Origin of the sequence: Microbulbifer sp. ALW1 (assembly GCF_009903625.1) — a bacterium.
Classification (GTDB): Bacteria; Pseudomonadota; Gammaproteobacteria; order Pseudomonadales; family Cellvibrionaceae; genus Microbulbifer.
The window spans coordinates 4,435,515-4,493,185 of the sequence record NZ_CP047569.1 but is presented as its reverse complement, the minus strand read 5'-3'; the positions used below and the strand labels follow the sequence as shown (position 1 = coordinate 4,493,185).

36 protein-coding genes and 1 pseudogene (2 of these 37 cut by a window edge) are annotated in these 57,671 nt (G+C 58.4%); 22 read left to right on the top strand and 15 right to left on the bottom strand.

From position 1 onward, the window contains the following. From malT to GRX76_RS18465, 6 genes are all read right to left on the bottom strand, one after another. Window positions 1-2,582, bottom strand: the 5' portion of a protein-coding gene (gene malT, locus GRX76_RS18490; RefSeq protein WP_160154632.1) for an HTH-type transcriptional regulator MalT. 145 nt of this gene lie to the left of the window's left edge; the window shows 2,582 of its 2,727 coding nt (coding positions 1-2,582); it begins with the start codon at window positions 2,580-2,582; the stop codon falls past the left edge of the window. 195 nt (window positions 2,583-2,777) lie between these two features. Continuing rightward, the gene (locus GRX76_RS18485) at window positions 2,778-5,480 is read right to left on the bottom strand and encodes a family 20 glycosylhydrolase (protein WP_160154631.1); all 2,703 of its coding nucleotides are present in this window, start codon (window positions 5,478-5,480) and stop codon (window positions 2,778-2,780) included. Window positions 5,481-5,545: 65 nt separating this feature from the next. After that, window positions 5,546-7,207, bottom strand: coding sequence for a glycoside hydrolase family 3 protein (locus tag GRX76_RS18480; protein WP_160154630.1), 1,662 nt, complete (start codon window positions 7,205-7,207; stop codon window positions 5,546-5,548). Between the two features lie 39 nt (window positions 7,208-7,246). Then, complete coding sequence (locus GRX76_RS18475; RefSeq protein WP_160154629.1) at window positions 7,247-8,023, bottom strand: ATP-binding cassette domain-containing protein; 777 nt, start codon at window positions 8,021-8,023, stop codon at window positions 7,247-7,249. Beyond that, the gene (locus GRX76_RS18470; RefSeq protein ID WP_160154628.1) at window positions 8,020-8,988 is read right to left on the bottom strand and encodes an ABC transporter permease; all 969 of its coding nucleotides are present in this window, start codon (window positions 8,986-8,988) and stop codon (window positions 8,020-8,022) included. The genes GRX76_RS18475 and GRX76_RS18470 overlap by 4 nt, the downstream gene beginning before the upstream one ends. A gap of 64 nt (window positions 8,989-9,052) precedes the next feature. Further along, complete coding sequence (locus GRX76_RS18465; protein ID WP_160154627.1) at window positions 9,053-10,159, bottom strand: substrate-binding domain-containing protein; 1,107 nt, start codon at window positions 10,157-10,159, stop codon at window positions 9,053-9,055. 283 nt (window positions 10,160-10,442) lie between these two features. On the opposite strand from GRX76_RS18465, the gene GRX76_RS18460 reads away from it, so the two are divergent. The 15 genes from GRX76_RS18460 to GRX76_RS19325 all read left to right on the top strand — a co-directional run bounded on the left by GRX76_RS18460 (window position 10,443) and on the right by GRX76_RS19325 (window position 29,598). After that, window positions 10,443-11,675, top strand: a complete 1,233-nt coding sequence (locus tag GRX76_RS18460) for an ROK family transcriptional regulator (protein ID WP_160154626.1) — start codon at window positions 10,443-10,445, stop codon at window positions 11,673-11,675. A 263-nt stretch (window positions 11,676-11,938) separates the two neighbouring features. Beyond that, on the top strand, window positions 11,939-14,518 hold the full coding sequence (locus tag GRX76_RS18455) for a TonB-dependent receptor (protein WP_160154625.1): 2,580 nt from the start codon (window positions 11,939-11,941) through the stop codon (window positions 14,516-14,518). A 452-nt stretch (window positions 14,519-14,970) separates the two neighbouring features. Then, complete coding sequence (locus GRX76_RS18450) at window positions 14,971-18,000, top strand: TonB-dependent receptor (protein ID WP_160154624.1); 3,030 nt, start codon at window positions 14,971-14,973, stop codon at window positions 17,998-18,000. A 130-nt stretch (window positions 18,001-18,130) separates the two neighbouring features. Then, on the top strand, window positions 18,131-18,850 hold the full coding sequence (locus tag GRX76_RS18445; protein WP_160154623.1) for a SapC family protein: 720 nt from the start codon (window positions 18,131-18,133) through the stop codon (window positions 18,848-18,850). Between the two features lie 32 nt (window positions 18,851-18,882). After that, the gene (locus tag GRX76_RS18440) at window positions 18,883-19,926 is read left to right on the top strand and encodes a cupin-like domain-containing protein (protein WP_160154622.1); all 1,044 of its coding nucleotides are present in this window, start codon (window positions 18,883-18,885) and stop codon (window positions 19,924-19,926) included. 21 nt (window positions 19,927-19,947) lie between these two features. After that, window positions 19,948-21,450 carry a tryptophan halogenase family protein gene (locus GRX76_RS18435; protein ID WP_160154621.1) on the top strand — a complete coding sequence of 501 codons (1,503 nt, stop codon included), beginning with the start codon at window positions 19,948-19,950 and terminating at the stop codon, window positions 21,448-21,450. A gap of 423 nt (window positions 21,451-21,873) precedes the next feature. Continuing rightward, a complete protein-coding gene (locus GRX76_RS18430; protein ID WP_160154620.1) occupies window positions 21,874-22,764 on the top strand; it encodes a hypothetical protein in 891 nt (296 codons plus the stop codon). Between the two features lie 240 nt (window positions 22,765-23,004). After that, window positions 23,005-23,655, top strand: a complete 651-nt coding sequence (locus GRX76_RS18425) for an MBL fold metallo-hydrolase (RefSeq protein ID WP_160154619.1) — start codon at window positions 23,005-23,007, stop codon at window positions 23,653-23,655. Window positions 23,656-23,715: 60 nt separating this feature from the next. Continuing rightward, window positions 23,716-24,297, top strand: coding sequence for a DUF2799 domain-containing protein (locus GRX76_RS18420; RefSeq protein ID WP_160154618.1), 582 nt, complete (start codon window positions 23,716-23,718; stop codon window positions 24,295-24,297). Window positions 24,298-24,341: 44 nt separating this feature from the next. Continuing rightward, on the top strand, window positions 24,342-24,773 hold the full coding sequence (locus GRX76_RS18415; RefSeq protein ID WP_160154617.1) for a hotdog fold thioesterase: 432 nt from the start codon (window positions 24,342-24,344) through the stop codon (window positions 24,771-24,773). A 22-nt stretch (window positions 24,774-24,795) separates the two neighbouring features. Beyond that, window positions 24,796-25,506 carry a M48 family metallopeptidase gene (locus GRX76_RS18410; RefSeq protein ID WP_160154616.1) on the top strand — a complete coding sequence of 237 codons (711 nt, stop codon included), beginning with the start codon at window positions 24,796-24,798 and terminating at the stop codon, window positions 25,504-25,506. 98 nt (window positions 25,507-25,604) lie between these two features. After that, complete coding sequence (locus GRX76_RS18405) at window positions 25,605-25,973, top strand: DUF2750 domain-containing protein (protein WP_160154615.1); 369 nt, start codon at window positions 25,605-25,607, stop codon at window positions 25,971-25,973. 82 nt (window positions 25,974-26,055) lie between these two features. Further along, window positions 26,056-26,460, top strand: a complete 405-nt coding sequence (locus tag GRX76_RS18400; protein ID WP_160154614.1) for a VOC family protein — start codon at window positions 26,056-26,058, stop codon at window positions 26,458-26,460. Window positions 26,461-26,490: 30 nt separating this feature from the next. Continuing rightward, window positions 26,491-27,423, top strand: coding sequence for an SDR family oxidoreductase (locus GRX76_RS18395; RefSeq protein WP_160154613.1), 933 nt, complete (start codon window positions 26,491-26,493; stop codon window positions 27,421-27,423). Window positions 27,424-27,507: 84 nt separating this feature from the next. Then, window positions 27,508-29,598, top strand: a complete 2,091-nt coding sequence (locus GRX76_RS19325; protein ID WP_255461872.1) for an SLC13 family permease — start codon at window positions 27,508-27,510, stop codon at window positions 29,596-29,598. Window positions 29,599-29,624: 26 nt separating this feature from the next. On the opposite strand, the gene GRX76_RS18385 is transcribed toward GRX76_RS19325, so the two are convergent. Continuing rightward, entirely contained in the window at window positions 29,625-30,071 is a 447-nt protein-coding gene (locus GRX76_RS18385; protein ID WP_236250465.1) for a CBS domain-containing protein, read from the bottom strand. Between the two features lie 721 nt (window positions 30,072-30,792). Between GRX76_RS18385 and GRX76_RS18380 the strand changes: the two genes are divergently transcribed. Both GRX76_RS18380 and GRX76_RS18375 read left to right on the top strand, forming a co-directional pair. Further along, on the top strand, window positions 30,793-31,272 hold the full coding sequence (locus GRX76_RS18380; RefSeq protein ID WP_160154611.1) for a hypothetical protein: 480 nt from the start codon (window positions 30,793-30,795) through the stop codon (window positions 31,270-31,272). Window positions 31,273-31,605: 333 nt separating this feature from the next. Next, window positions 31,606-33,708: a hypothetical protein gene (locus GRX76_RS18375; RefSeq protein WP_160154610.1), complete on the top strand. Its 2,103-nt coding sequence runs from the start codon at window positions 31,606-31,608 to the stop codon at window positions 33,706-33,708. Window positions 33,709-33,743: 35 nt separating this feature from the next. Here GRX76_RS18375 and GRX76_RS18370 read toward each other — a convergent pair whose 3' ends face one another. Further along, window positions 33,744-35,855: a TonB-dependent receptor gene (locus GRX76_RS18370; RefSeq protein WP_160154609.1), complete on the bottom strand. Its 2,112-nt coding sequence runs from the start codon at window positions 35,853-35,855 to the stop codon at window positions 33,744-33,746. Window positions 35,856-36,323: 468 nt separating this feature from the next. On the opposite strand from GRX76_RS18370, the gene GRX76_RS18365 reads away from it, so the two are divergent. Then, on the top strand, window positions 36,324-38,042 hold the full coding sequence (locus GRX76_RS18365; RefSeq protein ID WP_160154608.1) for a hypothetical protein: 1,719 nt from the start codon (window positions 36,324-36,326) through the stop codon (window positions 38,040-38,042). Window positions 38,043-38,142: 100 nt separating this feature from the next. Here GRX76_RS18365 and GRX76_RS18360 read toward each other — a convergent pair whose 3' ends face one another. Beyond that, a complete protein-coding gene (locus GRX76_RS18360; RefSeq protein WP_160154607.1) occupies window positions 38,143-39,453 on the bottom strand; it encodes an NAD(P)/FAD-dependent oxidoreductase in 1,311 nt (436 codons plus the stop codon). Here GRX76_RS18360 and GRX76_RS18355 point away from each other — a divergent pair. Further along, a complete protein-coding gene (locus tag GRX76_RS18355) occupies window positions 39,452-39,652 on the top strand; it encodes a hypothetical protein (RefSeq protein ID WP_160154606.1) in 201 nt (66 codons plus the stop codon). The genes GRX76_RS18360 and GRX76_RS18355 overlap by 2 nt on opposite strands. A 66-nt stretch (window positions 39,653-39,718) precedes the next feature. Here the strand turns inward: GRX76_RS18355 and selD are convergent, their stop codons facing one another. Further along, window positions 39,719-42,139 (bottom strand): selenide, water dikinase SelD, encoded by a 2,421-nt coding sequence (gene selD, locus GRX76_RS18350; protein WP_160154605.1) that lies wholly within the window; start codon window positions 42,137-42,139, stop codon window positions 39,719-39,721. A gap of 338 nt (window positions 42,140-42,477) precedes the next feature. On the opposite strand from selD, the gene GRX76_RS18345 reads away from it, so the two are divergent. Both GRX76_RS18345 and GRX76_RS18340 read left to right on the top strand, forming a co-directional pair. Then, on the top strand, window positions 42,478-48,081 hold the full coding sequence (locus tag GRX76_RS18345) for a DUF748 domain-containing protein (RefSeq protein WP_160154604.1): 5,604 nt from the start codon (window positions 42,478-42,480) through the stop codon (window positions 48,079-48,081). A 60-nt stretch (window positions 48,082-48,141) separates the two neighbouring features. Next, window positions 48,142-50,079: an aconitate hydratase gene (locus GRX76_RS18340; RefSeq protein WP_160154603.1), complete on the top strand. Its 1,938-nt coding sequence runs from the start codon at window positions 48,142-48,144 to the stop codon at window positions 50,077-50,079. An 89-nt stretch (window positions 50,080-50,168) separates the two neighbouring features. On the opposite strand, the pseudogene GRX76_RS18335 reads toward GRX76_RS18340, so the two are convergent. From GRX76_RS18335 to GRX76_RS18320, 4 genes and pseudogenes are all read right to left on the bottom strand, one after another. After that, window positions 50,169-51,761 (bottom strand): annotated as a pseudogene (locus tag GRX76_RS18335) (phytoene desaturase family protein); the annotation flags it as partial. Window positions 51,762-51,783: 22 nt separating this feature from the next. Beyond that, the gene (fetB, locus tag GRX76_RS18330) at window positions 51,784-52,590 is read right to left on the bottom strand and encodes an iron export ABC transporter permease subunit FetB (RefSeq protein ID WP_160154601.1); all 807 of its coding nucleotides are present in this window, start codon (window positions 52,588-52,590) and stop codon (window positions 51,784-51,786) included. Continuing rightward, window positions 52,587-53,192 carry an ATP-binding cassette domain-containing protein gene (locus tag GRX76_RS18325; protein ID WP_160154600.1) on the bottom strand — a complete coding sequence of 202 codons (606 nt, stop codon included), beginning with the start codon at window positions 53,190-53,192 and terminating at the stop codon, window positions 52,587-52,589. Before GRX76_RS18325 ends, fetB begins: the two co-directional genes overlap by 4 nt. Before the next feature lie 17 nt (window positions 53,193-53,209). Continuing rightward, window positions 53,210-53,662 (bottom strand): DUF2214 family protein, encoded by a 453-nt coding sequence (locus tag GRX76_RS18320; RefSeq protein ID WP_160154599.1) that lies wholly within the window; start codon window positions 53,660-53,662, stop codon window positions 53,210-53,212. A 222-nt stretch (window positions 53,663-53,884) separates the two neighbouring features. Between GRX76_RS18320 and parC the strand changes: the two genes are divergently transcribed. Beyond that, complete coding sequence (gene parC / locus GRX76_RS18315) at window positions 53,885-56,134, top strand: DNA topoisomerase IV subunit A (protein ID WP_160154598.1); 2,250 nt, start codon at window positions 53,885-53,887, stop codon at window positions 56,132-56,134. Between the two features lie 107 nt (window positions 56,135-56,241). Here the strand turns inward: parC and GRX76_RS18310 are convergent, their stop codons facing one another. Beyond that, window positions 56,242-57,671 carry the 3' portion of an RND family transporter gene (locus GRX76_RS18310; RefSeq protein WP_160154597.1) on the bottom strand. Its footprint extends 1,009 nt past the window's final position, so 1,430 of the gene's 2,439 nt are visible here — the last part of the coding sequence; its start codon lies beyond the right edge, outside the window — the gene reads right to left on this strand; the stop codon is at window positions 56,242-56,244.

Below are 57,671 nucleotides of genomic sequence, written 5' to 3'. Positions count from 1 at the left end.
TCGTTGGACAGGCCGGAGTGGATGGCGTTCAGCACCTGCCACTCCCGCGGGGTGAGGGGGGAGTGGCGCAGGAAGTCCGGCACCGCGTCGCTGGCGAGGATTTCGCGCACGATGGTTTCGTCCAGCTCGATGCGGATGCCGCCCCCCAGCTCTGGCTGCTGCTGGGCGAGCTTGATCAGTTGCTGGGCCTTGTCTGCCAGCGGCTCGCTCAGTGCGAGCTTGCCGGTTTCCTCCAGCGCCGCTTTTAAAATCACGATCATCGGCTTGCCAACCTGCAGGAAGCTGGCGATAAGGTCGCTGTCCTGCATGATGGTGAGGGCGGCGCGGATATGCTCCAGCGCCTGTTCGCGGCGCTCGCGCAGCCACGCCAGGTGGGCGGCGAGTACGCGGTTGCGCAGCTGGTCGGTGACCAGACCGCACTCCACGGCCACCTGTTGCAGGCGACCTAAAAGACGGTTGGCATCGGACCAGCGGTGCAGGGAAATCAGCGCGCGCACATGGTTGCGGCCGTAGCACTGCTCGAAGTGGTTGCTGGGGCGGTCGACCACCGGCTCCGCCTGCTCCTGCCAGCTGGCGATGGCATCGGTATTCTCCAGCGCCTGCCACACGCGCATGCGCGCCGCATCCGCATTGGCTACCCAGTCGCGGTGGTACTCTTCGCCCGCCAGCAGGTGTTCCACACGCTCCAGCCACTCGAGGGTTTCATCTTTGTCTCCCCGTGCCAGTGCCACTTTCAACAGCAGGGTGTATTCCGGCAGCAGCCAGCGCTCACCGACCTTGCGGTTGATCTGCATACCCCGGCGGGCAGATTCCGCGGCGCCGTCCAGGTCGACGGCTTCCCACTGCAGCTGCCCTTTCAGGCGATAGATAAATTCGGAGATCGGCAGGCCCACCAGGTGGTGTTCCTCGATCAGGCGCTGGGCGCGGCCCTGCAGCGCCGCGGCCTTTTTCAGCAGGCCGTTGGCAAAGGCGATTTCGGTCTGCTGGCACAGGGCCCAGGCGGCGTTGGGAATGTCGTGGCGAGCGAGGGTGGCCTTTTCCACCGCTTCCATATGGTGCATCGCCTGATCCAGCTCCCCCAGGCAGAAACTGGTTTCACCGATGACCAGCTGGGCGGCGATGCGCTCGCTGTCCTGCTCTTCCGGTAACAGCTCCAGCGCCTCCTGGGCGTACTCCTTGGCTTTGAGGATCTGGCCGCGGGATACGGAAACCTGCGCGCGCATGGCAGCAAAGGCCCCCTCGAATGCTTGCCACTGCTGCGGGTCTTCGCGCTGCAGCCAGCTCTCGGCGGCGGCCAGCAACTTGTTGCAGCGGTCGTAGTTGAAGCTGTCGCGGGCGAGGCGGGCGGCCAGCAGAGTGAAGGAGGCGTGGCGTTTGAGCTGGTCTTCTCCGAGCCAGTTGAGGCTGTCGTTCAGTACCCGGAACTGGCCCTCGCGCAGGAATTGTTCGCCCTGCTCGGCGATAAGGCGGTGTACCCGCGCGCGGTCTTCCGCTTCCAGCGCGTGGCGCAGGGCTTCCAGTGGCTGCTTGAGCTCCTGCCAGGTATCGCTGGCGGTCTGGTGCAGCTGGGTGAGCTCCTCGCCGTCGGACAGCTGGCGCTGCAGGAAGCGGGCAAAAACCGGGTGGAAGCGGAACCACTGGCGGCTGGAGTCTTGCGCCTGAAGAAAGAGACCGCGGCTGGCGGCGGTTTCCAGCTGCTGCTGGCCACCACTCTGACCGCTGAGACGCTCCGCCAGCAGGCCGTTGACCCGGGTCAGGATGGAGGTGCGGGCCAGCAGTTGGCGCAGTTCCGGGGCCAGCCGTTCCAGGACTTCCTCGGCAAGGTAATCGAGGATGTGCCCGTGCCCCTGCTCCAGTTCACCCAGGTAGCGGTCCACTTCCTCCTGGTTGCGTACTGACAGCGCAAACATCTGGATCGCCGGTGGCCAGCCCTCGGACAGCTGGTGCAGCTGCGCCACGCGGTCGCTGCCCAGAGCAAAGGGCAGGCGCCGGGTCAGCAGCTGGGTGGTTTCGTCGATGGTCAGCGCCAGGTCGTCTGCGGTCAACTCCAGCAGGCGGCCCTGTAAACGCAGGGCGCCAAGGCCCAGTGGTGGCTGGCTGCGGCTGGTGATGACCACGCCGATCCCTGCGGGTGCGTGGCGTAGCAGGAAGCGGGTGGCATCGTGCACTGCCGGGTTGTCGATCTGGTGGTAGTCGTCGAGGACGATGCGCAGCTCACTGGGCAGCTGGCGCAGTTCCGACAGCATCTGGCTGATGACCAGGGAGGGGTCGAGATTGTGCTGGGCGGCGAGGATTTTGCTGGTTTCCGGCACCCCGTTGCCGGTGGCGCGATGCACACTTTCCACCAGGTAGCGGCAGAACTGGCCGGGCTCGTTGTCACCGCCGTCCAGGGAGTACCAGGCCACCGGGTTGTCCTGCTCCGTGGCCCAAGACGTCACCAGGGTGGTCTTGCCGTAGCCGGCGGGCGCGGTGACCAGTAACAACTGGTCACTCTGGCTCTGTTCCAGAAGTGATTGCAGCCGGGGCCTTTGCAGGGTGTGTTCCGGGCAGTCGGGGAGGCTGTACTTGGAGGCTAGAAGCATGGCAATAACCGGTCAGCAGGGCTTGAGCCGGGGTTTCCATTCACCAGAACCACTTCAGAACCCCGGAGGCGCAATTGTACAACGTTAGTGTGCCAGCCCTGCTATTCGTTCGCGTCCTCCCCCAGGGGGGAGGAGTCGCGGTGTGATCGCGCTCTTAATCGCGCTCAAAAAGGTCTCCGGACAACTGGTCACCGATCATATTTCCACGCTTCTACTGGAGCGCTTGCCGTCGGCGCTGCGTGCCCGCAGGCGAATGACCGACTCGGGTGCTGTCTGGTGAGTGACCGCCTGCCATTCGCGGCCATCAAAATACTCCACGGAAAGACCGGGGTAGGGGGTGGCGACTTTCAGTTTGCTGGCTTCGACAATGGCACCGGGCACAGGTACTCGGTAGTCCACCCCGCCCAGGTCCAATTTGTAGAGTTCCTTGTGGCCCAGCGCGGCGGAAAAGGTCAGCCAGTCGGCGGCCAGCTGCTCTTTATTGACCAGATTGCTGTCGCCATCGAATTCCTGTTGCTGCGGTGGCAGTTCCCACTCGGCTTTGTGCCAGGCGCGCTCGGCCAGCGCCAGCAGCCGCGGAAAGATTTTGTATTCCACCATGGTGTCGGTGCGTGTGGTCTCACTCCACAGCTGGCCCTGAATGCCCAGCACGGCTTGCGCAAATTCTGCGGTCGGTGCTTTGCCGCTCCAGGGCTGGCCATCGGCATTGGGAAAGACTTCGGCCATCTGCGGGGTGTTGAGCGGTGAGTAGCCGAACACCTTGCGGGTATCGGAGGTACGCGACGCCCAGTAGTAGCCGTTCTCTTTCGGGTCCATTTCGTAGGGCATATCGAAATAGAGGTGGTCAGAGTGGGACTGCACCACGCCGAATCCGCGGCTCGCCAGGCGGTGGCTTTTATCACCGCCGTCGCCGAAAGCCGGTGCCCAGGAGTTGATGTAGTTGTTGGCTGTGCTGAGATCTTTTGTCGGGTCCTGGATATGTTTGAGCCCGTCATACCAGGCACCCATGGTCTGGATGCCGGCATCGTTCACCAGGGCGCTGACACGGCTGGCAAAATAGTTGCCGAGTTTGTCGATGGACGCCACGCTGCCGTCTGCCACCAACTGCTGGCACTGGGGGGAGCCGGACCAGGGCTGCTGGCGGGCGGACGCGGCAGCATCACCTTTTTCCGGGTCCGTGCCCGGTGCATCTTCAAAGCTGTCGAACGCCAGCAGGTTGATGGCCTCGTCGCCGCCGAAGTGCCAGGTAGCGAGTGACGCGCCGGCGATCGCATGCATCTGTTGTACTTCGCGGATCAGCTTCTCTACAAAGTGATAGCTGGAATCGATACAGGGATTTACGTAGCTGTCATTGTAGAACTGCACCGAAAGAAAATCTGTGTTGTCTTCCGGATCGATCAGGCGGAATTCGTTGGCCTTTTCCGGTGAAGTCTCGCGATATTTTTTGTATCGCGCTTCCATGGCGACAATAGCGGCGCGCGCATGGGCGGGGGTGTCGAATTCGGGAATGACTTCGATATGCCGTGCGGCAGCAAAGCGCACTATCTCGATATAGTCCTCGACGGTATAAAAACCGCTGCCAAAATTGTTGCTGTCTGGCCCCGATCCCAGCTGTGGCAGCAGACAGCGGGTTTCACTCAGGTCGAAACAGCGCTTGCTGCCCACGTCCGTCAGTTCCGGTAGACCGGGAATTTCCAGTCGCCAGCCCTCATCGTCTGAAAGATGGAAGTGAAAACGGTTGAGCTTGTAGGCCGCCATCTGTTCCAGCAGTTTCAGCACTACCTCTTTACTGTGAAAGTTACGCCCTACATCGAGGAACATGCCCCGGTGCTGGAAGCGTGGTGCATCCTCGACTTTGGCCGGTGCCAGTGTGCGCTTGTCCGCATCCACCAGTGCCAGCAGGGACTGCAGACCATAGAAGGCGCCAGCCTGGTCATAGCCTACGACGATGGCTTCTTGCGTTTGCGCATCCAGGCGGTAGCTGCCACTGACGGCATCAGTAAAGCTTTCCGGGGCAACGACAAGCTTTACTGGGTAGGCTCTGTCGCTTTCGGGGGCCAATCGCAATTGCGCTAGCCGCTGGTTAATGGCGTCCACGCTTTTTGTTGTCAGCACGCCGCTTTCAATACGGATACCGTCATCGAGCCGCACGGGCTTCAGGGCGTAAGGCTGAGTGAATAGTGGTTTGGGGATAATGCGCGATTGCCAATCGCTCCCTACGGAAGCGTGGTTGCCCGCAGCCAGGTGACTCTGGTAGCGGCTGGCGGCAGTGGCCAGGGTGTTGGCATCGCTGGGGGTGTGCTTCCAGTTTTGCGGATCGTTGGTGGTGATCGGAAGGACAAAGCGGTTGAGAGCGTTACTGTCGGTATTTTCGATCACCAAGGTCCGGCCCGTGCTGTCGGCAACGAAAAAGCGCGGCATAAAGTCCGATTCAAACTGGATGCGCTCTTCAATCAGGAAGTCCAGTTGCAGGGTTTTGCCAGCGGGCAAACCGGTAAATTTCCCGGTGGGTATCAGCCGGTGCAGATCGCCCTTGACGTGCTCCAGCGCAAACGCGTCACTGTTTAGCAGTGCCAGGTTGCGGCGGATGCTGTGAAAGTACAGGGTCCAGTCCTGTGCTTCCGGTGCCAGGTCGGCGCCGCTATTGGTGAGCGACATGCGATAGGTTGAACACTTGGCGCCGATGCCACCGGCCTGTTTGCACATTTGCCGCAGCGAGCTATCCACTCCCTGGTAATTTTTCAGCACTTCGAGCTGGATCGAGAGCATGCTGGCAATCTTTTCTAGCGCTGTTTCTGCGCTGGTAGGTGCAGGAAATGCAGTGCCCGTTGCAGGCTGGTCGCAACTGGCGAGCACGGAGGAAAGGAGAGCTGTGCCCACAAGTTTCAGGTATCGCATGATTGATTCCGTTTTTATTGTGTTCGGTTTCGGAAAATAAGCGCAATCAGGTTCCGCGTAGAGGATCAGGCGGGCTCAGAGGATGTTGCTGAAATCTCCAGGTTCTGGGCCAGCAGCTGCGCGGCGGCGCTGGCACTGCAGGCGCGGCTGGAATAGCTACACACGTAAGTGGCCAGTTCGGGAAAGCTTGCCAGCTCGTAGTCCGATCGAAGCGCCACCACAACAACCGCATCGCCGAACTTGGCAATCGCCCGCTGCACGATATCCGCTTGCGCGGTACCGTCGTAATCCAGTCCGGGAAGTGGGTAGTCCTCGGTCACGATCACCAGTGGCAGCTCGATACGGCAGCGGCTGTCTGCTGCCAGCAGGGTTTCCAGCAGGTCGTAGCCGACTTCGGCAAAATGACAGCCGCGGTTTGCGAGTTCCTGCCGGAAGACCTGATAGGCGGTTTGTGGATCGTTGGGACCAATTCCGCGGGTGCTAATCACCAGCTGGTGCATTTTTGGATTGGAGGCACCGACCAGGGTGAAGCCGTCGTGTTTCAGTGGCCAGGCTCCGGTCTTGTTACGCAATACCTGGATGGCCGTGCGTGCGCACTCGGCCGCAATATGCTGGTGCTCACCACTTTGCAGTGAGCCGTGTACCAAACGCGCAGGGTGGGTGAATGCCTCGCGCTGGTATTTGACGGTAAGCACCCGGGTGAGAGCGGTGTCGATGATTTCTTCGGCGAGCTCGCCGCGTTCGACGGCGTAAATGACACCATGAATGGTTTCGCGCTGTTTTTCCTTGTAGCCACCGAGCTGGTTTTCATAGTGTTCTTCGCTGAGCATTACCAGGTCAGCACCGGCGGCAAGGGCGCGCACCGCCGCCTCTGCCGGGGCGTAATTCTTGCGCATGGCCCACATATTCATGCTGTCGGTAATGATCAGGCCACGGAAGCCCATTTTCTTACGCAGAATATCCCGTAGGATTTTCTTTGACAGGGTGGCGGGGTTGTCCGGGTCTATCTTCGGGTACAGGATGTGGCTGGTCATCACCAGGTCGACGCCCCCGTCAACGGTAGCCTGGAAGGGCCGCAGGTCGCTGTGGCGTAATTCGTCCCAGGATTTATCCACAACAGGCAGCAGGCGGTGGCTGTCTTCGCCAGTGTCGCCGTGGCCGGGAAAATGTTTGGCCGCGGAGACTACACCACCACGGTGCAGCCCTTTTACCGCGGCTGCCGCGTGGGCGGCGACTGATTCGGTTCCCCCGCCAAAGGAGCGCACGCCGATAATCGGGTTGTTCGGATTGCTGTTGATATCCGAGCAGGGGCCGAGGATACAGTTGAAGCCGAGGGTACGCATTTCGCGGCCGAGTACCCGGTGCATATTTTCCGTCAGTGCCAGGTTATTCGCCGAACCCAGTGCCAGGTTGCCGGGACCGGTCGTGGTGTGTTCTACCAGTACCCCCCAGGCGCCTTCCTGGTCGACGGCGAGCAACAGCGGCGCATCGCAGGCGCGCAGGTGCGCCTCGTAATCCAGTTGTGACGTGAGCTCGTAGGCTTCATCGGGTGTGTCGGCGTTGTCATGGGTCAGGTAGAATCCGCCCACGTGCATTTCCCGAACCAGTGACTTGGCGTATTCCGTATCTTTCCCGGAGTAGCCGAGTACGAACAGCTGGCCGACCTTTTCCGCCAGCGACATGTGTTTGATCAGTGTGCTGACGTGCTTCAACGTATCCTGTGGCATGGCTCCATCCTTTAAAATTCGATTCCGGCCGTTTATTCGTCAGGCGCTGAGACGCTGGGCACCGGTAATAAAACCCACCAGATCCCGCGGCGATACTTCGTCAATGGCGACATCGGCGATGCTCTCACCGCGCAGCAACACCACCGCGCGGTCGCAGGTTTCCATCACGTGCTGCATGTTGTGGCTGATCAGCAGTACCGCGACGCCCTGGGAACTGATCAGTCGTATCAGCTCATTCACCTGCGCGCTCTGCTCCACGCCGAGTGCTGCGGTGGGTTCGTCCATGATCACTACATCGGCACCGCTGTTGACCGCGCGTGCTATGGCCACGGCCTGGCGCTGACCGCCAGATAATTTCTTGATCGCCTCACTGAGATCGGGAATCCGCGAATTCAGGCGTTGTAGCGAACGGCTGGCGGTGGCTTGCATGGCGCTGTCATCCAGCCAGCCGAAAAATCGCAGCAGCGGATTTTTGGACAGGACCTCCCGGTTGAGAAACAGGTTGGCGGTGATATCGAATTCCGGAATGACCGCGAGATCCTGAAACACCGTTTCAATACCCAGGTCGCGGGCATCCTGCGGCGAGGCGATTCTTACGGCATTGCCGTTGACCTGGATTTCGCCACTGTCCGGCGGGTGAATACCGGAAACGCAGCGCACCAGGGTCGACTTGCCCGCGCCGTTGTCGCCGAGCAGTGCGACCACTTCGCCCTTGTTGATATTGAAGCTGACATTTTTCAGCGCCTGAATGCCGCCAAAGCTTTTGGAAATATTCCTGACTGTGAGTGCGGGTTGTTTCAGCAATTCGTTACTCATTTCTGCTGCTCCTTCACACCGATGGCCACGGCGACGATCAGGATCAGTCCGCGGGCAATCATTTGTTCGTTGGTGGAGAATCCGGAAAGAATCAGGCCGTTGTTGATCAGCCCCATCAGCCAGGAGCCGATTACCGCACCGAGAATGGACGCGCGGCCGCCGAACAGACTGGTACCGCCAATGGCGACGGCGGCAATTACGGTCAGCAGATCCGCTTCGCCCAGGGTGTAGCGCGCGCCGTGTAACCGGCCGGCGTAAAGCAAACCGGCAATGGCGGCGGAGGTGGAGGCAATCACCAGTGAGGCAATACGAATTTTTACCGTGTTGATGCCCATGGCGCGGGCGCCGCTCTCATTGCCGCCGACCGCCAGCAGGTGACGACCGTAGCGCAGCTTGCGCAATACTACATAGCCAATCAGCGAAGCCACTATGGTCCAGATCAGCAGCACGGAAATGGGCCCGAAGCTACCGGAGCCAAACAGGAAATTGAAACTGCTGTCGATGATGGGCACGGATTCCAGATTGGTAATCTGGCGTGAGACACCGGTGATAACCCCCATGGTGCCCAGCGTAATCAGCAGTGAGGACACTTTCAGCCACTCGATCAGCAGACCATTGATCAGGCCGATGACCACACCTACCAGCAGCGCCCCGCACACGGCTACCGGCATGGGCACCAGCTGCATCAGCACCGCCGCGACCAGCGCGGATAGTGCCACTACCGAGCCGATAGACAGGTCGATGTGTCCGCCCGCCAGTGCAAAGGTCAGCCCGATAGCCATGATGGTGATGGGGGTGGTCTGGCGAATGATGTTCATAAAATTCGCCAGCGAAAAAAACGCTGATTCGTGCAGGGTTACGGTAAAAAACAGTAACACCAGAAAGAAAACGTAATAGACAAAGTATTCCCTGCGAATGAGGGTGCTGGCAGAAAGCCAGCTAGTGGACTTCAGCGAAGAGAGCATGCTTCGACCCCGGTTGAGAGTTGTTATATTTGTTTGTTGACGCGAATATCGGGCGTTCTAAAAATTACTGCAGGGCCTTGTCCAGCAGTATCGGCAGTTCCGTGCGATAGGCGCTACTCCAGATACTGCGGATATTTTCCCGCTGTACCTTATCGAAGCCGACGACCGAGAAGGCCGGTGCCGGCTTCTTGAGAAGTCCATAGACGCCAAGTCGCGCCATGGCCTGTCCTATCTCAAAGGGGCGGTCAGCAATGGTGCCGTACATACTGCCGTTCATCGCCATGTCCACCAGATTGTTTACCCCCAGGTCGTGGGTAATCACCTTGATGTCGCCGCGACCCATGGATCGCAGACCTTCGATAACACCCTCTGCGGCCGCATCCCAGGCCACATAGATGGCTTTCAGTTCCGGGTGTTGCAGCACCATGGCGGCGGCGATGTTGGAAGTTTCACTCTCTTTGGTGAAACCGCGTTCCACCGCAATGTTGATCTTGTCGGTGCCTTTGCGCCCTTGCTGAACCGTGTCGCGGAACGCCTGATCGCGATTATTGGTAATGAAGTAGTCGGCATCGTGATAGATGATACCGATGGCGCCTTGGCCGCCGATGGCGTCGCGGGTCATCTCTGCCGCCGCCACACCCATGCCGCGCATATCATCGGTGACAATGCCCACATAATCCTTGCCCGGGGCAAAGCCGCGAATCGGGTTGGAAAGCAGAACCAGCTTGCTCCCTTGATCCACGGCCGCGCGATAACTGTTGGCGGCGCTGGTGCTGTCGATCACCAGTGACAGCACGATGTCCGGCTTTAGTGCCATGACATTTTCGATATCTGCTGCCTGTTTCGCTGGATCGTACTGGGCGTCTGTTTCGGCCACGACCTCGATACCCAGTTGCGAGAAGGTTTGTTTCGCGCCCTGGGTCAGGGCGTTAACCCAGTTACTGGAGCCGTGCCACACCAGTGCCGCCTTGAAACGTTTACCGCGCTGCTGGGCCAGGCGGTGCACTTGCGCGACTTCCTCCGCACTCAATAGCGTTTTCTGTTCAGCGTTCACCGCAATATTGCCCAGTGGGCCGCGCAGGGGCGTTTCGGGTTGCGTTTCAGGCTGAGCGGGTGCGGCTAGTGCCAGTTGGCTGGCAAGCAGCAGTGGGAGAATCAGCTTTTTATACATAGTTGTTATTTTCCGGCGTCGTTGGTGTCGCACCCGGAGTCCCGAGATGCGCTGCCGCGGCCTGTCCCTGTGACTCAGTTGTGGCTTTGTTTTTGTGGCTTTGTGCTTGTGTATGTCGAGCCAATATTGGCGAAGCCTGTTTTTCAAGTCAAACAAATTGACTAAATACGTTTGGGCTTTTATTCTGCGGTTAATTTGCGATACATGCGGCCAACTGGGGATCCTTGTGCACAAGATGAGCACTGCGATCCGATGACGCATTACTAGAGGAAGGGAGAGCAGCTTGAGAGGCAATAATTCCAAGCAGAGCAAAACATCGAACCTGCGTCTGGTGCTGAACCTGATCACCACCGCCAGGCCCATTTCCCGTGTGGAAATTGCGCGGCGTACGGCGCTCACCAAACAGACGATTTCCAATCTGACCGATGAGCTGGCCGGCGCGGGGCTGATTCACGAAACCGGAATTCGCCGTGAGGGGGTTGGCAAACCGTCAAAAATGCTCGACCTGAATCCTGAGGGTGCCTATAGCATCGGCTTGCGGGTAAAGGCCGGCGGTGTGGAAGCCGGGCTCTACAATATTGCCGGCGAAGCCATGGAGGTGCGGCAGTTCCCATTAACCGAGCAGAATCCGGAGGTGCTGGCAGAGACTCTGGCGCAGGTGGTTGAGGCTTGCCTTCAGCGGGTAGCAATAGCGCGCGACCGAGTGCTGGGGGTCGGCCTGGTGTTACCACCGCCGAAGTCGTTCAGCCGCGATCCGCGCAAGGCGGGTCACCAGGGAGTTTTGAGTGACCAGCATATTCAGCAGGTGCGTTCCCAGTTGGTGGAAAAAACCGGTTTGCCGGTAGCCTGTGAAAATGTGGCCGCGGCCGTGTCGGCGTCGGAAATGCTCTACGGCGCGGCGCGGGATCTGCAGAGTTTTGTGTATATCCATCTCGGTGACAGTCTGGAGGCGGGGATTGTGTTCAATCGCCAGTTGTTTGGCGGTTACAACGGCATTTCCGGTCGCCTCGGGCATGTCATTGTCGATCAGCGGGGTGGTCAGTGTGTGTGCGGCAACCATGGCTGCCTTGATCTGTACGCCTCCCTCGGCTCACTGGCAAAGACGCTGGGACGCAAGATCAAGCCGGGACAGGACTGGTGGGAGATTCTCGCGGATCCGGAAAAACACAAAGCGGTACTGGAAGACTGGTTCCAGCAGATGAGCGAGCCCATGCGCATCGGTTTCAATATGGTAGAGAACCTGGTTAACCCGCAGACGGTGATTCTTGGTGGGGACATTCCCGACTGGTTCATCGATCAGTTTATCCGCCGTCTGCGCCCGTTTATCCCCTCGGTATCCCAGTACGGTGAGCGCGACATTCCGCGGTTTATCCGCGCCCCAAAAATGGAAAACATGGCCCTGCGGGGCGCCGCGACCCTGCCCATTTACTCGGCAATCAGTTCCGAAGGGGCCGGTGGTATCGACATCGACGGGGTGGGGCAGGTGACCGAGCTTCAGGAGTTGGTATACGCATAGTGCGCCCTCCGTGGGCGCCCCCCTGACCGGGTGACTGTCACTCCTTTCTGTAATTCCCATTTCTTTCCGGCCGTTCTTCGACCCGGCCCGTCACGCGTCGATTAACACTCGCAATCGGTGAAAAATTAATAAGTAAAATTGTTTGACATAATATTAGTCCAATGCATAGACTAATTTCAGCTCGATAACGCTGGAAATCCAGCCGACCCAGGGGGTATGCGGGGGGAGCTTGGCTTTGCTTCATAAAAATAAGAGGACTCACCATGTCAGTCAGTTTGAAAACAGCCATTCAACACGCCAATAAACTGGCCCTGCGTTACGGCTCCATCAGCGCCCTCGCGCTGGCTGGTATCGCCGCGCCGGGCTTTGCCCAGGATGCAACACTGGAAGAAATTCAGGTCACCGGTATTCGCGGTAGTTTGCGCAGCGCACTCGACAGTAAGCGGGATGCCGATGCAGTCATCGACTCGATTTCCGCCGAGGACATCGGCAAGTTCCCGGATAAAAATATTGGTGATGCCCTGCAGCGCGTGCCCGGTGTCACCGTGGTGCGCGGCTTTGGTGAAGTGAATGGTGTGACCATTCGCGGCACCGCGCCACAGCACAGCGTGGTATTGCTGAACGGCCAGAATGTGGCCAGCGTGGGTTGGTTCGACCTGGGCGGCACCAACCGCAGCTTCAACTTCGAACTGCTGTCTGCCGAGCAGATCTCCGGCATGGACGTGTATAAATCTGTGGATGCCAGCCTGAACGAAGGTGCCCTGGGCGGCACCGTCAACCTGCGCACACGCAAGCCACTGGAAATGGACGAGTTCACCGCGACGGCTTCTGTGGAAAATGGCTACAGCGAAGCGGGTGAAGACTGGTCGCCGTCTTATTCCGGCCTGGTGAGCTGGAAAAACGCCGACTCAACCTTCGGTGTGCTGGTTGCCCACTCCGCCGAGCAGCAACATGTGATGCGCGAAACCCTGAGTTCTTTTGCGCCGCCCTACGATCACGTACCGGACTCCAATGGCGATTCCCACAATATGACTTGGGGTATGGCCTCGATTCTATTTGATGAGGAGCGCGAGCGTGCGAGCAGCCAGTTCACCATGCAGTATTCGCCCTCTGATGCACTGACGTTCTCCCTCGATTACAACCTGTTCACCCTCAACAACGACCACGTAAACACTGCGCTGTTCGCGATCCCGGACTTTAACGGTGCCTACCTGGATGCGGATTCTGTCGTGACCAACGGCTTCGGTGCTGTGACCAGTGCCACGGTGGTGCCGGGCAACCTAACCGACGGCGGTGTGCCCTTCTTCAATAACTCGGTTCTGCGCAAGCCCGAGATGGAAACCGACGCCCTCAACCTGAGCATGGAGTACGAGGGCTCTGGCTGGCGCTCCCAGGTCGTTTACGGTCGCTCGAATGCGGACAGCTTTACCCCGCAGACCAGTACCTGGTGGGGAGACCTGAGTGATCGCGCGAGCACCGGTTTCAGTTTTGATCTCGCGGACGCGCACGAGATTGTGCCCACGGACCCGGATTATGTGACCGACCACAGTCGCATGCAGCTGTTCCAGGAATTCACTTTTCTCGACAACATTCGCCAGAATGAAATCGAGTACTTCCAGGCGGACTTTGCCATTGACGTCAGCAAAGGCATTTTCACCACTGTGGATACTGGCCTGAAATTCCAGGATCAGATGTACCTGGGGCGCGTGGACAACCGCGATGTGGATCTGGCTGCGGCCATGGCGGAAGGCCTGAGCCTGGCAGACTTTAATGGCGGCGTGGTTTCCGGACTGCACGGCCAGGAAGGGCGCCAGGGTACCCTCGACAGCTTTGCTGTGATCAGCGGTGAAATCTGGAATTACGGTTATGCCAACCGCGCTGACAGTGTCACCGTAACCAGTGATTTCTCCATTACCGAGGAAATCTCCGCGGCTTACGCCAAAGCCAACTTTGAAGGCGATGGTTTCCGCGGCAATATCGGTCTGCGCCTGGTGGATACCGATGTGCTGTCGGAAGGCCGTATTGCCGGTAAGCCGGCCAGGGGTGAGCGCAGCTATACCAATATTCTGCCGAGCGTAAACTTCGCCGCGGATATCAGCGAAGATCTGTTGTTCCGCTTCGCCGCCGGTTCCACCGTATCCCGTCCGGATTACGACGATATGCAGATGGCTTCCACCGTCGCCATCAACATGGGTACCGCGACCATCGGCAGCCCGGATCTGGACCCCTACAAATCTGATAACTACGACATGGGAGTGGAGTGGTATTTCACAGATGCTTCAGTAGTAGGTGCAACCCTGTTCCACAAAAACATCAGTAATTACATCGAGCTGACCACCGCGATGGAGGCACTCGATGGTTGCTCCCAGACCTGTCAGGTAACCCGTGCGCGCAACGTCGGCACGGCGGATATTTCCGGTATTGAGCTGCAGTACCAGCACGATCTCGGCAATGGTTTTGGTGTGCAGGCCAACTACACCTACACCGATAGCTCGGTGACCAATTCCGCGGGTCAGGAAGTGGATGTGGATGAGGTATCCCAGAATTCCTACAACCTGTCCGGTTACTACGAGAATGATCTGATCAGTGCCCGCATTGCCTACAACGCCCGTGATGGTTGGCATGGCAATTACAACAACAGTGGTACCGAAAGTCGTTACGACGACTACGACCAGGTAGATGCCTCGCTGATCTGGCACGCCATGGATAACCTGGATATTTCCCTGGAGGCGGTGAATATCTTCAACGAGCCGCTGGTGCAGCGTCTGCCGACCTATGGTGTTATCCACAGCGTGGATGAGTTTGGTGCGCGCTACTTTGTGGGTGCCAGCGTGAAATTCTGATCCGGGCGTTTTGCGCAAGGGCCGGGTGCTGTCCCTTGTCAGCACCCGGCCAGCAATAGTTCACCTTGTATTTGCCAGCATCGATTATGGCGCCGGTGGGGAAACCCGCCGGTCTTTTTACGTTAGGCGCAGCGTCAGTTGTGCCTGATTCCTCTTCTCGTCCATCTCGCTACATATCCACGTCTGCCGATAGCTGCCCCTGACCCCGCCTCCGGCTAACGGGCGGTTTCCCTCGCCAATTTTTTATTCACCCAGGGGGGACTATCCCCGCGGATCAATCGTCTTCCCAATTAGATAGGGCTGATCCCTGGCGACTTTTTGAGTCCGCAGGCGCGTCTCTATTCTTTAGCGGTTGGAATTTAAACAAAAACCAATAAGAGCCGCCGAGGTAGCTCCAGTGACGTTCTGTCGGAGACCGTCGACCGCGGCGAAAAGCGAAGAGGGAAATCCAAATGTTCAAACGCACGAAACTGTCCGGTGCTGTGGTGGCGGCCATCGCTTCCATGACCTGCACGCCACATTTGTTCGCGCAGGAAAATACCACCCTGGAAGAAGTGACGGTGACCGGTATACGCGCGTCCATGGAGCGCGCCATGGATATCAAGCGTGACTCCGCCGGTGTGGTGGATGCGATCTCTGCCGAGGACATCGGCAAATTCCCCGACACCAACCTGGCGGAATCCCTGCAGCGGATTAGCGGTGTGTCGATCAATCGCGTAAACGGTGAAGGTTCTGAGATTACCGTGCGCGGCTTTGGTCCGAGCTTCAACCTGGTAACCCTGAACGGTCGCCAGATGCCCGCCTCCAGTGTGTCGATGGTTGGTGGCGACCAGTCCGTCGAGGAAAACAGTGATGCCGGTACCGGCCGCTCCTTCGACTTCTCCAACCTGGCGTCCGAGGGCGTCGCCGGCCTTCAGGTATACAAAACCGGTCGCGCTTCTTCACCCACCGGCGGTATCGGTGCGACGGTGAATATCAATACGGTGCGGCCGCTGGATAACCCGGGTATTCAGGCTTCCCTGGGCGTGAAAGGTATGCACGATACCGGAGTGAATTTTGAGGGCGACGATATCACCCCGGAAACCTCCGGGTTGTTTAGCTGGAGCAACGCCGAAGAAACTTTTGGCGTGGCCCTGTTCGGCTCTTATCAGGAGCGCAACGGTGGCGCCCGCAGTGCGACCGTAAACGACTGGGATATCCGCACCGGTGCCTCGATCAATGACGGCTCCAGTGAATTTGTCGGTAATGACACGGTGATCAACAACGCGCCCGCCGATGACCAGCTGGTAGCCGTTCCCAAAGACAGCCGCTACCACGTCTCCACCAATCAACGCGAGCGTACCAACGCGCAGCTCACCATGCAGTTCCGCCCCCGTGAAGACCTGACCCTGACTGCCGATGCGCTTTACGCCAATAACGAGCAGACCGAGCAGCGGGTTGACCAGGGTAACTGGTTTAATGCTATCCGCAGTGAAATGACCTTTGACGGCAACTCCACTGTCGCTACGCCGCTGTATCAGTACCAGGATATTCCCGGTGATGTAAAAGACCTCAGTTTTGAACAGCAACTTCGCTCTACCGAGAATACGCTTCAGTCTTTCGGTTTCAATGCTGACTGGGATGCCAGTGACGACCTGAGTTTCCGTTTCGATGCCCACAGCTCGAAATCTGAATCAAATCCCAATGGTCCCCTGGGCACCAGCTCCATCCGCTTTGGTATTGGCGCATTTGTGGTAGATGGACACTCCCTCGATGTCAGCAGTGGCTTCCCGGTTGCGGACATCATCGTCAACGACGATCACTACAACGGGAATGGCCAGATCGATGCCAATGAACTGGCGACCTCGGTAGCGCGCACTACCACCGCCAGTCAGGAACACCAGATTGATCAGTTCGCGGTGGATGGCAGCTGGGAGTTCGACAACGGTCGTATCGATTTCGGTTTGAGTTCTATCGCGTCGGAAATGACCCAGCAGAATATGCGTACCACCCAGACGCTGGGTGGCTGGGGTAACCGCAACCCGGATGTGCCCGCCGATCTGGTGGAAGCCTTCTGCATGACTTGCATGTTTGATGATTACAATCCCGGCAGCGACGGGATCACGGCGTATCGAGGCAACGCTGGCCAATTGTATGCCGCGCTGGCAGATCCCTGGACGGCGGAAAATATTGACACGCAAATCTATAACGTGGTGGAAGAAGATATCCAGTCGGCCTATTTCCAGTTCACTCTGGATGGTGAGCTGGGAGATTTCCCGACCCAGCTGGTGATCGGTACCCGCTTTGAACAGACCGATACCACCTCCACTTCACGGGTCTATATTCCGTCCAATATGGTGTGGAAGTCGGACAACGATTTTGAGCGCAGCCTGTCGGACAATGTGCTGCCGGTCAGCCTGGACGGAAAGTACAACAACCTGCTACCCAGTCTGGATTTCTCCATCGACTTACGCGAAGACCTGAAAGGCCGCGTGTCTTACAGTAAAACCATCGCGCGCCCCGACTACTCGGCAATTTTTTCCTCGGTTTCTGCGGAAAAACCTTCCGGGCCCACCGCGCTTGGCATAGTACCCGTCGGCAGTCGCGGCAACCCGGAACTACTGCCGCTTGAGTCGGATAACTTCGATCTCTCGGTCGAGTGGTACTACGGTGATAGCAGTTATGTATCGGCTGGATTCTATGAGAAACGGGTTGCCAACTTTATCGGCGACGGCAAGTTCCGTGAATCCCTGTTCGATCTGCGTGACCCGAGCTCCGGCGCCCCCGGTACCCGCTCTGGCGACGCTCTGGCAGCCCTGGAAGAAATGGGCATAGATGCCAGCGAGGCGCATCTGTTCACCATGACCGCATTGATCGATAACTTCGGTGTTGCCGATGCGAAAACCATGTTCGAAGGTGAACTGGTGGACGGTAACCTGCCTCAGGGTTACGTAGACCAAATCCTCACTGAATACGATGTGGTGGCGAATGCGGATGATCCCTTCTTCGAATTCGATGTGACCTCCAAGGTCAATAATCGCGAAGCCAAGATCCATGGATTTGAAGTTGCGGCGCAGCACTTCTTTGGTGAAACAGGCTTCGGGTTACAGGCAAATCTCACCACGGTGCGCGGTGATGTCGGCTTCGACAACGGTGCCGACCCCACGGCAACCCAGTTCGCACTGCTCGGCCTGAGTGACAGTGCCAACCTGGCGGTGATCTACGAGAACTTTGGTGTTTCCGCGCGGCTCGCCTACAACTGGCGGGATCAGTTCCTGTCTCAGGTAAACCGCGGCGCTTCCAACAACCCGGTCTATGTGGGTGAGTACGGACAGCTGGATATGAACATCAGCTACGAGGTGAACGACAACCTCACCGTATTGTTCGAAGGGCTGAATCTCACCGAGGAAAGCCTGGAACATTTCGGGCGCGATGAGAGTAATGTGTGGTTTGCCCAGGAACTGGACGCTCGCTATCTGATCGGCGCTCAGTACAAGTTCTGATGCCCATCGGCAGCGTAAGCTTGCCAGGAAGAAGCGAGGGGCCGCTGCAACTGCAGCGGCCCCTTTCTGCGTTGTAGCGATACCGTGCTAGAAAAATAAAAGATAGAACAATAAAAGACAGGTGAGAGTCATGAGCCAAACAACATTGTTGGACAACGTCAACCATCACGATTTGAAAATCATTACCGAGCATGGCGCCCGATTCGGCGACAACGTCAACCAGGTACTGACCTTTCCCTCTGAGTACGCGGATGTGCATCGGGAGTATCCGATTCTGTTTCACCGCGATAGTGCCAGCGGTGACTACCAGTCGATCGCCCTGCTCGGGCTGGCGCGGGACGAAAACCTGTTTCTGGATGAATCAGGCTGGGACGCCAATTACGTTCCTGCGGTAATTGCCCGCGGCCCTTTCCTGATCGGGCTGCACGGTGATTCGGGTGAGCCCATGATCCATGTCGATATGGATAGTCCGCGGGTGAACCGGTCACAGGGCCAGGCCGTTTTTCTTACCCATGGTGGTCATTCGCCTTATCTCAGTCGGATCAGTGAGATTCTCCAGCGGATTCATCGTGGGGTAGCCGGGAGCGCGGACATGTTTGCCGCCTTTACAGCCTGTGACCTGATCGAGCCGGTAAAGCTGGAGCTGCAGCTCAACGATAATGAGCGCTATATCATCGATCACTTCAGTACCATCAGCGGGGAAAGAATGGCGGCCTTGACCGGTGCGCAACTGGAATCGCTGAATCGCCAAGGATATCTGCAGCTGGCATTTTATGTACTCGCGTCACTGGGAAATACTCCCCAACTGATTGAGCGGAAGAACCGCCGTAGTGTGGCAATGGTTAGCTAGGGTTCGAAAAAACAAAAATATTCGGGATCACCATGATTGAAATAAAAAACAAAGTACCCGTGAAAGTACCCGTGATCGATGGTTCTGACCTGACGCAGCTCCCACTGCAGCAGCTGCTGGATGCCGATAAGCCTGTGGTTATGAAGGGCTTCGCCCGCAACTGGCCGCTGGTGCAGGCTGGACTTGAATCACCGCAGGCGGCAATGCGTTACCTGGAGCAGTTTTACAACGGGTCTCCGCTTGTGGCCTATATCGGCGCTCCGGAAATTGACGGGCAATTCGGCTATAGCGCCGATTTCAGCGGGCTTAACTTTTCCAGTGAGCGAATTTCGCTCAGCGATTTTCTTCAGCACGTCGAGAATAATCTCGATGAAGACGCGCCTCCCTCTTTTTATATCGGGTCCACCACCGTAGATGCCTGCCTGCCGGGCTTTCGCGCTGGTAATGACCTGCTATCGCGATGCGAGCCGCTTGACAGGTTCGCTCCGCTCGCCAGTATCTGGCTGGGCAACCGCACCCTGGCCCGGGCGCACTTTGACAAGTCCCACAATATCGCCTGCTCACTGGTAGGTCGACGCCGCTTTACGCTGTTTCCACCGGACCAGGTGGCCAACCTTTACCCCGGGCCGCTGGAACTCTCGCCGGGTGGGCAGGTGGTGAGTATGGTGGATTTTCGCAATCCGGATTACACGCGTTACCCGAATTTTGCTGAGGCATTAAATGTGGCCCAGGTGGCGGATCTTGAACCGGGCGATGTACTTTTTTATCCGGCACTCTGGTGGCATCAGGTGGAAGCACTTGCACCATTCAACGTCATGATGAATTACTGGTGGAGCCCATCGCCCGCGTTTATGGATACCCCGATGCATACCCTGCTGCACGGTATTCTAAGCCTGCGCGACAGACCGCAAAGCGAGAAGCTGGCCTGGCGCGCCCTGTTCGACTACTACCTTTTCGGCGATGCGGAATTGCCCCGGGCCCATTTGCCGGAACATGCACGCGGTGCCCTGGCAGAATTGGATACCCTGAGTGCACGCCGACTGCGGGCGCAACTACTGCAGCGCCTGAATCGTTGATCAGGGGCGGGAGAAACTGACATGAAAAATCACACCGTAAAAAAAGTCGTCATTGCCGGCGGTGGCACCGCCGGCTGGCTTGCCGCTGCCGCACTCTCCAGACAGCTGGGTTCACTGATCGAAGTAGAGTTGGTGGAGTCGGACGCAATCGGCACCGTTGGAGTAGGGGAGTCTACGATTCCGACCATCTGCTCTTTCCACGCGCTGCTCGGGATTGATGAAGCGGAGTTTATGCGCGCGACCCAGGCCACCTTCAAGCTGGGGATCGAGTTCGAAAACTGGGGGCGAGATGGCGATCGCTATGTGCACGGTTTCGGGCAGCTCGGCAAAGCTACCTGGATGGGCGAGTTCCACCAGTTCTGGCTGCACGCGAAAAGCCTCGGATTTGGTGGCGATATTGGTGACTACTGCCTGGAAACCCGGGCACTCAACCATCGCAAGTTTGCCACCTCGAAAAACCCGGTGCTGAACTACGCCTACCACCTGGACGCAACCCGCTACGCCCAGTTTCTGCGCCGTCATTGCGAAGTGCGCGGCGTGTCGCGCACCGAGGGAAATATTCGAGAAGTGTGCCGTGATAAGGAAAATGGCTTTATCCAGTCGCTGCTGTTGGAGGACGGAAGGGAAGTGCAAGGGGACCTGTTTATCGACTGCACGGGTTTCCGCGCACTGTTGATCGAGGATGCCCTGCACTGCGGGTTCGAGGACTGGGGACACTGGCTGCCCACGGATCGCGCCTATGCCGTGCAGTCACAGGCGGTGGAACCGGCACGCCCGAACACCCGCGCCATCGCCCACAGTGCCGGCTGGCGCTGGCAGATACCGCTGCAGTCGCGTATGGGTAATGGCATGGTTTTCTGTAGTAAATACCAGTCTGACGATGAAGCGCGTGCGGCATTTCTGGCAGAAATCGACGGCAAGCCACTATTCGATCCGCGCCTGATCCGCTATCGCGCCGGTTGCCGGAAGAAGGCCTGGGAGAAAAACTGCATTGCCCTCGGCCTATCCAGTGGGTTTGTGGAGCCGCTGGAGAGCACCAGCATTCACCTGATCATGATCGGCATTACCCGTTTGCTGCAGTTGTTCCCCTTCGGCGGCATTGCGCCGTCCCTGCAAGACCGCTTCAACCAGCAGTCTCGCGACGAACTGGAGAAGGTGCGGGACTTCGTGGTGCTGCACTACAAGCTGACCGAGCGCGAAGACAGTGCGTTCTGGCGCTATTGCAAACACATGTCGGTGCCGGATTCCCTGGCCGAGCGCATCCAGCTGTTTCGCGAAAGTGCCCAGGTGCACCGCAATGCCGACGAGCTGTTCCGCCCCGACAGCTGGGTACAGGTAATGCTTGGCCAGCGCCTGTATCCACAAAGCTACCACCCCATGGGGCGGTTGATGAGTGAGGTGCAGTTGCGCCAAGCGCTGGACGGGCTGAAAAGCAATATCCACAGGGCTGTGGATAAGTTGCCGGAACACCAGGCTTTCATCGAGCGCTACTGCGCCGCGGCCAGTACAGCAGAGATCGCTTAACCCGCCACCGGCCTGACAGGCGGGCCAGGTATTACATTCGGGGATCGGCTATTTGCACATAAAGAAAAGCCGGCGCAAGGCCGGCTTCAAGCAGAGATACGATGAGAGAGTTCGATCACCACACGCTGACACTGCGAGCGCGATCTAGGGGAACTGTACTGTTTGACGGTGCTCTGTCGCTTCCGTTCCCTTCCCGGCACACTTTTTTTTAAAATTTCGTAAAAAAACGCCGATTGAGCCCCATTTCTGGCGCGAATCTTCCCATTATGACCAACCAGTGGTAGTTTTTTCCGCTTGTGGTGACCCGATTGCCGTTCGTTTCATGAAGGGCGGCACAAAAACAGACAATAAGAGGATGCGCGGGCAACCCCGGAGAAGTATTCGTATCCAATAAAAATCAAGAAAAACACTGGGGAGCGAATAATGGCCGATCTGGTAATCCTGGCGGCGCCGGGTATGGGCGCTGTGGACGAAGGCTTTGCCGAGCCGCTGTTTCAGGCACTCAAGTCTGCCCTCGGCGACGACTGGTCCCGCATCCACGCCGAACCCATCCTGTGCCAGGCACACCTGCAGCCGAACCTGGAGCGGGTGTTCGAAGCCATGCAAAAGCGCGATATGGACTACCTGCGCGCCCGCAAATTCATGCTTTACGGCCTCGCCGAAGCTTCGTCTCAGCTGGCTGACATAGATCAGCGCGGTGGCAACTACGACAAAACCCAGCAGGCCATCTACCAGACCTTCGAACACGCCGCCAAAGCCACCAGCGACAACGCCCCGGTCATCCTCCTCAGCCACTCCATCGGCTGCAGCATCCTGTCGAACTACCTGTGGGACGCCCAGCGCGCCACCATCAACCACGGCATCTGGCGCGACGGCGGCCCCAAAGGGGTCCACAAAGGCTCCGCCAAAGACCTCTTCCTGCGCGGCAAAACCCTCGCCCACTGGTACACCCTCGGCGCCAGCAACCCCCTGTGGACCGCTGCCATGGCCCGCGACCAGATCCAGGCCGTCACCTCCGACACCCGCGGCTACAACTTCCGCTGGAAAAACTTCTACCACCCCGACGACCTCTTCGGCTGGCCTCTCAAACCCCTCAGCCCCTCCTACAACCAGGCCGTCTACCGCGACTTCGAGACCCGCCCCCTGGCCGACTGGAGCGCCGCCAGCTGGGGACCACAGCTGGTCTCCCACGACGGCTACTGGCAGAGTGAGCTGGTGCTGAAGACGCTGATTGAAGATGTGAAGGAACTGCTGAAGAAGTCCACCGCACGCAGACCTAGCCCTTTGCAGCGGGCGACGGCGGCCGCTATATAGACCACAAAAGTTCAAAGCGAAGGCGCCGATACCGGGTAAGGGCTTGTGAGACCTTCTGCGAGAGGGACCTCGCAGAAGAGCCCCCATGGATGGGTTAACGGGGGGGCGCCTAGCTCGTGTCTCGCAAGCCCTTACCCGGTAGCGGGGCCGCCACCGATCTGGATTCGTGGGTACCTCTGCCATTTAGTCCAACCACCTCAGGACGTTATACTCGGCACCGAAGACAAAACAGGTACTCCCATGGCTCTGCAATTTCACTCGGTTCCCGTCACGCCCTTCCAGCAAAACTGCACCCTCCTGTGGTGCGACGACAGCAAGCGCGCGGCCGTAGTTGACCCGGGTGGCGACGTTGACCGCATCCTCGCCGCCGTCGAAGAGCGCGGTCTCAAACTGGAAAAAATCCTCCTCACCCACGGCCACCTCGACCACGTCGGCGGCACCAAACCCCTGTCCCGCGACCTCAAACTGCCCGTAGAAGGGCCCCAGGAAGCCGACCAGTTCTGGATCGAAAAAATCGAAGTCCAGGCCCAGATGTACGGCTTCCCCCCGGTCGAAACCTTCACCCCCGACCGCTGGCTCAAAGACGGCGACACCGTTACCGTCGGCGATGAAGTGCTCGAAGTCGTCCACTGCCCCGGCCACACCCCCGGCCACGTCATTTTCTTCCACCGTGCCAGCAACCTGGCCCTGGTTGGCGATGTGCTGTTCGCAGGCTCCATCGGCCGCACCGACTTCCCCATGAGCAACCACCAGGACCTCATCGACTCCATCACCAAAAAGCTCTGGCCCCTGGGCGACCAGGTGAAATTCATCCCCGGTCACGGCCCCATGTCCACCTTTGGCCAGGAACGCCAGACCAACCCTTTTGTTGCCGACAAACGTTTTGGTTGATTCAGCGCGGGTTCACCGCCGGGAAGTTTGAATAAGGCCGTACAACCGGCGGAAAAAAAGATGAAAACCTGGAAACTGTTAACGCTGCTCTCACTCCCAGCCTGGCTCATACTGTCCAGCGGCTGCGCCGTCATTTCTGAAAACGAATGCCAGGCCGGGCTCTGGTATGAGCGCGGTATCGAAGACGGCGCCCGCGGCCGCAGCCAGGCAACGGTGTATCAGATAGCGCAGAAGTGTCACGAGTACGGCGTGCGCACCGATACCGACGCCTGGATGCGCGGCTACGAAGAGGGGGTAGAGCGCTACTGCACCCCGGAAAACGGGTTTGTTGTCGGGCGCCGCGGACACAACTACGAAGGTGTGTGCACGGGTCCTACCGCCGACCTGTTCATGGTCAACTACGAGCGCGGCCTCGCGGTCTATCAGGCCGAGCAGCAGTACGCTGCACTGGAAAACCAGTACAACGATGTGGAGCGTGAAGTGTACCGGGTGGAAAAGGCCCTCGATGAGGCCGAGACCAAAGAGGAAGCCCGCGCACTGCGCAGCCAGCGCCGCAGCCTGCTGCGGGAAATGCGCCATCTGGAAGCTGAGATGATGCGGTTTGGCGGCTTTGGTGCTTTCAATCCGGCCCTGTTTTACTGATATTCATCCGCAGTTTCAGTGGTGAATGTTAACAAGGTGTATATATGGCAATCTGGCACGGTAACCCGACACTCGACGCAGTAAACCAGAGCATGGGCAATTGCATGCCCACCTATCTCGGTATGCAGATTACGGAAATTGGTGACGACTATCTGGTGGGCACCATGCCGGTTGAAGACCGCACTCGTCAGCCGTTTGGCATTCTTCACGGTGGCGCCAGTGTGGCACTGGCGGAAACCCTGGGTTCCATGGGCGCCAACATGGTGGTGGATAACAGCAAGTTTTACTGTGTCGGTCAGGAGATTAATGCCAACCATCTGCGTCCGGTACCCGAGGGCACGGTAACTGCCAAGGCGACCGCCGTGCACCTTGGTCGCTCCAGTCAGGTGTGGGAAATTCGTATTCACGATCCCAAGGGCAAACTCAACTGTATCTCCCGGATCACCATGGCGGTGGTGCCGGTTCCCTCCCAATAAACTTCGCAGTAGTTCGATCGTTATGCCGGCCAGCGGGGAGCTATTTACCTTCGAAGAGGTTTCCTACCGTTTGTTGCGCTCTCCCCGGCGCAAGCGGTTGGGGCTGGTGGTGACAGAGCGCGGCGCTGAGGTGCGTATTCCCCAGCGCTGCGCGGAGCGCCACGGCCATCAATTCCTGCGGGACAATATCCAGTGGGTGCGCGAGCAGTTGTCGCGCGCGGCACAGCGCGAGTCCCAGGTTCCCGATCATCACTTTTCTTTTGGCGCACACTTTCCCTGGCTGGGGGACTCCCTGGAGCTGGATCGCGCGGCCTGTGCGGCAGACGCGGGTATCCGGGATGGCTATATCCAGCTGTACAGTCGCAGTCGCGCACCGGATGAGGTGCAGATCCAGGCAGCTTTACAGAAGTTGTATCAGCGTGAGGCGTTGGCGCTACTCTCCGGCAAGTCGCGTTATTTTGCCGGGCTGCTGGGGCTGGAATTTGCATCGGTAAAAGTGCGGCGCACGCGCAGCAAGTGGGGCCACTGCACCATTCGCGGTGAGTTGCAGTACAACTGGCTGGTTTGCCTGGCACCGGAGCCCGTTGTGGATTATCTGGTTATCCATGAGGTCTGCCACTTGCGACACCACAACCACGGCCGGGAATTCTGGGCGCTGGTGGCAAGTTTATGTCCCGACTACAAGCGGCTGCGGCGGTGGTTGAAGGAAAATGGCCACCGGCTGCGGCTGTAATTTTCTGCTGGTTTTTCCGCACACAACCCAGCGCAAGTTTCTACTTATCGCCGCCAATCTGGCGTAAACTGCGAAAATCATTTTTAAGGCAAGCCGGTATGGAATTGGAACCTCTCGGAGACGACTTTGAGGAAAACTGCGACCGCTTCCTGCCCGAGGCAGTAGAGCAGGGTTGTGTGTGGGCGTTGGAAGGGGAAGATGGGTTTGCCCTGTGTGAATCGGAGCGCCATGCCGATACCGATGTCATGCCCTTCTGGTCCCAGCGGGAGTTCGCCGAGGCCCACGTGGCCGACGACTGGGCGGACTATCAGGTGGTGCCGGTGGATCTCGAAGAATTTATGGACGATTGGCTCACCGGTATGCACGAAGATGTACTGCTGGTGGGCATCAACTGGAATGCAGAGCTCGAAGGGGAAGAAATCGAACCCCTGGACCTGCTGGAACAGCTGGAGCAGGAGCTGCAATAGTTCTGAGTCAATCCTGCTCAAAATACAGACAACAAGAAGCCGGCGCCAGTGCCGGAAATAATGCTCCGCTAGGAGGTCTGAGGTGAGTCAGTTTTTGGGGTTACGCACTGTCATTTACGGTGTGAGTAACATAGAAGAAGCCAAGGCGTGGTATACCGCGTTGCTCGAGGTGGAACCGTATTTTGAGGCCGAGTGTTATGTCGGCTTCAACATCGGAGGTTTCGAGCTGGGACTGGATCCAGATGCGCGCAACGTCACCAGCCGTGCCGACGGCGTGGTGGCCTACTGGGGTGTTGAGGATATCGCTGCCCAGGTGGAGCGGATCAATGGACTCGGTGCCCGCCAGCATGGCGAAATTGTCGATGTGGGGGAGGGAATACTGATGGCCAGTTTCCTGGACCCGTTTGGCAATGTCTTCGGGTTGATCGAAAACCCACACTTCAAACTGACACCCACCCCGATCCCAACCATGGGCCACTCGGATTGAGCCCTTTGAAAGCAGTTTTGGAGCAGTAACGTGAGCAAGCCCCCCGCCAACCGGTTCCGTCCTTCCGATCACAGCTTTGCGGCGGAGAGCCTGGCGCAGATCGGCCGCGGCTATGTGGTGCCGGACCGGGTGGCACTGATCACCGGCTGTTCCAGTGGTATCGGCCGCGAACTGGCGCTGGCACTGCACAGCCGCGGCACCATCGTCATCGCCACCGCACGCCGCGCCGAAAGCCTGGCGGAACTGGCGGATCTGGGCATTGCCACCGAGGCCCTGGACGTGAACTCTCAGGCGGATATCAACCGTGTGGTACACGCCATCAAAACCGCCTACGGTCGCCTGGACATCCTGATCAACAATGCGGGCTACGGGCAGATGGGCCCGCTGCTGGAACTGGACACCCGCGTGCTGGAGGCCCAGTTCCGCACCAATGTGTTTGCCCCCATGGCCCTGGCGCGGGCCTGTGCGCCACTGCTCAAGTCGCGTCGTCACGGCATCATCTGCAATATCGGTTCGGTGTCCGGGGTCCTGCCCACGCCGTTCTCCGGTGCCTACTGCGCCTCCAAATCCGCCCTGCACACCTTGTCTGACGTGCTGCGGTTGGAACTGAAGCCATTTGGCATCCGTGTGATTACGGTACAGCCTGGCGCCATTGCCTCGGAATTTGGCCGCCATGCGGAAACCTCACTGCGCGGTATGCTGGCACCGGACTCCTGGTACAAGCGCAGTGAAGATTCCGTAAGGGCACGGGCGGTGGAGTCCCAGCAGAACGCCACCCTGGCGCGGGACCTGGCCAAGCGCCTGGCCGCCGAGTTACTGCGCAAGCGCCCGGCAACGCTCCTCAGAATCGGCAACAAAAGCCGCCTGCTCCCCTGGATGGCCCGCTGGCTGCCCCGCTGGCTGCGCGACCGCCTGCTGTCCAAACGCTTCGGCCTAAAGCGTCTGCAGTTTTCCAACCAGTAACTCTGTTCATAATCCGCGCCACAAAACACTGCGACAGGCATCCAACCACAAATCCACTATGTTTGTGGTTAGCCCAACGATTTTCTGTGGGCCGAAACAGATCTGGAATTCTGTCCCGCTATGGCCCTCGACCAGATAATCATCCTTGTCATTATCGCCGTCACCATTGTCCTGTTTATCTGGGGCCCCTGGCGCCACGATATGGTGGCCCTGGCATCGTTGCTGGCCTGTGTGTTCACCGGGCTGATCGAGCCGGAAGATGCCTTTACCGGCTTCGGCCACCCCGCCGTAGTGACCGTGGCCTGCGTACTGATTTTGAGCCGGGGGCTGCAGAATACCGGCGCCATGGACGCGCTGGCGCAGAAAGTTGTGCCCAAGAAGGGCAGTATCACCCTCGCCATTGCCGCACTTACCGCCCTTGGTGCCGGCATGTCCGGGTTCATGAACAATGTCGGTGCCATGGCCCTGCTGATGCCGGTGGCCACGGATCTGGCGGATCGCTACCAGCTGCCTCCCGGAAAAGTCCTGATGCCCTTGTCCTTTGGCACCATTCTCGGCGGCATGACCACCCTGATCGGTACCCCACCAAACTTGATAGTCTCCGGCTTTCGCGCCAGTGCCGGTGCGGGCAGCTACGGCATGTTCGATTTCACCCCGGTGGGGTTGGTGGTGGCGCTTGTGGGGGTGTTGTTTGTCGCCTTGATCGGCTGGCGGCTGGTACCGGCGCGCACCCAGGCGGGGGCGGGCACCTTTGATACCGGCACTTATCTCACCGAAGCCCTGGTGGGTGAGAAGAGCGCGGCCATCGGCAAGTCGCTGGCGGAGCTGGTGAAAATGATCGGGGATGAGGATGCGCAGGTGATCGGCCTGGTACACAACAACGCGCGGGTATCCACCGCGATGCCGGGGCTGCGGGTGCGCGCGGGGGACCTGCTGGTGATCGAGGCAGAACCGGAATCCCTGTCTTCGGTGCTGTCGAGCCTGGGGCTGACCCTGGCGGCAGACCCGGAGAGTGGCGAGGCCGACAGCAAAGACAAGGAAAAACAAGCGAACGGGCAGGCGGGCGAAAAAAGAAACGGTAACGGCAAGGACGGAGCTGGCGGGGACGCCGAGGCCGACAAGGCTAGTGAGAGGGCGCCCGCGCCCGCGTCGGCGCCCACTGGTACGCGCAAGCTGGTGGATATCGACGAGGTGGAAATTCCCCCCGAGCTGACGTGCGAACGTGTCGCCCCGGAAAGCCCGACGCCAGTGTCTGACGAAGCGAGTGACGGTAAGCGAGAGAAAAAAGAGTCTGAAGAGAAGCGCGCCAGGGATAAAGCGGATCTGGTACTGCGCGAACTGGTGGTACTGCCGGATTCCTACCTGATTGGCCGCAGTGCGCAAAACCTCCGGCTGGCGGGGCGTTACGAGATCAACCTGCTGGCGCTTTCCCGCCAGGGGCGCCGCTCGGTGAAGCGCCTGCGCTCGACGCCGCTGATGGCCGGGGACGCGTTGCTTATGATGGGAACCGAAGAGAACCTGAGTAACTTTGCCAACGAGCAGCGCTGCGTACCACTGGCACAGCGAGACATCACCATTCCCAACAAGGAAAAGGCCTATGTGGCGCTGGTGGCCATGGCGCTGGCGGTGGCCGGTGCTGCTTTCGGCCTGTTGCCGGCGGCCATTTCCTTTGCCACCTGCGCCCTCGCCTTTATGGCACTGAAGGTGGTGCCCCTGCGCAATGTGTACGAGGCGATCGACGGCTCGGTGATTGTGTTGCTGGGTGCTTTGATTGCGGTGGCCGAGGTGATGGACTCCTCGGGGGCGGCGGACGTGGTGGCCAAATCGATGCTGGACAATCTCGCCCAGGGCAATCCGGTCATCGCGCTGGTGTTGATCCTGGTGGTTACCATGACCCTGTCGGACTTTATGAACAACGCGGCTACGGCCGCGGTGATGTGCGCTATTGCACTCAGCGCGGCAGGGCAGCTGGATGTGAACCCGGACAGTTTTCTGATGGCAGTGGCCATTGGGGCTTCCTGTGCCTTCCTGACACCCGTGGGGCACCAGAATAACACCCTGATCCTGGGCCCCGGCGGTTTCAAATTTGGCGACTACTGGCCCATGGGGTTGCCCATGGAGATACTGGTGATACTGGTTTCCGTACCCATGCTGCTGTGGGTCTGGCCGCTGTAAACTGTGTAATTCGCCGGTTGGCGTCGTTAGGCAACGTCGTCATCCGGTGACTGTGCCAGATCCGCCAGATACTCGCCGCAAAAGCGCAGGGCATCGGTTACGGTGATGATGCCCGCCAGTTCTCCGTCTTTCATCACTAGTACCGAGCCGATACCGGTATCTGCCATCGCCAGCAGAATTCTGTCCAGTGGGTCATGGATGTCTGCGATATAGGGGCGCCGGGCACACAGGTCGCGCACATACAGTTGCTGTTCTTCCAGGCGGTGGCCGGGAGACTGGGCCCTTTCGATGTCGCCCCGGGATATGATGGTTTCCAGGTCGCCGTCGCGGGTAACCGGTAGGTGATGGACGCCGTGTTCCTCCATCAGCGCCTGTGCCGCCTCGATCGAGGCATCAATATCGATATGGTAGGGAAAGGGTGTCATCAGTGCCGCCAGGGTCGGCATATGATGGATATCCCGCACTTTTGTCATGGCTATGTTCCCCCGTGGCTGGATTTACTGCGGTATTTACCGTTTAGACAAGAATAGAATAGCGAGGCGTTGTGGGCCGGGGCAGAAATGTCGCCAATAGCAGTTAAAAAATATAAAGCCAGTTGGCTAGCGGCGGACAAATCAGTATTATGCGCACCCTCAGGGGCTGCGCTTTATATAGCCCGGGCTTTAATATCTGCCCCCCGTTGAAATATCGGCCGTCGACCTCATTAATAGTGATTTCGAATGGGTCCGATAAAAACTCTTAATCGTCGTCTGCTCGAGTTGTTGCCTACTTTGCTTTAGGACAATCGGACTTTAGGTCGCGCGAGCATTGCGATGCGGATATATCCGGCGGGGTAGGGAAGGCTTCCAAGGGATATAAAGCGCACTCCGATAATCACCATGAATGTACCCGCGGGCGAACGAATATATCGTTCGACATATGGGTGGCTGAACATATGTACGGTAATTCGGAAATTCGGTGAATCGTTTGCCCCCGAATAACGTCCGTTGGATATGGATATATTTCCGAGTGGGTTTGTCTATTTGATATAGGCCGGTATATAGCGCCAAGCCTGCCTGGCTCGCGCTGAATCCCCGCAGGATCATTTACTCACCGGTATTGGCCGGCGAGCCACGAATTACAATACTGGCGATTAATCGCCAGCAACACACGATCGAAACAACATAACTTGATTGTTACAGAGGCTCCACAACCATGTTTCAGGAATACGACCAGATTGAACAGCAAATCGCTGAGCACCAGGCCAAAATCGAAGAGCTGCAAGAGCAGAAGGCCAAAGCAGAACGTAAAAAGCAGGGCGTAATTGCCTTTGATAAGGCGCTGATCAATCTGGCGGCGGAATATGAAGTAGAAGAAGAAGAGTTCTACTCGGTTCGCGGTGAGCAGATTGTTGACTGGCTGGTCGGTCAGTTGGGTGAGGAAGACGCACCGGATTACGTACGCACCCTGAAGGCCCGCGTTGCCCGCGCGCTCAAGCGTGAAAGCGAGGGCGGTCGACGCACCACCCGCCGTGTGGCAGCGACTTCAAAGCCGGCAGAACCGAAACTGGAAACCGGTCACTACCGCAACCCTTACACCAATGCCACCATCGAGAAGAAAAAGCGCAATCCCAAGCAGTTGAACCAGTGGGTTGCTGAGCATGGGCTGGAAAAAGTGCAGTCCTGGAAAATCTGATTTCCCTGCTCGATAAGATCCCGATTCCGGCGGCTGCGGCCGCCGGAATACTTTTTCCTCTTTTGTATTCCCTTTTTTGTACTCCCTTTTTTATATTTCCTTTCATCGCTTTATCGCCGAATTGTTTTTTACCGCGCGTTCTGCCCGTATATCGTATCCCACCTGATTTTGGACGCGGCGTATTTCTTCCCTTGTGCGGTGCAACTCCTTTCTTTTTACGTCAATCGGTGTTTTCCCGCGCTATCCACAAGCCGTTGCCGGGGGTTATCAACAATACTTTCCTAGATCTGAACGGTACGTATTAGTTTGTTGTTGATCGACAAGGAGTCGCCCGTGCCTGTGAGGCTAGTGCCACTGGGTGTCATTGCCCGCCATCCGCGTTTGCTCTCCGGGTTGTCATTACGCCTGTGGCATTCCTTGTGTCATTGTTTGTGCTTCTCACTGTGCCTCTCCCTTTGCCTGTTGCTTGGCGGGTGCGATTTTGGTGGCGATTCGGATCGCGACCCCAGCAGCCGCGCCCTGGGCAGTGGCAGCAGCAGCGGTTCCAGAAGTGGCAGTTCCAGTAGCGGCTCGGGCAGCAGTTCTGGTGCCGGTACCGGCCCGGAATTACGCGGCGAATTTATTGGTATTCAGGGGCTGCGTTTTGAGACCCCAAGCTTCTCCGGCGTGACCGACAGCAGCGGTACCTTTCGTTACCGCGCCGGGGAAGAGGTGTTCTTTTCCCTCGGCGGTATTGCGCTCGGTTCGGCAACGGGAGCGCCGGAACTGAATCCCTTTGATCTGGTGGATGCGGTGCCCTTTACCGAAGAGGCCGCTCTGCGCACCGCGCTGGAAAATCACCAGCGGGCGGATGTCCTGGATCTGGTGTCGAATATGATGCTGCTGTTTCTGACCCTGGATCGGGATCGGGACCTGGAAAACGGCATAGACCTCAGCGACTGGGATACGGATCTCGCCGATTACCGTTTGGACCTCGCCTACGATCTCTACGCCTTTCCTTTCCGCCGCGGCCTGGATTCTCTGCCTGCGATAAAAACCGCCTTTGATATCGATTACTGGGTGCCCTTGGAGGAACCGCTGGTTTATCTCTATGACGTCCTTGGTATTCTTGTGCCCACGCTGGTGCCAGTGCGCGAAACCCGTGATTTCGACGATAACAATACCATCGAGCAGGAAGTGCGCTGGGTGTATAACGATTTCGGGTTGCCGGAGGATATTCGCCTTACCTTTCTGCCGGACACCGCCAATACCTGGCGGGAGCGGTTGCTTTACGACTACGACAGCGTGGCGCGCCCTGTTTTCATGCTGCGGGAAACCGATACCAACGAAGATGAAACCATCGATTTTTTCTATCGTTCAGAGCGTTTCTTCAATGACAATGGTTTCCTGGTAGAAGTTATTGAGGAAGACGGCCAGCCATTACTGAGTGAGCGGCGGAATTATCGTTTCAATTATGACAAGGGCGGAAATAAAACCCAGTTTCGCTACCGCCAGGATATCAATGTGGATGAGATCTACGATCGCTTTTTCCGCATCGAAAACCGGTACGACGACGATGGCCTGCTGATTGTCCGACTGGAAGAATCGGATCTTAATGGCAATGGTTTGCTGGAGCGCCGTCGGCGTTTCGAATTTTTCTACAACTCCGCCGGTTTGTTGGTGGAGCAGTTGGATGAGTTGGATGATGGGGTAAGCATCGCCATAGACGAGGTGGTTGATGAGCGAATGGAGGCCACTTACCGCTACAGCAGCAGCGAGCGTTTACTGAGGCAAACCCTGCGCTTTGACGACAATGGTGACGACATTGTCGACCGTGAAAATATCTATCAATTTGCCTACCTGAGCAATGGTCAGTTGCGCGAAGAAGTGTGGGAGTCTGATGTCAACCTGGACGGCACCGCGGACTTCCGGCGCACTTTTGAATACCGCTACAACAGCGATGACAACCTTATTCGGGTTGAAATGTCGCTGGACGAAAATGGTGATGACATTCTCGAGGGCAGGTCGCTGACCGAATACCGTTACAACACGCGCGGGCAGTTGCGGGAAACCGAAATCACCACGTTCAACGGTAATGACGAGCAACAGAGCGTGATAACCATCACCCGGGTGTATGGATCACGCGGGCAACTGGAAAACTGGTATCGGGAAGGGGAAGGATTGACCGGTATCAGTAATACACCCTTGAGGCTGCGCTGGCGTTATCTGGAAATCGATGATGGCCTGCGCTATCTGATTGACCACTTCCGTTACCGTCAGCCCATGTACACCGAAGTGGGTACGCTGGACCTGAACCTGCCTTGCTGGAATTACCGTTTCGCCGAGGACGGTACCCTGTGCGCCCTGAGCTGGCCCCAGCAATGGCAATTGTACTGGGATGAATTCTGGAAAGCCCCGGGCGTTAATCTCGGTGGGCCCACGGTCATCAGGCCTTGACGGAGAACGGCGTCTTCTGCCGGGTATGGACTCGCTCAGAAATTAAAGCGGATATCGCCGTAAATACTGCGCGGCTCACCGATAAAGTAGCGGTCGCCACCACCGAGGCTTGAAAAATCCGCGCGCTCTGCGTAGTCGGTATTGGTCAGGTTTTCGATCCGCAGCCCCAGGGTCAGGTCGCTGCGCAGGGACTGCAGTAGCCGAAGGTGTAGCAGGTCGTGCCCGGCATAGCGATGCACATTTTCGATATCCGTGAAGTAGCTGCCCATAGACTGCCACTGCAATGCCAATCGGGTGCCATCCATCGGACTGAAATTGACGGTAGCAGCGTGCATCTGGCGCGGTGCGGTATCAATATCATTGCCGTCGCTCAGAATCAGTCCGGAACCCGGCTCGCTGACATTGCTGGTGTAGAGGTGGCGGGCAAAAGTGCCGGCCAGGTTCAATGACAGCTTGTCGGTCAGTGCCCAACCCAGTGCGTATTCCAGCCCATAGTGCCGGCTTTCCCCACCATTTAAATTGAGCCGCTCGGAAGACTGAAATACGACATTGGACTTCTCCATATAAAAACCTGTGAGGCTGTAGTCTAGCGCGGTGCTATTACCGTTACCGATACCGTTACTGCCTCGAAACCCTAACTCGAAACTGTCAATTTCCTCGGAATCCAGGTCTGCCTGTGTCTGGCCATTTTGCAGCCGGTACAGCTCGGTGGATTGCGGTGCGCGAAAGCCATGGGCAATGCGCAGGGTAGCGGTGAACGTTTCATTGAAGTGATGGAGCAGGCTGGCGTTGACGGACAGGTTGGAAAAACCATCGCTGCGATCGTGCGGGCGTGAATAGCGGCAACCGGTGGCACCGGTAAAGGTGTTGCTACACACTTCACCATTGTCTTTGGTATCACCGCCGATCATGTGGTTGTTGTACTGATAGTGCAGGTATTCTGTGCGGGCGCCCAGTGTTGCAGTAGTGCTCTCGTTGACGTTCAGTTCCGCGTGACTGAATAACGCGGCGACGGCCGCGGTAACCGAATAATCATAGTGTTTGCCCTCAGGAAAAACCGAGAAGCCGCCATCCTGAGTCTGCCGGAGCCATGCATCGGTGTATTCCAGATCAATACCGCTGGTCAATTCCAGATGGCGATTCACCGTGTGGCGATAGGCGCTCTGCACGCCCAACCCCTGCTGGCCATTTTCCTCCAGCGGGGTGCCCGGCAGAAAATGCATCAGAAATTCCATGTCCGTGTGGCGGACGTAGGGTGTGATCTGCAGGTGGTTGCCATTGTCCAGCGTGCGCGCCAGTTGCACCTGGATGCGTGCGGACTGGCTTTCGCGAAAGGCTTCCGGGTTCGGGTTCTCCCGTTTGCGATCTTTGTCTTTGTAGGCGTCTTTTCCCGTGACGTAGCCCGCGGTTTCCTGGTTCAGATTGGCAACATTGACTTGCGTTTGCATTGACCAGTCTCGCCAATCACTGTCATTACGCAGTTGCAGTTTTTGCTGATCATATCCAGCGTCGTGTTTGTAACCGCCGTCGCGGCTACCACTGAAGCCGATGCGGAAACCTCCCTCTGTATCACCACGACTGTGCTGCAGTTTTATCCGCTGATAGTCGTTGGCGCCTCCCTCGATCAGTGCGCTGGACTCCTGCCCATGCGCCGGCGCTTCACTAAGCACGTTGATCACACCGTGTTGGGCATCGGAGCCGTAGAGCACCGTGCCCGGCCCGCGCAACACCTCAATGCGCCCGCCCAGTTCAAATGCGGTATCGAACAGTTGGTTGACGTTACAGAAGCCGGTGCCGCGCACGGGAACCCCATCCTGGGTAATGGCAAAAGCACCACAGCTGCCGGCACCGGTCAGTACCGGTGAGCGCAGGGCAATCAGGCTTTCCTGGCCGTTGCCGCGACTGACGAATGCACCGGGCACTGTGGACAACGCCTGATTGGGATGGATGGGCGCGGCAGACTGCAGGGTTTCCTGGTCCACCACCGAGAGAGATTCTGCCAGCTCGCGACTTGGGCGCAGCTCACGGGTACCGGTGACCGTCAGCTGTTCCAGCTGGTCGTCGTCAGGCGAGGTGGCGGCAGTGCTCAGGCTGTTGGTAAAGATCAGCAGGCCTGAGGCGATCAGGATGTGATGGCAATGCTTCATTGTGGCGGGGCGTTTATTTCGTCCTGGATTTCGGGGTGCAAAATAACACGAATACACCGGCTCTTCCCGCTTGCTCACTTTAATAGAGAGTTGGCGGGTTATTTATTGTATTGAAGCCCAATCTATTCCAGATCGTTCAATGCTATGGGCCCATTCTTTACATTGCCCATCGGCGTTGCTATCAATAATCCCGGTGTGCTGCTCGGTGCCGGATAGATTTAAAGCGGCCATTTTTCGATGGAATGAAATCGACAGAATAATAAGGAGACATCTGTGACGATGCTGTGCTCGGCAGAATTCTGCCGCCGATTGTGTTGTGGTATTTCGGTGGTCTGTTGCTTGTTACTGTGCGGCTGTGGTTCAGGCGGGTCTGGATCTACGGATTCTGGTGGCAGTAGTAGCTCAAGTTCCAGCAGTGGCTCGGGTAGCAGCTCCGGGAGCGGCGGCACGGGTGAGGAAACCGAGGGAGTGTTCAACGGCGGTCAAATCAACGGCCTGTTTTACGAAACCCCCAGTTTCTCCGGCTTGATCGACGCAGGTGGCGTTTTCCGCTACCGCGACGGAGAAAGCGTACGTTTTGCCCTCGGTGGCATTGAGCTGGGTTCGGCCCGCGGCGAGCCGACCCTGGACCTGTTTGATTTGGTGGGTGCCCAGCCGGTGGTCGACGAAGCCGTGCTCAGGGCTGATCTGGGCAATCGCGCGCGTGTCACAGACCTGGATCGGGTGGGCAACAGAATACGCTTATTGGCGACTCTGGATCGTGATCGCGATCTGGATAATGGGATCAATCTTGACGGCTGGCACGCTGAACTGGCGGATTACCAGGTCAGTTTCGAGTCCGATCTTTACCTCTTCCCACAGCAGCGCAACCTGACTGCGCTGACCACCCTCCGCACCGCATTCGATATCGACTATGAGCCCTCCTTGGCGGCACCGCTGGTCTTTCTATACGACAGCCTCGGCCTGAAAGTGAAGGCGCAGCTGCCGGTAAAGGAGTCGGTGGATTCCGGGGAGGACGGTAGCGTGGAGCACGAAACCGAGACCAAGTACAACGATTTTGGCTTGCCGGAAACAGTGCAGCGTATGCAGATCCCCGGCAATGGCCAGACCTGGCGTCAGGTCGTATCCTACCGCTACGATGATGAGGCGCGCGTGCTGCAACAGCAGTCCGAACACGATACCGACAGCGATGGTCTGGCGGACTCCCGGTTTTCCTACCACTATCGTTACGACAGCAGCGGGTTGCTACTTGAGCAGTCACACGAAACCGGCGATCCCGAGGTGAATGCGCGCTCAGTTTCGCTGTATCAGTACGATAGTGGCGGCAATCAAATTCGTCTGGAGTACGAACGGAAGGATGCCGAAGGCACACTGCTACGCCGGGACCTTACGGTCAGCCGCTTTACCGGCAATGGCCTGGTGCGTGACATAGAGCGGAAAAATAATACCGATGGCAATACTGATCTCGAGTTGCACCAGCGCATTGAGTATCAGTATTCCTCCGCTGGGCTGAGATCCTCCTCGCTACATACCATCGATGGCGGCAGCACCGGTGCCGATGGCGTGATCGATACACGCACCGAGTCGGCGTATATGTACGACAGTAGCGACCGACTGATTCTGGAGGTGCAACGTGCTGATGGGCAGGCCGATGGGATAGTGGACAGCGAATTGACTACTCGCAGACGCTATGACAATCGCGGCTTTCTGGTTGAGGAAATCAAAGAGTCTGACCGTTACGCGGATGGCAGCATCGAGTCTCGCCATACCATGCTTTACCGCTACGACAATAGCGGCAACCTCACGGGGTTGGAGTCACGCTTTGATCGCGATCTGGATGGCAACCCCGAGACTACTTACACCACCGAATATAGTTACAACAGTCGCGGGCAGTTAGTGTTGCAAGAGAACTCCTCACATCACAGTGATGGTACAAGCGGTACGGATTACAGTGAGCGACGCACCTATGGTGTTCATGGGGAAATGCTGACCCGACGTACCGAAAGCCACGGAAGCACTTACACGGTAAACACGCCGGTGATCACCCGCTGGGATTACCAGCCAACCGACGATGGGCTGCGCCACCTTATTGATCACTACAAGTATTCGGGATCGCCTGTCGCGCTTGTAGCAAGCAGCTGTATGGCTGTGTCGTTCGGTGGTGGCGTTATTGCCTGTGCCGATTGATCGACGGGTAAAGTACGCTTAAGGCGTAATATGCAGAAAAAGAAAAGAGGCCCGATGGGCCTCTTTTTTCTAGCGCAATGTAACCGTGGCGCAGAGTGGATCAGTGCATTTTCAGGCGGGGCTTCACAAAGCGGTTGGCCTGCCCGATCAGGTACAGCAGCATCGCTTTTGGCCAGCCGTGCAGTGCCGCCAGATGCATACGGTATAGCGAGCGATAGGCGAGCCCTGCGAGCCGTCCCTCGATGGTGAGGCTGCCTTTGACGAGTCCGCCCATCAGGCTGCCCACCGCATCGAACTTGGACAGCGACACCAGTGATCCCCGGTCTTTGTAGGTAAAGCCTTGGAGTTCTGCAGCGGGGTTTTCCACCAGGGCGATCAGGTTGTCGCGAGCGGTCTTGGCCATCTGCTGCGCAGACTGGGCCCGCGGAGGCACTTTGTGATCTGCGGAGTCGATACAGCCGGCGCAGTCTCCCAAGGCAAAAATGCTGGGGTCCGTTTTCGAGCGCAAGGTGGCTTCCACCTCGATCTGGTTCTGGCGATTGAGTACAAGCCCATCCATTTGCTGCAGAAAATCCGGTGCCTTTACCCCCGCCGCCCACACGCGAATGGCCGCGGGAATTTCCTCACCGTCTTTGGTGACAAAACCGTTGCTGGTCGCTTCCGCGACCTGGGTGCCGGTGAGCACCCGAACGCCTAGATTGGTGAGTTCCTTTTCCGAGCTGTTGCCGAGGCGCGGTGGCAGCGCCGGTAGCAGGTGTGGGCCGGCTTCGATCAGGGTGACCTTGAGGTCGCCGTTTTTGATGCGCCCGTAGTGCCCCATTTCGTGTACGGCATCCACCAGCTCCGCGGCCAGTTCCACCCCGGTGGCACCGCCGCCGACGATAGCGATGTGCACTTCCTCGGTGACCCGGTTTTCCAGCTGCAGGAACTGATCAAGCAGCTTGGTGTGGAATTTCTGCGCCTGTTCCGCGCTGTCCAGGAACTGGCAGTTGGCGCGCACCCCGGGGGTATTGAAATCGTTACTCTGGCTGCCGAGGGCGAACACCAGGTAGTCGTATTCAAGTTCGCGCGCGGGTACCAGCGGTGTGCCATCTTCCCCGCGTACCTCGGCGAGCTGAATGGTTTTTTCTTCCCGGTTTAATCCCTGCAGGCTTCCCAGTTCGAAGTGAAAGCCGTTGGCACGGGCATGCACCTGATAGTTGAGCGCATCCAGGCTGGAATCCAGTGCACCTGTGGCGACCTGGTGCAGCAGGGGTTTCCAGATATGGGTGCGGTTTTTGTCGACCAGGGTGATCTCCGCAAGCGGGGACTTGTTGCGGCGATGGAAGCGGTTGAAGGAGAAATGACGGCCGAGGCTGGTAGCCAGCTGTAAACCACCGGCACCACCGCCGATTATGACGATTTTCTGCATGACAGAGTTTCCTGTAGAGCTAAAAAATATTGTGCTCTCCGCGCCTGCCGGTGGCGGCGCGCTCTGTGATGACCCTGTACTTTTGTTCTTGTACTTTCGTTATCGACTTTCTGCGGGATCGATTTTACCCGGCAGTATTGCTGCCAAAGCGTTGTTTGGCAATCGGAGAATGGTTTCAGTAGAAATTATCACGGCCTGAAGTGCGGCCTGGATCGCGGCTCGGAGCGCGGCTCGGATCGTGGGTGGCGATAGCGGCGGTGCCCGCTCAGGAAATCATCTCGGTATAGCGCAGGGCCATCCGTTTCCAGTCGCCGCTTTTCGCCAGGTAGACCGGCTGTGGCGCCAGCTGAAGAGCCGGTGAGGCAAACGACAACTGGTCGCGGTTCGCGGGCAATTCGTCCACAAAGCCGATAATGGCGGCGTGGCGGCAGCCAGCGGCGTGCAGTGCGGTGATGCAGTCCTCTGCAAAATCCGCGGGTACCGAGGCCAGCAAGCCGCCACAGGTCTGCGGGTCTACCAGCAGTGGCAGGTGCGGGTCGGCTTGCCAGGCAGCAGGGTTCTGCAGTGCCGCATAGGCCCGGGCATTGTGCTGGTGCAGGCTGGAAACAAGGCCGCGTTCCGCACAGTAAGTGGCGCCGGGTAACAATGGCAGTGCGTCGGCAAACAGGCTGGCACCCAGTTGCGTTTGGTACTGGCCGCCGGTACTGCTGGTGGCGGCAACCGGCGGTGTGGGATTGATGACACTGGGCTGCCACTGCAGCATTTCCAGCAAATGGCCGAGAAGGCCGAAACCGGTAACGTCAGTGAGCGCATTGGCGCCGTTGCGCGCAAAAATTTCCGCAGCGGTCGCATTACTCTGCAGCATGACTTCAAGCGCCTGTTGCAGCCAGCGCCCCTTGGCTTTGCCGAGCCCTTCGGCGGCAAACAGGGTGCCAATGCCCAGGGGTTTGGTCAGGATCAGGCAGTCGCCGGCGCGCAGGTCGGTTTTGTTGAGCAGCTGCTGGTGATCGGCGATGCCGTTAACGGTGAGCCCCAGCTGCAGCTCTGCGCCTTCGGAGGTGTGGCCGCCACTGAGAACGCAGTTGTGCTGGTTCAATTCGCGCACCGCGCCGTCCAGCAGTTGCTGCAGGTCGCGACCGGCAATTTCTGCTGCGGCCAGCGGCAGCGTGACGAGCGTCTGCGCGGAAACCGGCTGTGCGTGCATGGCAAACAAATCCGACAGCGAATGCAAAGTCGCCAGGCGTCCAAACAGCCAGGGGTCTGCCACCGGCGCGCGCAATTGGTCAGAGCTCTGTACCAGTAATTTCCCGGCCGGCAGTTTCAGCACCGCGGCGTCGTCGCCGGCACCGTGCAACAGGCCAGGCGACTGCTGGGGCGGCAGTTTCGCCAGTGCATTTCCGAGAATGTCGGCCGCCACTTTCGCGCCGCTGCCATTGGAGCGAATTTTCGCGAGCGAGATATTGTCGCGCTGCTCCAGAATTTGCGGATTGCGCCCGAGCAGTGATCCCAGGGGGCCGGGGTGATTGGGCGCGGTGCGATGCGCTTGCCCGGTTACCGGCAGTTCGGCAAAGCGACGCATAAAGCTGCGATCGATATGGTCTTTCCAGTGCCACAGGGATTGGCCGGCAGCGGCAAAGCCGTTGCGCGAAGCGATGGCTCTCTGGCTGCCACAGGTCAGCAGGCTGAGAAAATTTCGCTGCGGGCGGTAGGGCTTGAGGGGCTGCTGTAACAGTGTGGCGCGCAGGTTGCGATACAGGGCGGGGCCCTGTCGCAGGGCGAAGGTTCCGGCTTTTGGCTGCGGATTGTGGGTCAGGCTGGCGACGTCGCCTACGGCAAAAATATGCGGGTGATCCGGTGCCCGCAGATATTCGTCGATCAGCACAAATCCCGCATCATCCAGCGCCAGCCCGGACTGCGCCAGCCACGGGGGCGCCGCCGCTTCGGTGCACAGCATCACCTTGTCGACCGGCAGGAATTTCCCCTCATCACTGTGCACACCCTGAGGGGTGATTTCAGTGACACGCCAGTTGCGGTGCACCTGCACCTTCAGGCGGCTTAATTCCCGTGCTGCCAGCCTGCGGGCGAGCAGTGGGTACTCCTGGGGCAACTTGTTGCCCGCCTGGATCAGGTGCATTTCCACCCGGCCACTGTACAGCTGTTCCTCTAAAGCCCAGGCCATGGCCATGGCCAGTTCACAACCGCCGACGCCACCACCGACCACGCCGAGCCGCAGGGGCAGGTGTTCGCGGTGTACCTGTTGTTTCAGTTGTTGCCAGTAGCGATGAAAGTGGCCGATGGGTTTGACCGGAATGGCAAGTTCCGATCCGGGAATATGCCGGCAGGGCGTGGCTCCTACATCCAGTGAGAGCAGGTCAAAGTCCAGGTCCGGGCGCCCGAGCAGCGACACTTTCTTGCTCGCGAGATCAATATGGTGGGCGCAGGCTTGGATAAAACGGGCGCCGGCGGCGCGACACAGGCGCGGCAGGTCAATGTGAATATCACTGTAGCTGTAATGGCCCGCCACCATACCCGGCAGCATGCCGGAATAGGCACTCTGTACCTGGGGAGATACCAGTGTCAGGCGCGCGCCAGGCAGCGGATTCTTTGCCCACATCTGCAGCACCATGGCGTGGCTGTGGCCGCCGCCAATCAGCACTATGTCCTGATAGTGAGGATGCTCCTGCATGGTCGTCTACCTGATGCCTGATAAATGGTTCGCTATGTGTGTATGGATATGACGGTTTCGATCTGGGTTGCCGGGAAAGTCTTCTTTTGATCGAAATATATACAGTGTAACGGCGTGCGACCGATTAGCACGGATTCGGCGCACAGTTTGGAGGCATGTGGCGCCGGAATTAGTGCGCTCGGATGGGGACAGTAAGAAAAGACCCGTAAAAATATTCATAAGAGGTTGCTGGCGACATCTGGCCAACGCCCGCTGGTCTTTAATGTAGAAAGCGCGCAGTTCGGTCTTCTGCCATAGACCGCTGTCACTGCGCGAAATTCCCAGTGCGCCGAGCTTTGATGTCTACTTCGCCCGCTACAGATCCTGCCCAATCCAGAGGAATACGCCGCCTGCTGTGGCTGCTGATGTTCTTCCTGTTGTTTATTGGCGGATTGAACATCTTCGTGTCCCTGGTTCTGCCCGGCGCTGTTCAGCGCTGGCTGCAGGAGCGCGGTCTGGAAGCGCAGGTCGCCCATGTGAATGTTTCCTTGCCACGCCTGCGCGCACATTTGCGCGGGGTGCAGGTGCGCAATGCGTTCGAGCGGGGGTTCAGCGTCCGCGAGGCAACCCTGGGGCTAAGCTGGTGGAAACTGCTCCAGGGAAAAATCCACGTCAAGGAAACGGTACTCGAAGGTGTGTACCTGGACCTGGAATCGGAGCCCGGCGAACGCGGCCGGATCTGGGAAATCGGTGGCTGGCATTTGGGGGAAGGGCCGAAGAAGCCGAAGAACTGGCGTGTGGATCTCGCCGGCGCCAAGTTGCGCGACGCGGTGGTGTGTTACCAGCACAAACCACAATGGAAAAGTCCGAGTTGCGCACGCATTGGTGCACTGGCGATGGAGGATTTTTTCGTCGCCGGATTCCGGGAAAAGCAGGAGCCGCTGCAGTTTTCCATCGGAGCCGATGATTTTTTGCTGGAAAACATGCTGGCCTGGGATGAATTACCCGGCCAGTCCTATCCGTCGGGGCTGGCGAGAAAAACCCAGGAAACGGGCGAAGGCGATATGCGCAAGTCGCCGGAAGAAAACCCCACCATTGCACTGGTTCGATTGAAGACCGGGAAAATCCAGTTTGCGCGTCCGGGCAATGCGCTTACCACCGCAGAAGTGTTTACCCGCAAGTTTGCCGCTTGCCCGCCAGACCGCTGGGCGCAGGCCGTGCCGGGACTGAGGCGAATCACCGGCCATTGTGCAACTGCGCGCCGCCTGCAGGTGAAGGGCCCCGCGTTGTTTTCCTTTGGCAAAGGAGCCGAAATAGCCTGGCGCCGGGTCGAGGGGCAGGAAGTGCGCCTGCGTTATCGTAATCGCCGCCACCCCAACTGGCACGCCGAAACGATCGCACTCAACGGTTTTGACTACCTGCGGGAATCAAAGACCCTGCAGTGGCAGAGTGCCGGCAGCAGCGGATTTTCCTGGTGTCCCAACCGCCTGCGCACTGGCCCGGAAAAACCCGCCGCTCACCACTATTGCATCCGGGCCGGCAGCCTCCGACTGCCGCAAACGACCGCGATTGGCTGGGAACAGGGGCTGGCGGTGGACCTGACCGAAGCCAGTCTGGTGCAGGGCTCGGTTGTCGACCTCGATGCCAACACCCCGCTGGAAAAGCCGCTGACCAGCAATAACCTGCGCCTTGGTGCCTTGCAGTACCGCAACCAAAGTCGCCGTTTGCGCTTGCAGCAATTGAGTCTCGATGGTGCCTCTGGGTGTGTTCCGGGACAATTGTGGGGGCGGGAGGATCACTGCGTATTTCTCTCCCGGCTACAGGTGCCGGAAAACCTGACCCTGCAATTTGCGCGCAAAGTCGCACGCGGTGATGCACTGCCCCAGACCTGGGGTTTGCAAAGTGGGCCGGTGCAACTGGCGAAATTGCGCCTGAACACCGGCAAAGCGCGGGGCCTTGCGAGTACCGGCAAACCGGCGCCGCAAAATGGCATCGAGTTGACGCAGTTGAACTGGGCGAGGATGGAAATCTCCCCCACGGATCAGCGCTACCTGGTGGAAGACATTGCGTTGCAGCAATTGCGGGGCTGTGTCCCGGAGGGGTTAACGCCGCTGCGGCTTTCACCACTTTGTACCAGTGTCCAGGGGCTGGGTGCGAAGGGCGACTTCATCCTGGCACTGGAAGATTCACCTTACCTGATCCTCGGTGAATTGGGGCTGGAAAGCCTGCTGCTTTCCGATCATCTCAGTGCTGATCCGGCGCAGCAGACGGGACTGCTCGTTAATCAGCTACACACCGGCGTTGGCTTTTTCCGATTGCGCAGCCAGCAGCTGCGCGCCGGGGAATACTTCGCGACGGACGATGCATTCTGGTGGCCGGGGGGCGCTGGTCAGGCGGCGTCGGGCTCAGATCCGGCGGATGATGGCGCTGAAAAAGGTCAGTTGCCACAAGACGGGACACAATCGCTGGCCGAGCACGCCGGCGAAGATTTATTGGCGTCACCCGGTGGTGCGGAACAGGGTGGCTCCGCGGGGCGGGCAATCGGAGACATGATTGCGGCGCGCGAAATGGAGCTGGAACTGTCTTCACTTTCTCTCGATCGCCTCGATGGCTGCCTGCCGATCACCTGGCAGGCATTGCTCGCAAGCGGTGCGGGAAAACGTCGTCCAGAGTGTTTTGCGATCCGCGAACTGCAGCAGAAGCAGCCGCTGAATCTGGCGATCGACCGCAAGCGCAGTGTTGCAACCGTTGCGGAAGACAACACGGCTGGTGATAGAGATACGGCCGCTGATGTGGCGACTCATTCGGCCAACAGGGGCAGCGGCGGACATTTTCGGCTGGTGTTTACCGCGGCGGATCTGCAGCTGGCGCAGGCGGATATCCAGGGGGCAGATAAGCAGCCCCTGCTGGAGCTGTCGAAGTTGCAACTGCCGAAGGCGGCGCTTCGAATCCAGTCGGCGGCCTCGCCGTCATCCTCTGCTCGTATGCAACTGGATATTCCCGGCGCGTCGCTGGACAAGGCCGCGTTCTGTCTGTCCCCGGCGCGTTGTGTGGATCTCGATAAATTGCACACCGGTGAACAGTTTTCCCTGGATTACGACCACAACCGATTTCATGCAGACCTCAAGGACCTGGCGCTGCAGCACTTTTCCCTCACCGGTAAAAGTACCGACGTCACGGCGGAAATTTCACAGCTCGCCAGCGTGTCGTTGCGGGTGAATTTACCGCGCAATGCCGGCGCCCGGACGAACTGGCAGTTACAGGACCTGCAAGCCGCGCAGCTGGATTTTTGCTGGCCGAGCCCCGGAAGCCCGCAGCAACGGCTGCCGCGTTGCGTCCGCGGTAGCGATTTGCAATCCGTGGGTAATGGCCTGGTGCTTCAGTCCCTCGCCCTGCACCGGGAACTCGAAGCGGCACCACAACTGCAACTGGGCCCTTTGCAGATTGAAACGCTGGGCATGCTGCAGTCCCGCGGCACAGGGCAGCCACCGGTACAGTTTAATCTGCACAATATTCAGCTGAGCAGTATTCACGGTTGTGGCCTGCAGGAGTGGCTGGCGGCTGCCCGCCAGCGGGGGGACGCCAGCGGTCGCTGGGGTGGCTGTATTTCCTCCGGCAATGTGCACCTGAGTGGCGACAACCTGATTCCCCTGGGGCGTACCGCAGCCGCTTCCGAGAATAAAACCCTGAACCGTCTTGTACTGGGTCCGCTGAGCGCCAGTGATCTCAGATTGGTGCCTGCCGAAGGGCAGGCACCTGCGCTGCAGTTGGCGCAGCTGCAGTGGCAATCCCTGGAATGGCCCGGCGGCGCGCGCGTGCAGGTGGAGGAGTTGAATGCGGTGGACTTTGCCGGCTGCCTGCCAAGCGCTGCCGGTGTCGATGACCAACAAGCACGCTGTATTTCATTTTCACAGTTGCATATCACCGGTCGCCAGCGCCTGGCCGCAGGGGAGGAATTGCGGGCAAACGGTCAGATTGCGGTGGCGGACTTTCTCTTCCGCCAGGGAGAGCGCCAGCGTATTGGCTTCAGTCACCTGGCGGTCAACGGCCTGGTATTTTCAAGTGATGCAATGGCGTTACAGCAGGGAAGCTTAAGTGGCCTCAGCGGTTGCATGAGTTCCTTTACCCTGGCGGAAAAGGCTTTTTCACCCTGTTACCGGGTGGGGCGGGTCACGGTAGCGAGCGAGCATAAAATTCGCCTGGGCAGTTTTGGTAGCGGCGCATCCCAGCGGCTCTTCAACAACATTCGAGTTGAGGGCGTACAGGTTACCCAGCAGGATTACCCGGCGGGCCTGCCGGCGCAGCTGTTACATATCGAAAGCCTGCAGGCAGAGTTACTGGGTTTCGGCAGCCGCCAGTTGCTGAGTAAAAACCTGCAAATACACAATGTCAGTAGCTGTATTCCCAAGGGCTATATCAACGGCATCAATCACTGTATCAATCTCGCTGAAATCCTGACGACGGGTCAGTTCAGTTTCGAACAGCGGCAACTGGATCTGACGCAGGCAACACTGCGCCAGTTGATGGTGCTGGATGCGGGGGGAGATCAATTGCTCGAGAGCGAACTGATCGAAGCGCGGGAGCTGGCGGTCGCGCGGGACAAAGTCCGCCTGCTATGGCTGGACATCGCCAACAGCAAACTGTTTCGCCGCAGCGAACGCGCTCAGGACTTCGTCAATCACCAGTGGAACACGGAAGTGGAGTCCCTGCAGCTGAGCCAGTTTAATTATGACCCCGCCAGCAAAGCACTGGATATCGATACCATCGACCTGATCAAGCCCCGCAGTATTCTTGCGCGCGGCATAGAAGGTGATCTGGGGGCCTGGGAACGTTTTCGCAGTGAAACCCCGGAGTTGGCGCAGTATCAGTATCGGCGCGGTGATATTGCGCGCGAAGCCAACCGGTTTAAATATCGCATCCGTCAGGTCTATGTCGATCGCGGACGCTTCCTGTGGATGGACAATACCGGAGACTACGAAGCAAAAGTCCCGATCCGCCGTATCAATCTGCTGCTGCAAGGGGCGAGTAACTACCATGAAGACCCGCCCGCGCTGGTGGTCTTCAACGCCCGCCCCGGAGGGTTTAGCGAAATGCATCTCGCAGGACAGATCAATTTGCTCGAAAACAGCCATTGGGATGCGGGCATACTGGGCTATGTGGAAGGTGCCAACCTGATTCCCACAACCCCGTACTTCGCTGCACTATTGGGTTACAAGATTTTGCAGGGGCAGCTGGATGCCGAGGTCAATGTTCAGGTAAAAGACAACCAGGTAGATGCACTGGCCAAAATGAAACTGGAGAAAATCAAGGTGCGCCGGGTTCGGGACTCCGATCATCTCAAGGTCAAGAAAAGCATCATTCCCCTGAGCCTGGCACTGGCATTGATGAAAGACGGCAACGGCGATGTGCGTTTCAAAATGCCCGTCACCGGTGAACTCTACGATCCCAAGTTTTCCTTCAGCTTTATTTTCAGTGACCTTTTGCAGCGTGCCATTCTTGAAGCACTGTTCGCTTACTTCACCCCGGTCGGCCTCTATAGCCTGGCAAAACTGGCCTGGGCGCGCTTTCGTGCAGTCAGCTTTTCCGAGCTGGAATTTACCCCGGGCAGCGACGTGCTGAGCGCGAGGGCCGAGGCCGACCTGAGTGAGATGATCGAAAAACTGCGCGACAACCCCAAAGCCCGCCCGGGTATTTGCGGTGTGGCAACCGCGCAGGACCTGGAAATGATGTTCCCCCACGAAGTCGGCGCCATGCGCGCAGTGGCCAGGAATACTCGAGAGGATTTCTATCGCGATCCCCCGAGGGGATTGCGCGAGGAATTATTGCACCTGGCCAATCGTCGCAGCCGCCATGTGCAAAAATTTTTGATTGAAGCCGGTCTCGACCAGGAAGATTTCATCCAGTGTGCACCGGACTATATCGGAACCGATTCCGGCGCGCCGCGGGTGGAGTTTTCCAACTGATGTCACTTGGCGACAGGGCGTTGTCGGTTTGCACTGAATGATGATCCGGAGAATATCGTTATGGCCAAAAACCTCGCCCACCAGTTGATCGAGCAACACCTTGTCAGTGGCAACATGAAACCCGGTGAGGCAGTGCAGCTCAAGATTGACCAGACGCTGTGCCAGGACGCTACGGGTACCATGGTGATGCTGGAATTCGAAGCGTTGGGGTTGCCGCGCGTCAAGACCGAGGTCTCCGCCCAGTATGTGGATCACAACCTGATTCAGGCAGATTTCAAAAACGCCGACGATCACCTGTTTCTGCAAAGTGCCAGCCGAAAATGGGGCATCTGGTTTTCCCGCCCGGGCAATGGCATTAGCCACGCCGTGCACATGGCCTGTTTTGGCATTCCGGGCAAAACCCTGCTGGGCTCTGACAGCCACACCTGCGCTGCTGGCTCCATGGGGATGCTGGCAATGGGGGCTGGCGGCCTGCAGGTCGCGTTGGCCATGGCCGGGTTGCCCTTTTCGCTGACCATGCCGGAAGTGGTTGGGGTGGAAGTGACCGGCAAGCTGCCGCCGTGGGTCAGTGCCAAGGATGTGATTCTTGAAATGCTGCGCCGCTACGATGTCAAAGGCGGCGTGAACAAAATCTTTGAATATTATGGTTCCGGCCTCGCCAATCTCACGGCGATGGATCGCCACGTAATTGCGAATATGGGCCAGGAGATGGGGGCTACCGCCAGTGTCTTCCCCGCGGATGACAATCTGCGGGCTTTTCTCCGGCAGCAGGGCCGGGAAAAAGATTTTGTCCCGATGCAGGCGGAGACGGGCGCCAGTTACGATGCCCACGACAGTATCGATCTCTCTACCCTGGAGCCACTGATTGCCTGCCCATCCAGCCCGGGAAAAGTGGTGACCGTACGCGAGGTGGCGGGCAAGTCTATTTACCAGAGCTACATCGGTTCCTCCGCCAACCCGGGGCTGCGAGACTTTGCGGTGCCCGCAAAAATGGTGGCGGGAAGGCATTTGCCGCAAGAAATATCCCTGGATATCAACCCCAGCAGCCGCCAGCTACTGGAAGAACTGAGCCGCAGTGGCGACCTGAACACCCTGCTGCAGGCCGGGGCGCGGCTGCACCAGACCGGCTGTAACGGCTGTATTGGCATGGGGCAAGCCCCTGCCAGTGGACGCATCAGCCTGCGTACCGTGCCGCGTAACTTTCCCGGGCGTTCCGGCACCAAGGAAGACCAGGTCTACCTGTGCAGCCCGGAAACCGCTACCGCCAGTGCGCTGATGGGCAAAATTACCGATCCCCGCGATATGGATATGGATTACCCAATCTTTTCCGAGCCGGAAAAACTCAATGATATGCGCCCACTTATATTGGCTCCGCAGGACACCAGTAATGAAATTCCGGTAGAGCTTGAAAAAGGTCCCAATATTCAGCCATTGCCAGACTTCGAGCCTTTACCGGACAAAATCGACGGGCCGATTTTATTGAAGACTGGCAACAATGTGTCCACCGATGAAATTCTTCCTGCGGGAACCGATATTTTGCCGTTGCGTTCAAATATTCCTGCCATCAGCCACTATACCTTCTCGCGTATCGATGAAACTTTTTACTCGCGGGCAAAAGATCTGGATGGGAATAGCTTCGTGATCGGCGGTGAAAATTACGGCCAGGGTTCCAGTCGCGAACACGCCGCCATTTCTCCCCGTTATCTGGGAGTGCGAGCAGTAATTGCCGTCTCCATGGCCCGCATAGCCCGCCGCAACCTGATCAACTTCGGCGTGGTGCCTCTGCTGTTCAATAAGCCTTCGGATATCGCGCGCCTGAACCAGGGAGACATACTGGGCTTGGAGAACATCACCCAGCAGCTGCAAGCGGGACGGGAGATTGTTGTGCAGCTGGCTAATGGTAAGTCACTGAACGTTACGCATGATATGAGTGAAGAGGAAGTATCGACAGTCATTGCCGGGGGACTGATCAACAAGGTCAGGAATGAAAAACTATAGAAGGTAAAGTCGTTAAAGTATCCGCAGCAGGCGCCGTGATCGGTGCCCGCTGCTTGTTTCATTGTTCACTTTCCCGTAGCGGGTAAATCTCAATCCTTCAAAATCTCCCGCGCCGCATTGTGCCCTGGCACGCCGGTCACTCCACCGCCGGGGTGGGTGCCGGAGCCGCAGATATACAGCCCCTTGATGGGCGTGCGGTAATCACTGAACCCCATAAACGGACGGTTGCTCCAGAGCTGATCCAGCCCCAGTGCGCCGTGGAAAATATCCCCGCCTATGAGTCCGAACTTGCGCTCCAGGTCCAGCGGTGAATGAATTTGGCGGGCGATGATGGCATCGCGGAAATTGGGCGCGTATTCGGTGACGGTATCGATGATGGTATCCGCCGCCTGCTCGCGCTCTTCATCCCAGCTTCTGCCATCGGGCAACTGCGGCGCAAACTGCTGGCAGAACAGACTGGCGACATGCTGCCCTTCTGGTGCCAGCGAGTTATCCACAGTCGACGGGATCAGGATTTCCACAATCGGCTTTTTCGACCAGCCGAACTGCTTGGCATCCAGGTAGGCCTGTTCCAGATATTGCATGCTCGGACCGATGACGATGCCGGACTGATGGTGCGGTTGCAGTTCCTTGCCGGGGCGGCAGGTAAAGTCGGGTAGTTCTTTCAGGGCGACGTTCATGCGGAAGGTGCCGGAGCCGACCTTGAAGCCGCGCACGCGGCGCTGGAATTCCGGGTCCAGATGTTGTTCGTCGATCAACTTGCCGAACAGCAGTTTCGGGCCCACGTTGGCAATCACCTTGTGCGCGCGGTGGGTGTCACCATTGATAAGGCGCACGCCCTTGGCTTGGCCATCTTCGATCAATACCTCTTCCACCTCGGCGCCGGTAATCACCTCGACGCCCAGTTGTTCGGCTTCTTTTAGCATGGCCTGGGTAATCGCACCCATGCCGCCGATGGCGTGACCCCAGGCCCCTTTCTCACCGTTGACCTCGCCGAACACGTGGTGCAGAAGTACGTAGGCGGAACCCGGGGTACTCGGGGCGGCGTAGTTGCCGACGATGGAATCAAACGCGAACGCGGCCTTTACGTGGTCGTTTTCAAACCATGCATCCAGCACATCGGTGGCACTTTTGGTGAACAGGTCTAGGGTGTCGCGGCGCTGTGCCATGGTGAGCTTTCTGGCGCGCATACCGAAGCTGCCCGCGCGGATCAGGTCCGCGAAACCGCCGCCGACATTCGGTGGTGTGCGCAGTAGTTCTTCTCGCAATACATCGGCCACGGTTTCCAGCATTTCATAAAAGGCGGGCAGCGCAGCGGCGTCTTTTTCCGAGAAGCGCGCAATTTCCGCGAGGGTATCCTGCGGATTTTTATGGAACGACAGGCTGCCACTGTCGGAGAGTGGGAAAAAATTATTCTGCGGGCGCAGCTTCACTTGAAGGCCGTGCTTGTGCAGGTTCAGGTCCTGGATAATCTTGGGATTTAACAGGCTGACGGTATAGCTGGCGACAGAGTTGCGAAACCCGGGGTGGAACTCTTCGGTAACCGCGGCACCGCCGACGATATCCCTGCGCTCCAGAATGGTTACTTTTTTGCCGGCCTTTGCGAGGTAGCAGGCGCACACCAGGCCGTTGTGGCCGCCGCCGATGATCAAGCAATCGTTCATTATTATCTTCTCTACTTCTTGTAATTTTCTTGTTGCCGATTCAGGCGCTTCCCTCGCTGCGTAATCGGTCTAGTCGCAATCGTTCGCGTCCGTCAAATAATCTGCGTGCACAAATCGTCACTGCCACAAAGGTGCCAAAGCCGGTACCGGCGGCAATGGTGAACATAATCAGTATCTGGTACTTCACCGCCAGCGCCGGTGCGGTGCCGGCGAGGATCTGGCCGGTCATCATACCTGGCAGCGAGACAATCCCGGCCGCGGCCATGGCGTTGATGATCGGCGTCAGGCCCGCGCGCATGGCTTCGCGGCGGAATTCTCCCAAAGCCTGTTGCCAGGGCTCCCCGAGCATCAGGCGGTTTTCGATGATATCGCGAGAACGGCGCGCGCTTTCCGTCAGGCGGTCGAGTGCCAAGGCGATGCCGGTCATGGTATTGCCAAGCAACATGCCTAGAAGCGGAATTGCGTATTGTGGCGTGTACCAGGGCGTAGGGTTGATCACCACGGTCAAGGTGAGCACGGTAACCGCGAACGCAGAGATAAACATCGACAGGGTGCCGATGCCAAAACTCCAACCTCCGCGCAGGCGATATTTCTGCCGTGCAACTACTTCGCGCCCGGCGAGTAACAACATGGCGAGCCCCATCAATGCCACCCAGTGCAGGCTGCTGACGGAAAACAATACTTCCAGCACCAACCCCACCAGTGTGAGCTGTATCGCGGTGCGGGCCGCGGAAATCAGCAGGCTTTTGCCAATGCCCAGGCGCGCGGCAAATGTGCAGGCGGCCAGGGCTATTACCATTGCGGCCGCTAGTGCCAGTTGCCACCAGGTAAGGGCAATGACGTTCATGGCGTCACCTCTCGGCCTTCAATACGAGAGCCTGCGATATGGAAGTGCCGGTCCGCCACGCGCGCAATTTGGTCTTCGTGGTGGGCCACCCACAGGGTGGGGAGCTGGTGTTTGCTAATAGTATCGCGCAGCCAGGACTCTACTCGGCTGGTGTTTTCCTTGTCGAGGTTCGCGGTGGGTTCATCCAGTAAGAGGACGGACGGTTTGCGGGATAGCGCCCGTGCCAGTGCCAAGCGCTGCTTCTCCCCAGATGACAGGCGCTCGACCCGCCATGTCAGTGTGTCAGCATTCAGGCCGAGTTGCTGCAGGTATTGCTCGGGCTCCCCGGCGAAATGTTCGCCGACGGTGTCATGCCACCAGGCACTTTCCGCGGGCACCAGCATTACGGCGGCGCGCCAGCGATGACCTGGCATTTCACTTTGTCCGGTGTCTCCCAGTTGCACTTCACCGTCATGCATTTCCAGGTCGGCAATCGCGCGTAGTAGTCGGCTCTTACCGGAACCGGATGCGCCCGACAGGCAGACGATTTCCCCCGGCGCGATTTCCAGATCGATACTTTGCAATGCGCCGATACTGACGCGCTGAAGGGAAAGTGCTGGCAATTTATCGGTCCGCTGGTTTATCCGAAGTAACCGATACCTCTGGCCATGAGCGCAGCGCAAAGCGCCATCGCAACAATAGCAGTCAGTTCAGTATGCACGATGATTCGCATCCAGCGCCGTTGGCGATCGCTGATCGCTGGAAGTTGCCCCTGGGCAAGCGTTCTGCCCCAGCGAAGAAACTGGATGGTTGGGTAGATAGAGAGCAGGGCGGCGATGGCAAAGAGGGTGAGCTTTGCGTGGAAGGCGCTGTTGTGAAGATAATAACTAGCGCCTTTTTCATAGACGAATACCCTCAGAAATCCCACCACCAGCAGCAGCGTGGCAGAAGCACCCAGTACCCGATCTGCGATACGAATCTTGCGTGCATTTTGCAATGTGAATTGCTGCCCCAGCAGCACCAGTTGCATGGTAAGAACCGCGGTCATTGCGAGGAAGGCCAGATGGTGCAGGAAGGCAAACAGTGCGGGCATAACCGCTCCCATGGATTTTTATCGATTCAGGAGACGTTATCACAGCTGCGTATTAGATGGAGCCGGCGGTAACCTGCCGGGGCCCATAAACCCACTGACTTCTGTACAAAAAACCACCTATTTGCGGTGCGCTGTGCGGTGGGTTCGCGTCGCCCTTTGAACCGGCTGCGCCTCTCCGCCATAATCCGGCTCTTTCGAGCAAAATAACGAGACTCTCGCAGTATGACCGAGCCCTCAGTCTACGAAGCATCCGAACGCCAGCATTTGGCGGAATATACCGAGAAGGCGTACCTGGACTACTCCATGTACGTGATCCTCGACCGCGCCCTGCCCAATATCGGCGACGGCCTGAAGCCGGTTCAGCGCCGCATTGTTTACGCCATGAGCGAGCTGGGGCTGAAGAACACCGCCAAATACAAGAAGTCCGCACGTACCGTGGGCGACGTGATTGGTAAGTACCACCCGCACGGCGACAGCGCCGTGTACGAGGCGATGGTGCTGATGGCGCAGCCGTTCAGCTACCGCTACCCGCTGGTGGACGGCCAGGGCAACTGGGGCTCCCCGGACGATCCCAAGTCCTTCGCGGCCATGCGTTATACCGAATCCCGCATGGGCAAATACTCCGAGGTACTGCTGTCCGAGCTGGGGCAGGGCACCGTCGACTGGCAGCCGAACTTCGACGGCACTATGGACGAACCGGCGGTACTGCCGGCGCGGGTACCCAATATCCTGCTGAACGGCACCACCGGTATTGCCGTGGGTATGGCCACGGATATTCCGCCGCACAACCTGCGCGAGGTGGTGGATGCCACCGTACATCTCTTGGAGAACCCCAAGGCTACGGTCAGCGAGCTGTGCGAGTACATCCAGGGCCCGGATATGCCCACCGAGGCAGAAATCATTACCCCGCGTGGCGACCTGCATAAGCTGTACGAGACAGGTAAGGGTTCGGTCAAAATGCGTGCGGTGTGGACCAAGGAAGATGGCGACATCGTCATCACCGCGCTGCCCTATCAGGCCAGTGGCTCCAAGGTGCTGGAGCAGATTGCCGCACAGATGCAGGCGAAGAAACTGCCTATGGTCAGCGACCTGCGGGATGAGTCGGACCATGAAAACCCCACGCGCCTGGTGATCGTGCCCAAGACCAATCGGGTGGACCTGGAGCAGGTAATGAATCACCTGTTTGCCACTACCGACCTGGAGAAGAGCTACCGGGTCAACATGAACATGATCGGCATCGACGGTCGCCCGCAGGTGAAGTCCCTCGACAAGATCCTGTCCGAATGGCTGAGCTTCCGCACCGTCACCACTCGCCGTCGTCTGCAGTTCCGCCTCGACAAAGTAGAAAGGCGACTGCACCTGTTGGATGGTTTGCTGATCGCCTTCCTCAACATCGACGAAGTGATCGAGATCATCCGCACCCACGACGAGCCCAAGGCGGCGTTGATGGAGCGCTTCGGGCTTTCCGATGTGCAGGCGGAATATGTGCTCGACACCAAGTTGCGTCAGCTGGCGCGCCTTGAGGAAGTGAAGATCCGCGGTGAGCAGGCAGAGCTGGAAAAAGAGCGCGATACCCTGACCAAAACCCTGGAAAGTGAGCGTCGTCTCAAGACCCTGATCAAGAAAGAACTGCTGGCGGCTGCGGATGAGTTCGGTGATGAGCGTCGCTCGCCCATCGTCGCACGGGAAGAGGCCAGAGCCTTCAGCGAAACCGAGCTGCTCACCTCAGATCCGATCACCGTGGTGCTGTCTGACAAGGGCTGGATTCGCCAGGCCAAGGGCCACGATATCGATCCCACGTCGCTCAGTTACAAAGCCGGCGACGGCTTCAAGTACGCCGCTCGCGGCAAGAGCAATCAGCCGGCGCTGCTGCTTGACAGCACCGGGCGCAGTTACGCCATTGCCTCGCACACACTACCTTCCGCGCGGGGCCAGGGCGAGCCGCTATCCGGCCGTATCAACCCGCCATCCGGCGCCACTTTCGAGGGGCTGCTGATGGGCGGCGACGACCAGAAAGTGTTGCTGGCCAGCGATGCCGGCTATGGCTTTATCGCCACCTTCGCCGACCTGCAGTCCCGCAACAAGGCCGGTAAGGCGATGCTGAGCCTGCCGAAAAACGCGCGGGTACTGCCGCCGCAGGAAATCGAAAATCCCGAGTCTGCACTGCTCGCCGCCGTTACCAGCGAGGGCCGCATGCTGGTGTTCCCGGTAACGGAACTGCCGCAGCTGTCCAAAGGCAAGGGCAACAAGATCATCAATATCCCGTCCGCCCGCGCCGCCAGCCGGGAAGAAGTTGTGGTGGGTATTGCGGTGCTGGAAGGCAACGATGTGTTGCTGGTCCACGCCGGCAAGCGCCACACCAAGATCAAGGTGTCCGAGCTGGAGCACTATCAGGGAGAGCGGGGCCGCCGCGGCAACAAACTGCCGCGCGGTTTCCAGAAGGTGGATAAAGTGGAAGTGCAGGAAAAATAAACTCCCGGCAGTGACACCGAGTAAGCTTCACCGCAAATAAAAAGGGCAGCCAATTGGCTGCCCTTTTTATTTACCGTTTATTTTTCACTTGTTTATCGCATTTGGATTCAGGCCGGCTCTACTTTCCGTTTCGCTTTCTCGGAGGCCACTTGAGCTTTTGGCTCAGGTGTCGCCGCCGGTGCCGGTACTGGTTTCGCAGCCATATTGTCGATCCGCAGCAGCCAGGCAATGGCCGGTACCAGGATCAGCGCGCCGAGCATATTCCACAGGAACATGAAGGTCAGCAGCAGGCCCATATCGGCCTGGAACTTGATCGGTGAGAAGACCCAGGTGGCGACACCAATGCCGAGGGTGACACCGGTAAAGGCCACCGCCTTGCCGGTCTGGTGCAGGGTATAGGTGTAGGACTCCACCAGGTTTTTGCCTTGTGCCAGGGCTTCGCGCACCTTGCTGAAAATGTAGATGCCGTAGTCCACGCCGATGCCCACACCGAGGGCGATCACCGGCAGGGTGGCGACCTTCACGCCGATACCCATCAGCGTCATCAGCGCTTGCCCCAGCAGCGAAGTCAGCATCAGCGGCAGCACCACTGCCAGCACAATGCGCGGCGAGCGGAAGGTGAGCAGGCAGAGGGCGATGACCACGCCGTAGACCCAGATCAGCATTTCCGTTTGTGCCTTTTCGATCACGTCATTGGTCGCGGCTTCAATACCGGCGTTGCCAGCGGCCAGCAGGAATTCCACCGAGTCCGGCGTGCGCTCGGCGTTAAAAGCGCGCATCGCGGCGACCACGCGATCCAGGGTTTCCGCCTTGTGATCGTTGAGGAACACCAGCACCGGCGCCATGGTGCACTCGGAATTGATCAGGCCTTCCGGTGCTTTGGCCACCGAGGCATTGGTGATGAACTGGTTGCGGTTGAGTCCGTACCATTTCAGCGAGCCCTCGTTCATACCGAAGTTGCCGAACTTGGAGACATCCGCCACCGAGGTGACCTTCTGTACACCCGGCACATTGCTGAGGTGGGCCGACAACTGATCCATCCACACCAGATTACCGTAGGCGACGCACTGCTCGGCTTCGGTTTTCGCCATTACCACGAACACGTCGGTGCTGGTGCTGTAGTTTTCCACCAAGTAGGCGTTGTCGCGGTTGTAGCGAGAGTCCGGGCGCAGTTCCGGGGCACCGGCGTCGAGGTCGCCGATTTTCATGAATTGCGCGTAGTAGGCGCCGGCGCCGCACAGGATCAGGGCAATGGCCAGCATCGCTTTGGCCTGGCGCGGGTGCGCGAAGCGGGCGAACAGGCGCTCCACCAGCGAGGCCTTGTCCTGCTGCGCGCGCGCATAGGCGATACCGCCTTTGGAGACACCCACGAAGCTGGCGATGATCGGCAGCGCTACCAGGTTGGTGACTATGATCACGGCCACCCCGATACTGGCGGCGATGGCCAGCTCGCGGATGACGCCGATGTCGATCACCATCAGGGTGGTGAAACCGATGGCGTCGCTCACCAGTGCGGTGATGCCGGCCAGGTACAGGG

Bases quoted from the DNA above. Each gene is read 5' to 3' on its own strand.
- GRX76_RS18430 (WP_160154620.1), top strand. From the start codon at position 21,874: ATGGCCGATCTGGTAATCCTGGCGGCGCCGGGTATGGGCGCTGTGGAC.
- GRX76_RS18420 (WP_160154618.1), top strand. From the start codon at position 23,716: ATGAAAACCTGGAAACTGTTAACGCTGCTCTCACTCCCAGCCTGGCTC.
- GRX76_RS18410 (WP_160154616.1), top strand. From the start codon at position 24,796: ATGCCGGCCAGCGGGGAGCTATTTACCTTCGAAGAGGTTTCCTACCGT.
- GRX76_RS18485 (WP_160154631.1), bottom strand. From the start codon at position 5,480: ATGCGATACCTGAAACTTGTGGGCACAGCTCTCCTTTCCTCCGTGCTC.
- GRX76_RS18345 (WP_160154604.1), top strand. From the start codon at position 42,478: ATGTCTACTTCGCCCGCTACAGATCCTGCCCAATCCAGAGGAATACGC.
- GRX76_RS18355 (WP_160154606.1), top strand. From the start codon at position 39,452: ATGACAGAGTTTCCTGTAGAGCTAAAAAATATTGTGCTCTCCGCGCCT.
- GRX76_RS18470 (WP_160154628.1), bottom strand. From the start codon at position 8,988: ATGCTCTCTTCGCTGAAGTCCACTAGCTGGCTTTCTGCCAGCACCCTC.
- GRX76_RS18425 (WP_160154619.1), top strand. From the start codon at position 23,005: ATGGCTCTGCAATTTCACTCGGTTCCCGTCACGCCCTTCCAGCAAAAC.
- GRX76_RS18340 (WP_160154603.1), top strand. From the start codon at position 48,142: ATGGCCAAAAACCTCGCCCACCAGTTGATCGAGCAACACCTTGTCAGT.
- GRX76_RS18475 (WP_160154629.1), bottom strand. From the start codon at position 8,023: ATGAGTAACGAATTGCTGAAACAACCCGCACTCACAGTCAGGAATATT.
- fetB (WP_160154601.1), bottom strand. From the start codon at position 52,590: ATGAACGTCATTGCCCTTACCTGGTGGCAACTGGCACTAGCGGCCGCA.
- GRX76_RS18320 (WP_160154599.1), bottom strand. From the start codon at position 53,662: ATGCCCGCACTGTTTGCCTTCCTGCACCATCTGGCCTTCCTCGCAATG.
- selD (WP_160154605.1), bottom strand. From the start codon at position 42,139: ATGCAGGAGCATCCTCACTATCAGGACATAGTGCTGATTGGCGGCGGC.
- GRX76_RS18440 (WP_160154622.1), top strand. From the start codon at position 18,883: ATGATTGAAATAAAAAACAAAGTACCCGTGAAAGTACCCGTGATCGAT.
- GRX76_RS18370 (WP_160154609.1), bottom strand. From the start codon at position 35,855: ATGAAGCATTGCCATCACATCCTGATCGCCTCAGGCCTGCTGATCTTT.
- GRX76_RS18385 (WP_236250465.1), bottom strand. From the start codon at position 30,071: ATGACAAAAGTGCGGGATATCCATCATATGCCGACCCTGGCGGCACTG.
- GRX76_RS18360 (WP_160154607.1), bottom strand. From the start codon at position 39,453: ATGCAGAAAATCGTCATAATCGGCGGTGGTGCCGGTGGTTTACAGCTG.
- GRX76_RS18435 (WP_160154621.1), top strand. From the start codon at position 19,948: ATGAAAAATCACACCGTAAAAAAAGTCGTCATTGCCGGCGGTGGCACC.
- GRX76_RS18465 (WP_160154627.1), bottom strand. From the start codon at position 10,159: ATGTATAAAAAGCTGATTCTCCCACTGCTGCTTGCCAGCCAACTGGCA.
- GRX76_RS18405 (WP_160154615.1), top strand. From the start codon at position 25,605: ATGGAATTGGAACCTCTCGGAGACGACTTTGAGGAAAACTGCGACCGC.
- parC (WP_160154598.1), top strand. From the start codon at position 53,885: ATGACCGAGCCCTCAGTCTACGAAGCATCCGAACGCCAGCATTTGGCG.
- GRX76_RS18455 (WP_160154625.1), top strand. From the start codon at position 11,939: ATGTCAGTCAGTTTGAAAACAGCCATTCAACACGCCAATAAACTGGCC.
- GRX76_RS18480 (WP_160154630.1), bottom strand. From the start codon at position 7,207: ATGCCACAGGATACGTTGAAGCACGTCAGCACACTGATCAAACACATG.
- GRX76_RS18380 (WP_160154611.1), top strand. From the start codon at position 30,793: ATGTTTCAGGAATACGACCAGATTGAACAGCAAATCGCTGAGCACCAG.
- GRX76_RS18450 (WP_160154624.1), top strand. From the start codon at position 14,971: ATGTTCAAACGCACGAAACTGTCCGGTGCTGTGGTGGCGGCCATCGCT.
- GRX76_RS18445 (WP_160154623.1), top strand. From the start codon at position 18,131: ATGAGCCAAACAACATTGTTGGACAACGTCAACCATCACGATTTGAAA.
- GRX76_RS18415 (WP_160154617.1), top strand. From the start codon at position 24,342: ATGGCAATCTGGCACGGTAACCCGACACTCGACGCAGTAAACCAGAGC.